The organism is Bradyrhizobium sp. AUGA SZCCT0283 (assembly GCF_018130385.1).
GTDB lineage: Bacteria > Pseudomonadota > Alphaproteobacteria > Rhizobiales > Xanthobacteraceae > Bradyrhizobium.
In genome coordinates, this window is sequence record NZ_JAFCLU010000044.1 from 1 (window position 1) to 45,924 (window position 45,924).

Annotated in this window: 46 protein-coding genes and 1 pseudogene; 6 read left to right on the top strand and 41 right to left on the bottom strand. The window is 63.0% G+C overall.

Annotated elements, in window-relative coordinates; translation table 11 throughout:
• From JQ624_RS34365 to JQ624_RS34390, 6 genes and pseudogenes are all read right to left on the bottom strand, one after another.
• A pseudogene (locus JQ624_RS34365) lies at nucleotides 1-209 on the bottom strand (Fe-S cluster assembly protein SufB); the annotation flags it as partial.
• Nucleotides 210-212: 3 nt separating this feature from the next.
• Entirely contained in the window at nucleotides 213-422 is a 210-nt protein-coding gene (locus JQ624_RS34370; RefSeq protein WP_212423319.1) for a hypothetical protein, read from the bottom strand.
• 11 nt (nucleotides 423-433) lie between these two features.
• Nucleotides 434-628 carry a 4Fe-4S binding protein gene (locus JQ624_RS34375; protein ID WP_212423320.1) on the bottom strand — a complete coding sequence of 65 codons (195 nt, stop codon included), beginning with the start codon at nucleotides 626-628 and terminating at the stop codon, nucleotides 434-436.
• A gap of 154 nt (nucleotides 629-782) precedes the next feature.
• Nucleotides 783-2,528, bottom strand: a complete 1,746-nt coding sequence (gene nifA / locus JQ624_RS34380; RefSeq protein ID WP_212423321.1) for a nif-specific transcriptional activator NifA — start codon at nucleotides 2,526-2,528, stop codon at nucleotides 783-785.
• Between the two features lie 301 nt (nucleotides 2,529-2,829).
• Nucleotides 2,830-3,552 (bottom strand): SDR family NAD(P)-dependent oxidoreductase, encoded by a 723-nt coding sequence (locus tag JQ624_RS34385; RefSeq protein WP_409334408.1) that lies wholly within the window; start codon nucleotides 3,550-3,552, stop codon nucleotides 2,830-2,832.
• Between the two features lie 390 nt (nucleotides 3,553-3,942).
• Nucleotides 3,943-4,161, bottom strand: coding sequence for a bacterioferritin-associated ferredoxin (locus tag JQ624_RS34390; protein WP_212423323.1), 219 nt, complete (start codon nucleotides 4,159-4,161; stop codon nucleotides 3,943-3,945).
• 370 nt (nucleotides 4,162-4,531) lie between these two features.
• Between JQ624_RS34390 and JQ624_RS34395 the strand changes: the two genes are divergently transcribed.
• Nucleotides 4,532-4,759 (top strand): zinc ribbon domain-containing protein, encoded by a 228-nt coding sequence (locus tag JQ624_RS34395; RefSeq protein ID WP_212423324.1) that lies wholly within the window; start codon nucleotides 4,532-4,534, stop codon nucleotides 4,757-4,759.
• A gap of 306 nt (nucleotides 4,760-5,065) precedes the next feature.
• Here the strand turns inward: JQ624_RS34395 and hypF are convergent, their stop codons facing one another.
• From hypF to JQ624_RS34530, 27 genes are all read right to left on the bottom strand, one after another.
• Nucleotides 5,066-7,429 (bottom strand): carbamoyltransferase HypF, encoded by a 2,364-nt coding sequence (hypF, locus tag JQ624_RS34400; RefSeq protein ID WP_212423325.1) that lies wholly within the window; start codon nucleotides 7,427-7,429, stop codon nucleotides 5,066-5,068.
• A complete protein-coding gene (locus JQ624_RS34405) occupies nucleotides 7,430-8,881 on the bottom strand; it encodes a nickel-dependent hydrogenase large subunit (protein ID WP_212423326.1) in 1,452 nt (483 codons plus the stop codon). It lies immediately after the preceding gene.
• Nucleotides 8,878-9,906, bottom strand: coding sequence for a HupU protein (locus tag JQ624_RS34410; protein WP_212423327.1), 1,029 nt, complete (start codon nucleotides 9,904-9,906; stop codon nucleotides 8,878-8,880). Before JQ624_RS34410 ends, JQ624_RS34405 begins: the two co-directional genes overlap by 4 nt.
• The gene (locus tag JQ624_RS34415; RefSeq protein ID WP_249130297.1) at nucleotides 9,887-11,281 is read right to left on the bottom strand and encodes an ATP-binding protein; all 1,395 of its coding nucleotides are present in this window, start codon (nucleotides 11,279-11,281) and stop codon (nucleotides 9,887-9,889) included. The genes JQ624_RS34410 and JQ624_RS34415 overlap by 20 nt, the downstream gene beginning before the upstream one ends.
• Nucleotides 11,282-11,302: 21 nt before the next feature.
• Nucleotides 11,303-12,790 (bottom strand): sigma-54 dependent transcriptional regulator, encoded by a 1,488-nt coding sequence (locus JQ624_RS34420; protein ID WP_212423328.1) that lies wholly within the window; start codon nucleotides 12,788-12,790, stop codon nucleotides 11,303-11,305.
• Nucleotides 12,787-14,499, bottom strand: coding sequence for a hydrogenase maturation protein (locus JQ624_RS34425; RefSeq protein WP_212423329.1), 1,713 nt, complete (start codon nucleotides 14,497-14,499; stop codon nucleotides 12,787-12,789). Before JQ624_RS34425 ends, JQ624_RS34420 begins: the two co-directional genes overlap by 4 nt.
• A 4-nt stretch (nucleotides 14,500-14,503) precedes the next feature.
• Nucleotides 14,504-15,553 (bottom strand): hydrogenase expression/formation protein HypE, encoded by a 1,050-nt coding sequence (gene hypE, locus JQ624_RS34430; RefSeq protein WP_212423330.1) that lies wholly within the window; start codon nucleotides 15,551-15,553, stop codon nucleotides 14,504-14,506.
• Complete coding sequence (gene hypD, locus JQ624_RS34435) at nucleotides 15,550-16,710, bottom strand: hydrogenase formation protein HypD (protein ID WP_212423331.1); 1,161 nt, start codon at nucleotides 16,708-16,710, stop codon at nucleotides 15,550-15,552. Before hypD ends, hypE begins: the two co-directional genes overlap by 4 nt.
• A complete protein-coding gene (locus tag JQ624_RS34440) occupies nucleotides 16,707-16,961 on the bottom strand; it encodes a HypC/HybG/HupF family hydrogenase formation chaperone (protein ID WP_212423332.1) in 255 nt (84 codons plus the stop codon). The genes hypD and JQ624_RS34440 overlap by 4 nt, the downstream gene beginning before the upstream one ends.
• 12 nt (nucleotides 16,962-16,973) lie before the next feature.
• Entirely contained in the window at nucleotides 16,974-17,936 is a 963-nt protein-coding gene (hypB, locus tag JQ624_RS34445; protein ID WP_212423333.1) for a hydrogenase nickel incorporation protein HypB, read from the bottom strand.
• On the bottom strand, nucleotides 17,936-18,277 hold the full coding sequence (gene hypA / locus JQ624_RS34450; RefSeq protein ID WP_212423334.1) for a hydrogenase maturation nickel metallochaperone HypA: 342 nt from the start codon (nucleotides 18,275-18,277) through the stop codon (nucleotides 17,936-17,938). The genes hypB and hypA overlap by 1 nt, the downstream gene beginning before the upstream one ends.
• The gene (locus JQ624_RS34455) at nucleotides 18,277-19,455 is read right to left on the bottom strand and encodes a nickel-dependent hydrogenase large subunit (RefSeq protein ID WP_212423335.1); all 1,179 of its coding nucleotides are present in this window, start codon (nucleotides 19,453-19,455) and stop codon (nucleotides 18,277-18,279) included. Before JQ624_RS34455 ends, hypA begins: the two co-directional genes overlap by 1 nt.
• Nucleotides 19,452-20,039, bottom strand: coding sequence for a [NiFe]-hydrogenase assembly chaperone HybE (gene hybE / locus JQ624_RS34460; RefSeq protein ID WP_212423336.1), 588 nt, complete (start codon nucleotides 20,037-20,039; stop codon nucleotides 19,452-19,454). Before hybE ends, JQ624_RS34455 begins: the two co-directional genes overlap by 4 nt.
• A complete protein-coding gene (locus tag JQ624_RS34465; protein WP_212423337.1) occupies nucleotides 20,032-20,265 on the bottom strand; it encodes a rubredoxin in 234 nt (77 codons plus the stop codon). The genes hybE and JQ624_RS34465 overlap by 8 nt, the downstream gene beginning before the upstream one ends.
• Nucleotides 20,262-21,098 (bottom strand): hydrogenase expression/formation protein, encoded by an 837-nt coding sequence (locus tag JQ624_RS34470; RefSeq protein ID WP_212423338.1) that lies wholly within the window; start codon nucleotides 21,096-21,098, stop codon nucleotides 20,262-20,264. Before JQ624_RS34470 ends, JQ624_RS34465 begins: the two co-directional genes overlap by 4 nt.
• Nucleotides 21,095-21,559 carry a hydrogenase-1 expression HyaE gene (locus JQ624_RS34475; protein WP_212423339.1) on the bottom strand — a complete coding sequence of 155 codons (465 nt, stop codon included), beginning with the start codon at nucleotides 21,557-21,559 and terminating at the stop codon, nucleotides 21,095-21,097. Before JQ624_RS34475 ends, JQ624_RS34470 begins: the two co-directional genes overlap by 4 nt.
• Complete coding sequence (locus JQ624_RS34480; RefSeq protein ID WP_212423340.1) at nucleotides 21,540-21,887, bottom strand: HypC/HybG/HupF family hydrogenase formation chaperone; 348 nt, start codon at nucleotides 21,885-21,887, stop codon at nucleotides 21,540-21,542. The genes JQ624_RS34475 and JQ624_RS34480 overlap by 20 nt, the downstream gene beginning before the upstream one ends.
• On the bottom strand, nucleotides 21,887-22,492 hold the full coding sequence (locus JQ624_RS34485) for a HyaD/HybD family hydrogenase maturation endopeptidase (RefSeq protein ID WP_409334407.1): 606 nt from the start codon (nucleotides 22,490-22,492) through the stop codon (nucleotides 21,887-21,889). Before JQ624_RS34485 ends, JQ624_RS34480 begins: the two co-directional genes overlap by 1 nt.
• A gap of 462 nt (nucleotides 22,493-22,954) precedes the next feature.
• Nucleotides 22,955-23,665, bottom strand: a complete 711-nt coding sequence (gene cybH / locus JQ624_RS34490; RefSeq protein WP_212423342.1) for a Ni/Fe-hydrogenase, b-type cytochrome subunit — start codon at nucleotides 23,663-23,665, stop codon at nucleotides 22,955-22,957.
• A 10-nt stretch (nucleotides 23,666-23,675) separates the two neighbouring features.
• On the bottom strand, nucleotides 23,676-24,251 hold the full coding sequence (locus JQ624_RS34495; RefSeq protein WP_212423343.1) for a HupE/UreJ family protein: 576 nt from the start codon (nucleotides 24,249-24,251) through the stop codon (nucleotides 23,676-23,678).
• A 14-nt stretch (nucleotides 24,252-24,265) separates the two neighbouring features.
• Nucleotides 24,266-26,059, bottom strand: a complete 1,794-nt coding sequence (locus JQ624_RS34500; protein ID WP_212423344.1) for a nickel-dependent hydrogenase large subunit — start codon at nucleotides 26,057-26,059, stop codon at nucleotides 24,266-24,268.
• On the bottom strand, nucleotides 26,056-27,144 hold the full coding sequence (locus tag JQ624_RS34505) for a hydrogenase small subunit (RefSeq protein ID WP_212423345.1): 1,089 nt from the start codon (nucleotides 27,142-27,144) through the stop codon (nucleotides 26,056-26,058). Before JQ624_RS34505 ends, JQ624_RS34500 begins: the two co-directional genes overlap by 4 nt.
• Nucleotides 27,145-27,409: 265 nt before the next feature.
• On the bottom strand, nucleotides 27,410-29,443 hold the full coding sequence (locus JQ624_RS34510; RefSeq protein WP_212423346.1) for a TonB-dependent receptor: 2,034 nt from the start codon (nucleotides 29,441-29,443) through the stop codon (nucleotides 27,410-27,412).
• Between the two features lie 697 nt (nucleotides 29,444-30,140).
• Nucleotides 30,141-31,457 carry a DUF3422 family protein gene (locus JQ624_RS34515; protein ID WP_212423347.1) on the bottom strand — a complete coding sequence of 439 codons (1,317 nt, stop codon included), beginning with the start codon at nucleotides 31,455-31,457 and terminating at the stop codon, nucleotides 30,141-30,143.
• A gap of 616 nt (nucleotides 31,458-32,073) precedes the next feature.
• Nucleotides 32,074-32,823 (bottom strand): DUF5131 family protein, encoded by a 750-nt coding sequence (locus tag JQ624_RS34520; protein ID WP_212423348.1) that lies wholly within the window; start codon nucleotides 32,821-32,823, stop codon nucleotides 32,074-32,076.
• A 3-nt stretch (nucleotides 32,824-32,826) separates the two neighbouring features.
• Nucleotides 32,827-33,621, bottom strand: a complete 795-nt coding sequence (gene tcmP / locus JQ624_RS34525) for a three-Cys-motif partner protein TcmP (protein WP_212423349.1) — start codon at nucleotides 33,619-33,621, stop codon at nucleotides 32,827-32,829.
• A 202-nt stretch (nucleotides 33,622-33,823) separates the two neighbouring features.
• On the bottom strand, nucleotides 33,824-34,006 hold the full coding sequence (locus JQ624_RS34530; RefSeq protein WP_212423350.1) for a hypothetical protein: 183 nt from the start codon (nucleotides 34,004-34,006) through the stop codon (nucleotides 33,824-33,826).
• Nucleotides 34,007-34,146: 140 nt separating this feature from the next.
• Here JQ624_RS34530 and JQ624_RS34535 point away from each other — a divergent pair, with 140 nt between their 5' ends.
• On the top strand, nucleotides 34,147-34,383 hold the full coding sequence (locus JQ624_RS34535; protein WP_212423351.1) for a hypothetical protein: 237 nt from the start codon (nucleotides 34,147-34,149) through the stop codon (nucleotides 34,381-34,383).
• 1 nt (nucleotide 34,384) lies between these two features.
• Here JQ624_RS34535 and JQ624_RS34540 read toward each other — a convergent pair whose 3' ends face one another.
• From JQ624_RS34540 to JQ624_RS34560, 5 genes are all read right to left on the bottom strand, one after another.
• The gene (locus tag JQ624_RS34540) at nucleotides 34,385-34,525 is read right to left on the bottom strand and encodes a hypothetical protein (RefSeq protein WP_212423352.1); all 141 of its coding nucleotides are present in this window, start codon (nucleotides 34,523-34,525) and stop codon (nucleotides 34,385-34,387) included.
• 115 nt (nucleotides 34,526-34,640) lie between these two features.
• A complete protein-coding gene (locus JQ624_RS34545) occupies nucleotides 34,641-34,820 on the bottom strand; it encodes a hypothetical protein (RefSeq protein WP_212423353.1) in 180 nt (59 codons plus the stop codon).
• Between the two features lie 122 nt (nucleotides 34,821-34,942).
• On the bottom strand, nucleotides 34,943-36,265 hold the full coding sequence (locus tag JQ624_RS34550; protein WP_249130298.1) for a M20/M25/M40 family metallo-hydrolase: 1,323 nt from the start codon (nucleotides 36,263-36,265) through the stop codon (nucleotides 34,943-34,945).
• Nucleotides 36,266-36,288: 23 nt separating this feature from the next.
• Entirely contained in the window at nucleotides 36,289-36,804 is a 516-nt protein-coding gene (locus tag JQ624_RS34555; protein ID WP_212423355.1) for a hypothetical protein, read from the bottom strand.
• A gap of 35 nt (nucleotides 36,805-36,839) precedes the next feature.
• Entirely contained in the window at nucleotides 36,840-38,387 is a 1,548-nt protein-coding gene (locus JQ624_RS34560; protein WP_212423356.1) for an acetolactate synthase large subunit, read from the bottom strand.
• Between the two features lie 225 nt (nucleotides 38,388-38,612).
• Between JQ624_RS34560 and JQ624_RS34565 the strand changes: the two genes are divergently transcribed.
• From JQ624_RS34565 to JQ624_RS34575, 3 genes are all read left to right on the top strand, one after another.
• Entirely contained in the window at nucleotides 38,613-39,230 is a 618-nt protein-coding gene (locus tag JQ624_RS34565; protein ID WP_212423357.1) for a L,D-transpeptidase, read from the top strand.
• A 216-nt stretch (nucleotides 39,231-39,446) separates the two neighbouring features.
• Nucleotides 39,447-40,259, top strand: a complete 813-nt coding sequence (locus tag JQ624_RS34570; RefSeq protein ID WP_212423358.1) for a DUF2927 domain-containing protein — start codon at nucleotides 39,447-39,449, stop codon at nucleotides 40,257-40,259.
• 314 nt (nucleotides 40,260-40,573) lie between these two features.
• Nucleotides 40,574-41,572 (top strand): LysR family transcriptional regulator, encoded by a 999-nt coding sequence (locus JQ624_RS34575; protein WP_212423359.1) that lies wholly within the window; start codon nucleotides 40,574-40,576, stop codon nucleotides 41,570-41,572.
• A gap of 24 nt (nucleotides 41,573-41,596) precedes the next feature.
• On the opposite strand, the gene JQ624_RS34580 is transcribed toward JQ624_RS34575, so the two are convergent.
• From JQ624_RS34580 to JQ624_RS34590, 3 genes are all read right to left on the bottom strand, one after another.
• Nucleotides 41,597-42,700 carry a M48 family metallopeptidase gene (locus JQ624_RS34580; RefSeq protein WP_212423364.1) on the bottom strand — a complete coding sequence of 368 codons (1,104 nt, stop codon included), beginning with the start codon at nucleotides 42,698-42,700 and terminating at the stop codon, nucleotides 41,597-41,599.
• A gap of 19 nt (nucleotides 42,701-42,719) precedes the next feature.
• Complete coding sequence (locus JQ624_RS34585) at nucleotides 42,720-43,877, bottom strand: DUF898 family protein (protein ID WP_212423360.1); 1,158 nt, start codon at nucleotides 43,875-43,877, stop codon at nucleotides 42,720-42,722.
• 147 nt (nucleotides 43,878-44,024) lie between these two features.
• A complete protein-coding gene (locus JQ624_RS34590) occupies nucleotides 44,025-44,648 on the bottom strand; it encodes a TetR/AcrR family transcriptional regulator (RefSeq protein ID WP_212423361.1) in 624 nt (207 codons plus the stop codon).
• Between the two features lie 136 nt (nucleotides 44,649-44,784).
• Here JQ624_RS34590 and JQ624_RS34595 point away from each other — a divergent pair, with 136 nt between their 5' ends.
• Nucleotides 44,785-45,747, top strand: a complete 963-nt coding sequence (locus tag JQ624_RS34595; RefSeq protein WP_212423362.1) for an alpha/beta hydrolase — start codon at nucleotides 44,785-44,787, stop codon at nucleotides 45,745-45,747.
• The last annotated feature ends 177 nt before the right edge of the window (nucleotides 45,748-45,924 follow it).

Genomic DNA, 45,924 nt, shown 5'->3' on the forward strand with positions numbered 1-45,924 from the left:
TCGGTCATGGTCAGCCAGCGGCGATAGGCCTCCAGCCGCCATTCCAGCATCCAGGCCGGCTCGTTCTTTTTCGCGGAAATGAAGCGGACGGTGTCTTCCGAGAGCCCCTTGGGTGCCTTGTCGGACTCGATATCGGTCACGAACCCGTACTTGTATTGCTCGACGTCGACGCTCCGGACCCGTTCGACGGTCTCCTGCACGGCTGCCATTCGTCACTCCACCCGCGGATCGGCTGCCAGATCGTGCCGGGCATGCCAACGCATTTTCGAATCCAACCCGCCATCCGGACGCGCCCGTGTCACCGCACGCGCGATCACCTGGCGGACACGCAGTTCTTCCCCCGCGAAAAGCGTCATCAGAAGCCCGCCCAGCCAGGCAACTGGTCCGCCTGCTCCCCTGATGTTGCCACTGTGATTTTTCATCGCAGCGATCCTCACGCGGGCACGCAGGTGTTTTCGACCGGGCACACCACGGCACATTGCGGCGTATCGAAATGCCCGACGCATTCGGTGCATTTCTTTGGATCGATGATGTACATGTCGTTCTTGAGACGAATGGCGGCGTTGGGACACTCGAATTCACACGCGCCACATACCGTGCATTGTGAGGCAATGATCTTGTAGGCCATCTCGTGACTCCCGCGCGTCGATGCCGGACGCCATCTCCCTTTCAAGCGCCGTGCCAGAAGTCAGCCCGTTGATTTGCAATCATTATTTGCAGTTGTCTCGGATCGATGTCCTGTCGCGCCCACGACAGGCTGTCGCAACTGCGACAGTCGCGTTTTAGAGGTGCTTGACCTCGATGCCATGCTTCTTCAACGCATAGCCGATCTGGCGCGGCGTCAAGCCCAGGATGCGGGCGGCCTTGGCCTGAACCCAGCCGGATTTCTCCATCGCCGCGATGAAGCGATCACGATCGCTCATCTGCCCCCAGTTCGCTTCAGCCGAGCCAGCAGGCTTTGGATCGGGGGCGGTGGCTGGTTGACCTGGCGACGTGCTGGTATTCGTCGCTCCGCCTGCGGGCACGGCCGGTAACACCGGCAGCGGGATCGCCGGCCGCAACCGCGGCGGCGCGACTTCCGAACTGCCTTTCCAGAGCATCGCAGACAGGCATTCGTTCCGGCGACAGGCAAAATCCTCCATCATGATCGCCGGGCCATGCGCCAATGTCGCAGTCCGCTGAACGCAATTCTCGAGCTCGCGCACGTTGCCCGGGAAGCCACAGCCCATCAGAACTTCCACCGCAGTCGAGTCGAAGGTCAGGGTCCGGCCGTTCTCGCCGTTGAAACGCCTGAGGAATTCGCCGGCAAGCTGCGGGATATCGCTACGCCGCTCACGCAGCGGCGGCATCAGAATCGGCACGACACTGATACGATAATAGAGGTCGGCGCGAAATTCCTTGCGAGCCACCGCTTCCTCGAGGTTCCTGTTGGTCGCCGTGACGACACGCACGTCGACCTTGATGGTATGGTTGCCGCCGACACGCTCGAATTCCTGCTCCTGAAGCACGCGCAGAAGTTTGGCCTGGAAAGCGGGAGAAATCTCACCGATCTCATCGAGGAACAGCGTACCCTTGTCGGCAAGTTCGAAGCGTCCCTTGCGCGCATTGAGCGCACCGGTAAATGCTCCCTTTTCGTGGCCGAACAGCTCGGACTCGAGGACCGATTCCGGCAATGCAGCACAGTTGATCTTGATGAAAGGGCCTTTGGCGCGTGGCGACAACTCGTGAATCGCCTTGGCAATCAGCTCCTTGCCAGTGCCGGATTCGCCGCGCACCAACACGGTGGAATTGGATTTGGCGACGATCGTAATCTGCTCGAGCAGCGAACGGAGAGCCGGACTGTCTCCGACGATACCCTTGATGTGGACTTTCTTGCGCTCCCGCGCCGGCTTGAGCTCCGACAGCTCCTTTTGCAGACGGTAACTCTCGGCCATCAAGCGGTCGCGGTCGCGCGAGACGACGCGGTGGAGTTGCACCGTCTGGCCAATCAGATTGGCAATCATCGTGAGGAAGCGAACATCGGTATCGAGCCGAAACACCGATCGACCATCCCAGACGCGATCGATGGTCAACGTCCCGACTACCTTCGCGCCAATCCGGATCGGCACTCCGATGAATGATACCCTGACGTCTCCTTCTGCTCCAAGCGCAGTCGCATCCGTCATGAACAGTGGATGGGTGGCGACGTCTTCTGCGACCAATGGAACGGCAGTCGCGATGATTTGCCTGATCGCCGTTTCCGGCAGCCGAGCGCGGTAGCGCTCGTCGGTCCCCTCATTCCAGCCAACGCCGACCGTGACATCCGGAACATCGTCGTCGGCCAGCAGCGAAATGACGCCGTGGCGCATCTGTAGAAACGACGACAAAACGTTGAGAACGTTCGAAAGCGTGGTCTCAAGCCGGTTTGGCGCATTGAGAATCTTGGAAATCTCGTAGATCCCGGTGAGCGCAATCTCGCTCAGCGGAATCAGCGGCGGCTTGGTCTGCAGTTCGAAGCTTTCGGCAACAGAGGCATCGGCGCGGGCCATGGTGATTTCTCCATCGTCCTGGACTTTCCTCGCCGACTTTTCTGAAGGATTGTTGATATCCTGTCCCATCTTCATTCAATTGTCGTGCTCAAGTTCACCGCAGTCCTGCGAAACTTAATAGCGCGAGTTGCACATCTTTTTCCGCCGTCGTCCCGTGGCCCAACCCAGCAAATACCGGCAATTGGGCCGGTGCGGACGTCTTTACAGCGCCCGCATTGATCTGGATCAAACCGGCTCGATTAAACTGACGGCACCGGTGGTCCAGTCGCTTCGCCTGCGCCCCTTCTCCAGGCCCGACGGCTCAGACGTGTTGTCCGCCATTGATTTTGATTTCCTCACCGGTCACGTAGCTCGCCGCGTCCGAGCACAGAAAGAAGATCACCTTGGCGACCTCGTCGGGCGAGCCGATCCGTCCCATCGGGATGACGGGCGCGAGCCGCGCCTCGGTCTCGGGTGACAGGATATCGGTCTTGATCTCGCCCGGCGCTATCGCGTTCACCCGGATGCCGTGGGGCGCGAAGTCGTGGGCCATCTCCCGAGTCAGACAGGCCAGCGCGGCTTTCGATGTGGCGTAAGCCGTGCCGGCAAACGGATGCACGCGCGAGCCGACGATCGACGTTACATTGACGACTGTGCCGGAGCCGGCCTTCAACTCGTCGAACAGGCCGCGGGCCAGCAGGATCGGTGCCAGAAAATTGACGTGGAAGACACTCATCCATGTATCGACGGGCGTCGTCAACGACGTGAGACGGCCACCCTCGACATTCTTCGGAGAGAAACCCGCATTGTTGACCAACGCATGCAGCGGCATTCCCCCAAGGCGCGCCTTGATCTCGGCAAGCGCCTGCGGCATGGCACGGTGATCGCCGAGATCGACCTCGACGTGGTCATCCGATCCCGCATCCCATGGGCACCGCTCGCCATCGAACGGCTGACGCGAGCAGGTGATGATCCGCCAACCTGCTTCCGAAAACAGCTTGACCGTTGCGTGCCCGATACCGCGCGAAGCGCCGGTCAACACCATGGCTTTCTGCTCGGTCGATCGCTGCGGAACCCGCGAAGGCAACCCGGGAAACGGACAGCGCACGGTATTCTCCAGCGCCGATCCCAACTTGGATCGCCCCTCGGGTCCGGCGCTGAGTGTATCAAGGGTCATGGCAAATCCGCGGCGTTCGCAACGCGTAGCGTCGGAGACTTACCGACATTGGAGGATTTGCACGATCCGGGCCAAGCCAGTGAGATCGTGTCTTCGAGGCTGAAATCTCCCGATCGGATGGAGTACGAGCCAATTTTGAAGCGGCGAATGCAAGGGAGTGTCGACACCCCGACATTCGCGTCATGTTCGGTACAATGGCGAGGTCGGCACCAGGGAATGATCGCTGCAGTGGACGGCGATACCGCTTGCAAGCGACGGCTATTCGTCCGCAGCGGCGGGTGTGGTGTCGTCAACTGGAACGACTTTCGCTCCGATGAGCACCTCGTCCATTATCTCCCGGATGGTGGGGGCGCAGCGACCGCACCGCGCTCTGCAACCGAGGCGGCCATAAACATAGGTCGTGGTGCGGCGCGTCGCCGTGCAGGCGACGGCTCGCACCTCATAGTCGCTCAATACGTTGCAGGAGCAGACAATCATCGGAATCCCGATCGGCCGGTCTCAGGTCGCAGACCTCCGGCCCTGCACTGAAGCCCCACTTGACAGAAAGCCCAGCCAACCGAGACCAAACGGGCACATGGTATGCAGGAGAAGGTCTCGATAACTTCTCTACGCTGGATGCAGTTACGAATGGCGTGTTGATTTAGGTCAAGTGCTCCAGGGGAGAGTGCTCTGGCGTCGCCTGTGCGATGGCGCTCCGGCAGAGACGCCTCGGCTTGGTCCGGTTCCTGCACAGCCGTTCGGGTGAAGGTTTTCCGGTCGAACGGGCGACCTTCGAGTGAGTTGGTCATCACCGGGTCGAAGGACCCGCAAAAGGGCGATTCCCGAATCGCCGAACGGAGGCGCGGCCATGCCGCTTTACAGTTACCATTGCGCCGACTGCGACACGGAATTTGAGTTGCTGGTCAACTCTTCCGATACGGCTGACTGTCCAACCTGCGGCGGAATAAATCTGGAGCGCCTGATCTCTCGAACCGCGCCGGAAGGCAAAAGCCGCAGCCTCGCCAAATCAGCGCGGGCGCAAGCGGCACGCGCAGGGCATCTGAGCAATTTTAGCCGCGCCGAACGCCGACGCTGATGGCTCCAAGCCTTGGCACGATCAATCCCACTTAATCTCGACCTCGGGCATCCCACCCGGCCCGGGCTCATCAAAGCTACTTCGGGATCGCCGCACCAGAAATGCCTTCTTCATCTCATCGACGCGCTGCCATACCTCAGCAGCAACAGACTGATGCTGTACTTCCTGCTCGATCAGTTCCCCCGACCTTCGATCGTAGACTCGGCGGGGTCGTCGCATACAGAGGCTGAAGTAATGACAGCAGGAATGTCTCGGTTCGAGCAAGACTCCCCGCGCCGGCTGGCGCAACCGGAACCGAACCTGTCTTCAAGCGCGACAAAGCGAACGTGCAGCAGCGATTGCCCCCTGCCCCAGCGAGATACCGCCATCGTTGGCGGGCAACAGCCGAGAGCTCAGCACTCTGAGGCCGCGAGCCCCAAGATCGAGCGTTACGGCTTCGAGCAACAGACGATTCTGAAAGACACCTCCACCAAGGACAATGGTATCTATACCATGATGGCCAGCGAGACGCGCGGCCATGGATGAAAGGGTCAGCGTGAGGCCCGCATGGAACCTGGCGGCGATGCGCGCCGCATCGAGGCCCCGCGCCAGATCGGCGAGCAGGCTGCGCCACATCGCTGTCCATGAGATGAGCTCGATCCGCCCATGCATGATCTCACCCATGTAGTCGTCACCCGGCTCGCCAGGAGCCGTCGCCGCCAGCGTCTCGAGGCCAATCGCTGCCTGACCTTCATAGGAGCAGGTCTCCGGCGAAACGCCGAGTACGGCCGCGACCGCGTCGAACAGCCGCCCAGCCGAGGAGGCCGGCGGCGCGTTGAAGCCATTTTCCATCATGGCTCGCAGCGTTGCCACGGGCTTTGCCGAGAGCCGCCGCACGACAGCGAGATCGGGGTATCGGCTGCAAACATCGTCCCAGCCGATGAACTGCGCGAGGTGCGCGAAGGCATTGCGCCAGGGCTCGCGCATGGCGCGCGCGCCGCCGAGCAGCGGCACCGGCATGAAACTCCCAAGACGTTCGGCCGAGACATAGTCGGCGAGCAAAATCTCACCGCCCCATAGCGTCCCGTCCTCGCCAAGCCCAAGTCCATCGAGAACCATCGCCAGCACGGGTGGCGCGTCGAGTGCAACGCGGTGCTCGGCGAGGCAGCTCGCGACGTGGGCATGATGGTGCGGGATGCGGACAAGCAAACAGCCATCCTGGCGGGCACATGCCTCGCCCCATTGCGTCGAGAGATAATCCGGATGAGCATCCACGGCGACGAGCACAGGCGAAAAGCAGTGCAGTTCCCGGTAGTGCGACAGCACCCTTCGATAGTCGGCATAGGTGGCCGCGTCCCCGAGGTCGCCGATGTGCTGCGAGACGATCGCGCGCCCCTCGCGAACAAGGCAGACGGTCGATTTGAGTTCCGCCCCCATCGCCATCACCGGCGCGGCATCGGCAAACCCCTCGCCGAGCTGAATCGATTCGGGTGCATAGCCGCGGGCACGGCGCAACAATCGAGGTGCGCCGGACATCGACCGTACTACGGAATCGTCAAGGCGACTGACGATATCGCGGTCATGCAGCAGCCAGAGATCGGCGATGCAAGCGAGGCTCGCAAGCGCCTCGTCGTTGGCGATCACCTGGGGCTCGTCGCTGCGGTTGCCGGAGGTGAGCACGATCGGCGCGGAGAGATCGGACATCAGCAGGTGATGCAACGGCGAATAGGCGAGCATGAACCCGAAATTCGACTGGCCGGGCGCGATCGATGGGGCCAGCCGGCAGGCAGCATCCAATGCATCCAGAATTACGACGGGGGCCGCAGCGCTGGTCAGCGCGGAACGGTCGTGATCCGGGACATGGGCATACTTCCCGACCATATCGATGTCGCGCGCCATCAATGCGAAGGGTTTGGCATAACGGTGCTTGCGCACCCTCAGCCTGGCGACAACGTCCTCGTTGGTGGCATCACAGGCCAGGTGAAACCCGCCGATGCCCTTGATCGCGACGATGTGCCCGGCGCGAATGGCGGCGGCCGCGGCCGCAATTGCGTCGCTCGTCGACGGCGGTTGAAGTTCGCGGCCTTGCGCGTCCGCAAGCCAGACCCGCGGCCCGCAATCGGGACAGGCATTCGGCTGCGCGTGGAAGCGCCGGTCGCCGGGATTTCCGTATTCGGCCAGACAGGCCGGGCACATGGCAAAGGCGGCCATCGACGTGGTGGCGCGATCGTAGGGAATCGCGCGGACGATCGAGAGTCGCGGACCGCAATGCGTGCAATTGGTGAACGGATAGCGATAGCGCCGGTTGGCGGGATCGAACACCTCCGCGAGACATTCGGGACAAGTCGCCGCATCGGGAACGACGCCGGTACGCACCCGGCCTGCGCCACTCCCGACGATGCGAAATTCATCGCTTTCCGGGCCACCCGGCAACGGTTGGCGCACGATATCATCGATGCGCGCGAGCCGGGGCACCTCCCGACGCAGCGAGAGTGAGAAGCCATCGAGCGCATCAGGCGGACCCCAAGCGCGGATCAACACGCCCTCGCCGTCGTTCAGCACCTCGCCACGAAGCCCGAACGACGTTGCGAGTCGCCAGACCGCGGGACGGAATCCGACACCCTGCACCAGACCGCGCACGCGATAGGAGGCACCTGCCACCATCGTCGACGCTGGTCGGGCTCTCGTCATTCAATGCACCGTGCAGACCATGCACGGGTCGAACGAGCGCACGATGTGCTGCACGGCAACCGGCTCGATCTCTCCCTCGCGCACGGGCGCGTCGACGAGCGCCTGTTCGCAGACGCCGGGAGTTCCGTTTTCGTCGCGGGGCGAAAAATTCCAGGTCGTTGGCGCGACGATCTGGTAGTTGACGATGCGTCCGTCACGCACCTGCATCCAGTGACCGAGCGCGCCCCGTGCTGCCTCGACCAGTCCTTCGCACTCACCCTCCTTCGGCATCGCGGCATGGGCGCAGAACGGCTCGCGCGGGCGGATCGCGCGCACCCAGGCCTCCATCAGCGGCATGATGCGGGCGATCTCCAGCATGCGGGCGATGATGCGGGTGCGGGCATTGCCGCCGCCCCTGGCGACGAGATCGACGATCAGCGGATGACCATCAACGATCTGCCGGGCCAGGGCGCCGACCTCGACCACCGCACCGGCCAATCGCGGTGCCTTGCACCAGGTATAACCGCCCGGCGCGTCGGGCTCCGGCAGCGTGACCCCGTGCGAGGGGTGCGCAGGGACTTCAGGCCGCGCCAGCCAGGACGAGGCGTGGTCCTCCGCGATCTCCGCAGAATGAAAGGCACGCGGACGCCCGGCATCGACGACGCCGCGTCCGAAAGCGTATCCGCCATTCATGGCATAGGCGCCGTAGCTCAGATAACGCCCGGTGCCTCGCCCAAGCTTGTCGAGCCCGATCGCCTTCGACACCGTCAGAAAGTGGCGGAGATCGCCCCGCTCGGGCGCGGCGGCGTCCATCCACGCATCGAGCGCGGCTTCGCTGTCAAGCGCAGTTATCCGCTCCAGCGGATCGGCGAACAATGTGGCCTCGAGAAACCTGCGCAAGGAAACGACGGTGGCGAGCAGACGCGCCTGTTCGCTGGCGCCGACGGCCCGCGTCGTTCCGCCGGGCTGAAGCCCGAGCGTATGCGGCCAGCGCCCGGCGAGAATCCCCATCAAATGCAGAAACTCGGCACGCGCCGGCAAGACCTCACGCGCCGCCGCGCCGCTTATCGCCTTGAAGCGCGTTTCGGCTGCCTCGAACCATGGCTCGGACTGATACACCGACCTTGCGAAATCCGGCATGAAAAACAAATAGAAATGCGTCAGGTGGTCGGCGGCATTTTCGGCCGCCATCACCAGGTTCTGGACGAGTGTGCCATTGTCCGGAATCGCAACGCCCTGCAGGCCCGCAAGCGCGGTGGCGGCTGCCATCGATTGCGACACCGAGCAAATCCCGCAAATCCGAGGCGTATAGACCAGGGCGTCGCTCGGGTCCTTGCCGACCAGGATCTGCTCGAACCCGCGAAACAATGGCGAGTTGATGAAGGCCGCGCGCACCGCTCCGCCATCGATGTCGAGTTTGATCTCGAGATCACCCTCAACCCGGTTGAATGGCCCGACGACACGACGCGTCATTTGTGGGGTTTTCTCTGGCGACCGACAGGTGGAACCACGATGTGATCGGCAACCGCATTCTTTCGAAGCCGTTCCGGGGTGGCGGCCTTGGACAATGAGGCGAGAGCCACGAACCACGCCTTGGGCATATCGGTTGGAAGGCCGACCGGGATGCCTGCGCGCTTCGGCGTCACCGTAAAGGGATGATCCAGTTCCTCGAACCCCGGCTCGGTACAGCTGATGCAGGGGTAACCGCCGCGCGTGCACGAGCCCTCGCCGTTCCAGAGCCGGATGTTGCAGTCGGCGTGAACCTGCGTGCCCATGCAGCCGAGATGCTCCATCATGCAGCCCATCTCGCACAGATTCTGCGCGCTCGCCTTGAACTCGTAATATTCATTGCGCGTGCAACCGTGATGAACGAGATGATCGGCATAGAAACGCGGCCGCCCGATGCCGTCGAGGTCGGCTTCCGTCAACGTGCCGCCGGCGAGTTGCAGGAAGGTCTCGACGACCCACCCCGGATGAACGGGACAACCGGAGACATTAATCACCGGCAGTCCGGAGCGGGAACGAAAACGCTGCCCGAGCAGCCCGCCGGGCTCACGCCCGTCATAGGCGAGCCCGCAAGCGTCTGAAGGATTGTCGCCAGCCGCCGTGATGCCGCCGAAGGCGGCGCAGGTTCCGACGGCGACGACGTGGCGCGCCAACGGCGCCAGATCGGCGATCAGATCCTTCATCGGCCGATCGCTGCCCGACAGCATGTGGAAGCGCCCGGTGCCCCGCGGGCCGCGGATCACCGAGCCTTCGAGGCAGAGGATGTCGAGCGGCTCCTCGCCCGACAGCAGGCGCGCCAGAAGCTCATGCAGTTCGAACCCGGTTGCCTCGCTGAGCGAAGGATGCCACGCCAGATCGATGCCGGCGATATCGAGCACCGTAAGGAGGTCAGGCGATTCGGCGCCGATCAGCGAAAGCGTGCAGCCGCCACAGCCCCCCGATTGCAGCCACAGCAAGTTCATGCGGCGAGGTTTACCGGTGGGTTGATGCATCTTGTGCCTCCTGGGCCGGCAGGCGCAACGTGAAGACGGCGCCACCCTCCTCGTGATTGGCCCCCTCGAGCTGTCCACCCAGCTCTTCGGCGAGGCCATAGCTGACATAGAGCCCAAGCCCGGTTCCCTTGCCGATCGGCTTGGTCGTAAAGAACGGCTCGAACAGCCGCTTCATCGCGGTGGCCGACATGCCGGGACCAAAGTCGCGCACGCGGACCACGACCCATTGCCCCTCGCGGACGCCGCTGACGATCAGTTTCTGCTCCGGCTGCTCGGCCATGACGTCGATGGCGTTCTGCACGAGATTGACCATGATCTGATGAACCGGCCCGCGCCGGCCGACCACCTCGAGCCGATCAGGCAAATCGAGCACGACCTCCGGCTTGATCCGCGTCGTCTTCACCACCCAGCTGATCGCAGTACGAACCACGCGGCTCACATTGAAGCTCTCCAGCGGCTCGGTCTGGGAGCTGGAGAACCGGCGCAGGTCCTGGACGATTTCGCTCACGCGCTCGGCGCCCTCGAGAGTGCCTTCAACGAGCGGGCCGACGTCAAGCAGGATACGATCGATCTTCAGGGAGTCGCGCAATTCAAGCAGCCGGTCGGGACTTTCTCCCTGGTCGATCGCCTGAAGATATTTGGTGAGCCGTCCGCCATAGCGCTTCAACGCATGCATATTGCCGAATACAAAACTGATCGGATTGTTGAGTTCGTGGGCGACGCCGGCGACGAGACGGCCGAGTGCGGCCATCTTCTCGGAGAACACCAACTGCTTCTGCGCCTGACGCAGGTCCTGGTGGGCGGCGGCGAGTTCGGTATAGGCGCGGCGCAGCTCGCCGACCGGACGGCCGATCAGCACCAGACCGACGAAGCGCCCCTTGTGATCGCATCGCGACGAGCAGCTCATCGACAGCAGGGTCGGCGTGCCGGTGCTGTCGATGAACGAGATCTCGCAATCTCCAGGGCTCATGCCGCCGTGCAGTTTCGAGCGCAACTCGTCGAACAGGGGCTCCTGGCCCGGAGCCAACAGCACCTCCAGCGGTTCGCCGGTGAGCGACTTGCCGCTTTTGCCCGTGAGCCGCTCGAGTGCCTGATTGACCTGCTCGATGTGGCCGGACCTGTCGCAGACGATCAGCACGTCGGTCATGGCGGCGACCACGCTATCGATGAACTGTCGCGCCTCCTCCAGCTCGGCGTTCTTCTGCTCCAGCTCGACCTGGGATTGAACGAGCTCGGAATAGACCTCGTCCATCTTGCGAATGACGTCGATCCAGGCGTCCTCGGACGCAGGCGACAGCGCAATGGCTTCGGCGACGCCGGCCCGCTCGATCAAACCCGACGGCACGTCCTTGTCGTACGGTATCAATCTGGACAAGCTCCGATACTCCTCTGCCACTCAGGAGGCAGCCCTGCTGCGGGAGCGCGGATCGATCGGCTCGATCTTTTCCAGCCCGTAGCGCTCAAGCTTGGCCCGAAGCCCGACGCGAGACAAGCCAAGTTCCTTGGCGGCCCGGCTCTTGTTCCATTTGTGGCGGATCAGCGTTTCCTTCAAGATGCGGGCCTCGAGTTGCTCGATGCGCTCTTTCAGCGGGCCCTCGAGGCCCACCAGCATCGCGACATCCTCGGCCTCATCCTCGGGAGCCGCGCGCAGTATTCTGCGGGATAACAGCTCCGCACCGAGCAACCCACCCTCCGGTCCCATCACCAGCAAATGCTGGATTTCGTTCTGCAGCTCCCGGACATTGCCCGGCCAGTGATAGGCCTCCATGCAGGCGAGCGCCTCTTCGGTAAAGCCCTCGACATGCTTGCCGAATTGCTTCTGCGCCTTCTCGAGCAGCATGCGCGCGATGATGGAGATATCCATCGGACGGTCGCGCAGCGCCGGGACATCAATGGTAACGGCGGCGAGCCGGTAATACAGATCCTCGCGGAAACGGCCATCACGCACTTCGCTCTCCAGGACGCGATTGGTGGCGGCGATCACCCGAACATCGACCTTGCGCGACGCGCCGCGGCCGACGGGTCGGATCTCGCCCTCCTGCAGCACCCGCAGCAGCTTGGCCTGGAATGCCGGCGAGATCTCGCCGATCTCGTCGAGGAACACCGTGCCGCCGTCGGCGCGCTCGAACAGCCCGGTATGGTCTTCGACGGCACCCGTGAACGCACCACGCTTGTGACCGAACAGCTCGCTTTCGAGCAATTCGTCAGGCATGGCGGCGCAGTTCTCGACGACGAACGGTTTGTTCCAGCGCAAGCTGTTGTAGTGCAGGGCGCGGGCGACCAGTTCCTTGCCGGTGCCGGATTCGCCGGACACCAATACCGAGACGTCGAAGGGTGCGACGCGCAGCAACCGCGCGCACACCTCGTTCAACGGACTGTCGGCGGCCCGAGTGATACCATCATCGCTGTGATACTGCTGCTTCAGCTCCTGTCGGCGAGCCGCGACGACCCTTTCCGCCCGAGTCGCCGACATTTTCAATTCGACGGCAAGCAACTCGTTTTCACGCTGCAGGCGGTACAGGCGAATGGCATTTGTGATGGTGAGGATCAGAGCCTCAGGTTGCCAGGGTTTCGTCACGTACTGGTAGATGCCGGCATCGTTGATGCCGCTGATGATATCGTCGGCATCGGTATAGCCTGAGATGATCATGCGCACGGTATCGGGCCAGCGCGCGCGCACGGATTTGAGGAACTCAACCCCCGTCATATCGGGCATACGTTGATCGCACAGCACCACCTCGACGACTTCGCTTTCCAGGATTTTCTCGGCGTCATGGACGGTGACGGCCGTGCGGACGTCGAAGTCCTCCTCGAGGATGCGCTGCAGCGCCTCGACGCTGCGCAACTCGTCATCGACGACGAGGACCGTCGGCAATTGGGTCATGACGCTATCCTCCGGGGGAAACGACATCGTCGATCGCGGTGCCGCGCGATGGTTACCGGCGTCCGGGACTTCGCGACCTTGCGCACGAAATTCGAACGCGCCACATGGTAGCTCGGATCGAAGCCGTAGAAATTGCGGCGCATCTGCTCGAGCTCCTCGGCGCGATAGAGCGCGAGCGACTTCTCCGCCTCATCGGCGTCACGAAGCCGGGCCTTCCCGACGATGCGAAGCGACCAGCCGGGCTCGGCGGCGAGCGCCTCGGCGCGGGCAATCACCGCACGGGTGAAGTCGGAGCGCGTCGCAACCGCGATGCTGTCATCGGCCAGGCCCAGCGCGACCGCTTCGGCGCCCCCGATCGGCAAACGCGCCTCGGTTACGTTTCGGGCTGCCGCGGCGCCGGCTCGTCGCGGCAAGAGATACGTCCACAGCTCCGACCCGAACAGATTGCCCATGTCCTTGTAGTGCGGATTCAGCACCACGCCGTCGCGCAGCCATACAAGGTCGGCGGTGCGCGCGAGAAAGACCCCGCCGGCGCCGGCGTTGCCGCTGACGGCCGCGACCGTCAGATGACTTCGGGTACGCACGATGGCCTCGGCCAGATCGTCGAGCGCATTGATATTGGCCCACGATTCGTCCGCCGGGCTGCGCGACGCCTCGATCAGATTGAGGTCCATGCCGTTGGACCAGAATTCGGTGCCGCCAAGCAGCACGATGACTTTGGTGGGACGTTCGGTCGCCATGCGGTAGGCGGCAAGCAGGCGCCTGGACGCCTCGGTGCCCATGGCTCCGTTGTAGAAGTCGAAATGAAGCAAGCCGACGGCGCCGGCCTCACGATAGGCGATTTCGCCAAAGCCGGCCGCCGCATCGACCGGAACGGCGGCTAGCCCCGCGACTTCACCCGCCAGCACGTGGGTGGCAGGCAGCTTGAAGGGATGCTCGCCGGCTGGCTCGCGAAGGTGGCCGATCCAGACTGCCCCATCGATCGTCGCGCGCGCAATCGCCGGGCCGGACCGAGCCAATACGGCGCCGGGCGGCCCGTTGAGACCCGCCGCAGGCTTCGCGTTGTAGAGATGGACAGTACGGTCAAACATCTGGTCCCGGACGCCGGGGTTACCGTCGCCACTGCGGATCTTTGTCAGCACGCGCGCCGTTGTGTCGGAAGACCAGTCGATAGCGCGATCGGCCTGAAGCATGGCGGGGCGCGCGCGGCCGCGAACGCCCTCCGCCGGACCGATCCGCTGGGGCGTGAAGCTGCCTTGCGTGAAGCGATCGACCGCTTCCAGCACGGCGGCAACCGCCGCCGCCGTTACTTCGTCGCGATAGATGCTCGACTTGGCAGCATCCCGCATCGGAAACTCGCAAGAGGCCCACACCGGGCCAGCATCCATCTCCGCTTCCGCCTGCAATACCGTGACGCCCCAAACAGGCTCTGCGTCGAGAAGCGCCCAGTCGAGCGACGACGGTCCGCGGTCACCCCGGATGCCGGGATGGACGATGAAGCAAGGGACCTGGCGCCATACGGCCTCGGCAATCGCCCGCTTCAGAAACGGCGCGATCACAAGATCGGGAGCGGCGAGCTCAATGGCCTCGTGCGTCACGGCGTCGTTAATGTCCAGCTCGACCGTAACGTCATGGCCCCGCTCGCGCAGCTCGATGAACAGCCGCTGTGCGAGGCTGTTGAAGGCGTGGGTGAGGAGCAGAATGCGCATGGCGTCAACAGATCCTCGGTAGCTGCTCGCCGGCGAGCCAGTCCACCATGCGTACGCCGCCGAATGCGGTCCGCATCTGGACAAAAGCAAGATCGTCGGCCACGACTTCGCCGATCACCGCCGTCTCCCGCCCGAGCGGATGGGCGCGCATGACGGCCAGCAGACGATCCGCATCACCCGGCGCACAGATTGCGATAAGCTTGCCCTCGTTCGCGATATAAAGCGGATCGAGACCGAGCAGCTCGCATGCGGCCCGCACGTCGGCCTTCATCGGAATTGCCGTCTCGTCGAGCCGCACGCCGACGCGCGATTGCTGGGCGATTTCGTTCAGCGTGGAAGCGAGCCCGCCTCGCGTCGGGTCGCGCAGCACCCGGATGCCGGGCACGGCCGCCACCATGTCGGCGACGAGGCCGTGGAGCGCGGCGCTGTCCGAGCGGATTTCGGTCTCGAAGGCCAGGTTCTCGCGTTTCGACAGGATGGCGACGCCGTGGTCGCCAATGCTGCCGTTGAGCAGGATGACGTCGCCCGGTCGCGCCTTGTCGCCCGAAACATCGACACCTTCGGGAACGACGCCGACCCCGGTCGTGGTGATGAAAACCCCGTCGCCCTTGCCCCGCTCAACCACTTTGGTGTCGCCGGTAACGATCGGCACGCCGGCGAGCCGCGATGCCGCCGCCATGGAGACGACGATGCGCTCGAGATCGGCAAGCGGAAAGCCCTGCTCCAGGATGAAGGCGGCGGACAGATAGAGCGGCCGGGCCCCGGCCATGGCGACGTCGTTGATGGTGCCGTGCACGGCGAGCGAGCCGATATCTCCGCCGGGGAAGAACAGTGGTGAGACTACATGCCCGTCGGTGCTGATGACGAGACGGCCGGCAGGCGGCTGAAATGCCGCCTGGTCGTTGCCGGCGCGGAGCATCGGGTTGTCGAAGTGCCGCACGAACAATGCCTGCACCAGTTCGGCGGTGGCCCGGCCGCCGCTGCCGTGCATCATGTCGATGGACCCCGATAGCGGGATCGTGCCGCCGACAAAGCGTGCGTCGTGCGCGGTCATGCGGCGGCCTCCGTGGAGGGCGCCGTCGGCCTGCCCGGTTGGCGGAAGCGGCCATAGGTCCAGTAAGCGGCGCAGGCGCCTTCGGAGGAGACCATGCACGAGCCGATCGGGCTCTCCGGCGTGCAGACGGTGCCGAACAGCTTGCAGTCGGTGGGCTTCTTGGCGCCACGCAAGATCGATGGACACTCGCAGCTCTTGGCATCGCGCGCGGGTTTGGTCTCGATGCCGAACCGCAACTCGGCATCGAATGCCGCGAACTGCCGCCGGATCCGAAGCGCACTGTAGGGCACGAGCCCAAGCCCGCGCCACTCGAAGGAGGGCCTGAGCTCGAAGACCTCGGCGACGAGCGCCTGGGCCTTGCGGTTGCCTTCGCGCGTGACAACGCGGGCATACTGGTTCTCGACCTCGTGGCGCCCCTCATTGAGCTGGCGGACAATCATCAGCGTCGCTTGCATCACATCGAGCGGCTCGAACCCGGCGATCACCACCGGGCGCTGGTATTCCTGCGCGAAGAACTCATAGGGCTGACTGCCGATCACGGAGCTGACATGCGAGGGGCCGAGGAAACCGTCGATCGCCACCGTGCCGATTTCGCGTACCTCCGGACTTTCGAGGATATGCGTGATCGCCGCGGGCGTCAGCACATGGTTGCAGAAAACCGAGAAATTCTTCAGTCCGGCCGCGGCGACCTGCTTCAGCACGACCGCCGTCGGCGGCGTGGTCGTCTCGAAGCCGATGGCAAACAGAACCACTTCGCGATCGGGATTCTCGACCGCGATGCGAAGCGCATCTTGCGTTGAATATATCATCCTGATGTCGGCGCCTTCGGCCTTGGCCTTGAGCATGCTGCGCCGCCCGGTGGCCGGCACGCGCATCATGTCGCCGTAGGTGCAAAGGATTACCCTGGGATCGCCGGCGAGTTCGAGTGCGTTGTCGACGCGACCGATGGGCAGCACGCAGACCGGACAGCCCGGACCATGCACGAAGCGCAGGTTGGCCGGCATTAGATCCTGAACACCATACCGAAAGATCGCGTGGGTATGCCCGCCGCAGAACTCCATGACATTATAAGTGTGCGACGTGTCGACCTCGCGGGCGATGGCCGCGGCCAGCCCCTGCGCGAGATCGCCGGCGCGAAACTCGTCGACGTATTTCATGGCGCGTCCCCCTCGGCGAACTCCTTCTCAGGGTTCTCGCCCGCCTCGCGCATCAGGGCGAGCGTGCGATCCGCTTCCTCCGGCGACAGCCGATGCAGGGCGAAGCCGACGTGGACCAGCACGAAATCGCCGACCGAGACCTCGTCTAGCAGCGCGATCGAGATTTCCTTCTTCACCGGCCCGAGCGCGACGATGGCCGTCTCGCGGCTGTTGTCGATCGACACGATCTCGGCGGGCAATGCCAGGCACATGCGTCAAACTCCCTATCGCGTCGCGGCTGCGACCTCGCCACTGGGGAAGGCGAGCGTGCGCGCCGCCTGCAGCCACGCGATCCACGCCGCCATGCCTGCCCCGGTCTTGGCCGAGACCTCGATGACCTTGATCCTTGGGTTGACCTTGCGGGCGTTGGCGACGCACGCCTTGGCGTCGAAATCGACATGCGGCAACAGATCGACCTTCGACAGCAACATCAGGTTGGCGGACGCGAACATATCGGGATATTTCAGCGGCTTGTCCTCGCCCTCGGTCACCGACAGCACGACAACGCGGTGCGCCTCGCCGAGATCGAACGCCGCCGGACAGACGAGATTGCCGACGTTTTCGACGAACAGCACCGCCCCATCAGCGGGTCGCAAGGTCTCGACTGCATGGCCGACCATATGGGCGTCGAGATGACAGCCTTTGCCGGTATTGATCTGAAGCGCCGGAACGCCGGTTGCCCGGATGCGTTCGGCGTCGTTGCTGGTCTGCTGATCACCTTCGATCACCGCAACAGGCACTTGAGTCTTGAGCAGTTCGATGGTGGCGACAAGCAGCGTGGTCTTGCCGGAGCCCGGACTGGAGACGACATTCAGCGCCAGGATGCCGGCGGCGTCGAAGCAAGCCCGGTTGGCGGCGGCATAGGCATTGTTCTTCGCCAGGATATCCTGCTCGATTTGCACCATGCGAGTCTGGCTGAGACCGGGGGCATGCGCGCGAGCGGGCCCGGCGCCGAAATCCATCACCGCAGCTCCGGGGCCATGCTGGTGGTGGTGATGCTCGTGATGCGGATGTTCGTGATCGCCGTCATGGCCATGATGATGGTGATGATCGCCATGATGATGACGCCCATCGTGATGTGCATGGCTATGCACGGTTCCGTCGGCATGGGCGTGCTCGTGAGGTCTGCTTCTTGCAGCGCCTTCGATCGTGGTTTCGCCCGTCGCGCATCCGCAAACTGTACACATCAGTCGACCTCCAGTTCCTTGATCCTCAGTTCATCCCCCGAGGTCATCTGCAACTGATGCCCGCCACATTCGGGGCAGGCATCAAAGCGCCGGACCACCGCTACACTCTTGCAGCACGACAAGCACCAGGCCTGTGCTGGGCTTGTCTCGATCTCAAGCCGTGCGCCATCCGCCAGCGTTCCCTTGACCACGACGTCGAAAGAGAAACGCAGCGATTCCTCCTCGACGCTGGCAAGTGGACCGATTTCCAGCCAGACGGTCCTGACCCGCGCGTAATCGTGCTGGCGGGCCTGCTCCTGCAGCGTCGTCAGAATGCTTTCCGCCAGCGCCATCTCATGCATCAGTGCACCGCAAGACTATATTCAACACAAGGGTCGAATGCCGTAATCATCAGATCCGCCAAGCCACGCGCATCGCTCCGCCCGCTGCCGGCGATCTGCGCGAGAGCCCGAGCGGCGGCACCCTCGGGATGAAAATTCCATTCGGTCGGGGCCACGATCAGATAGCGCTTCACGAGCCCGCGCTGGATCTCGACACCGTGGATAAGCCGGCCACGCGCCGCCTCGCTGCGCGCGATACCGATGCCGTCCCCGCAGGCATCGACCGTTTCGTCGCCCTCACTCCCGAGGCTCCCCGCTTCGCCAAGGTCAGTCATCCGATCGGGCAGGCCCGCGAGCTCGACGAGCCGCGCGACCAGCCGCGCGCCGATGCCATGCTCGCGCCCGTCGCCAAGCGCCTGGATCAGCGGATGCCGGGCTTGCCGCGACAGCGCCGTCGTTTCCCGGGGGCGCCCCTCCCAGGTTGGCAATGCGATGAACTGCTCGGCGTTTTCGCCGAACAGCATGCTGGCAAGGTCGACGTCATCAATATCCGGCACGGCATCGATGGAGACCGAGCCGATCTGCAACGCGGCGGAGCGCAACGTCCGCTGCAACAGAAGCTGGGCGGGCAATCTGCCCGCATGGGCCCAGTCTCCGAGATCCGCGAGTGTGCTTCGGGCGAGCCAGGTATCCGGAGGCTCTCCGAACACAACCGTCTCGAGGAGATCGCCGAGATCGGCGACCGCGCTTTCGATCGCCGCAACATCGCACCTCACCACGCCGCCCGGCTCAAACACGGTTCCGCTGCCGGCCATTGCCTGGCGAAACCGCTGGTCGAGCCCCATCACCTGGCGCAGCGTTGCCGGATCGGTCGCCAATGCCATGCAGCGCGGCCAATCCATCGCCACTCGTAGCAAATGCTCGCGGGCTGTTTCCGCCAACAGCAGAGAATCGCGCATTCGCCTGGTTTCGGAGGATGTTGCGATGCCGAGCGCGCGCTCGCACGCCGTCGCCGCCGCCGCGCCCTGCGCCATGCCGCAAACGCCGAACACCAGCGGCACCAGGTTCGCCACCTCGGCTGGCCGGCGGCCATGGAACATCCGGGTCACCCCGCGTGGACGGCTCGATGCGATCCGGGCCGAGGCGGACGACCCGGACCGGCACGTCAAATCGATATCCAGGCGCCCCGCAATCGTCATGGCTCGACAACCTCGGCTTCAGGATTGCGGCCGAACAATAGACCGCGCCGCGACAGCTTCCCAGCCTCCATCGCGTCGCCGCCCGAATGAGGGCGCTCTCCGGCCGATCCGGCGCCGGCCGGCTGCTCTGCATCGTCAGCCAGACGGACGTCGAACAGTACCGTGACAGCGGATTCCGCCGTGATCAGCGCCGCGCCGTGGCTTTCGAACTCCAGCACCGGCGAAAACAGCGAGCACATCTGATAGCGGCCCAGACCGCCCTCCTCACCGACGATGAATTCGAAGCGTCCGGCGGGAAAGCTGTGAGTGACAGTGCTACCGATCTGCAGGGCAAGGTAGTCTTGGCGCTGGCCGGACGTGCGCGGCAGCAGCATCAAATTGATGAACCAGGGCGTTACCAGCGCGGACAGCCAGCCGGCCTGCACCACGCGTGTCCCGACGGCCTTGACTGCAAGCGCGGGGTTGAGAATTGGCACGTCCTGCATCCGCTCGCGATGCACCCGTTCGAAGGCCGCCTCCAGCCCGGCGGCGACAGCGCGCAGCTCCACATCCGTCGGCTTGGGTTCGAGCATGCTGTCAGCCATGTGTTTCATCGTCGAGCACGAGAAAGCCGTCCTTGGCACCGTCGCAGTTGGGACATGTCCAGTGCTCCGGCAGTCCAGTGAAGGGCGTGCCAGCTGGAATCTGCCAGTAGGTGTCTCCCTCGACCGGATCGTAGACGTACCAGCAGATCTTGCACTCCAGACGCGTGGCGTCGTCGATCTTGGCGTTGTCGCCGCCGAACGAGCCCGCAAAGAAATGATCGCTCACAGGTAGACGTCCAGAATCTCGCCCAGCCGCTGGGCGCTGTCCTCGAGGTCCTCCGGCGCCGCGCAGGCCACGCTTGGGATATCGGTGATCTCGATCGTGTTCAGGATGACCGCCTCGCGGGAGTTGAAGTAGCGCACATACCAGCCATTGCGCGTTGCCGTCGACGAAATGCGGCAATTGCCGTAGCCGCGCGACAGGATCGTCACCGAGCCCGATCCGAGCCGCGCATCGAGGTAGCTGACGTCCTCGTCGCTGAGCGGCAGCAGGCTCAGATTGATGACATGAGCCTCGGCGCCCGGCCGCCAGGCCGCGAGTTTGTCAGTCATCTCCGTAACCAGCGCCGGCGCATTGTAGACCATGGCGGGTAGCGGTCCGTCGTGAGACTTCAAGACAGGCGCCGTGGCATCCTGAGCCGATAGCAGCACGCAACGGGGAAAGCCGCCGACCTCGATCGTGTCCCTTTGCAGACGGCCCGCCGCGTTCAGTTCGTGAACGCGCCACACGCCGGCCAGAACCGATTCCTGCGCCTGGATGGTACTTCCCGCGACGATAGAGACCTCGCCGTCCCCGAGCACCTGATCCACGAAAGCCCGGTTTTGCCTGTCGAGCGCGCCGAGATCGAAGCTCGCGCTTCTCCCTTCGGCAAGCGCATCGCGGACTTCGCCCAGAAGGGCGAGCGCCGAATCGATGTCCTCGACTTCGTCCGGCTCCGGTACTGCGGGCATGGCGTAAGTCCGCATGGCCTTCGGCATTTCCATGTAGGCGAGTTCGGCGCCGTCCGCGTCGGCCGGCTGGGTTCCAGGTCCGACGATCCCCATGTTGATCCCGCTCATGCGACCTCTCCCGAATGATCGTGGCTGTCCGATCCGCTTGCCCTCAGATGCGCGGCGATGCTCGCGGGCAGATTGAAGGGCGGCGGCTCGCTGGGGCTGCGCGCCAGAATGGCCTCGATCTCGGCAAAGTAATCTTGCCAGTCGAGCAGCCGGGTGATCGCGCCGAGATAGCCCCGGCGGCGAAGAAATACGAAAGCCGGAAAGGTATTGAAGCGGAAGCGCCGCTGCAGCGCGCGCTCGGAGGCCTTCTCGACCAGCGCCGGGGCCAGGCGCCCACCGAACGACTTCATCAACTCGGCAACGATGACAGCGGCGTCGTTGCTTTCGACCAGACGGTCGGCATCGCCGGGAAAGAACAGCAGCGAATGCTCATGGGCATCGAGAAAGGCATCCACATTCGCCTCGCCGACGAGGCTGAACCCGTGTCTTTCGACCAGCGCGTCAATGAGTGGCGTCGACATCGGCACTATCCTTTCGAGATGGCGGCAACTGGATTTTGAGGTGGGGCGGAAGTTCCGGCTCGCGGCCGGCAAGATCGGGAAACAGGTGGTCGATGTCTTCGGTCTTTCCACCGAGAGCCAGCCTGAGCGCATCGAGCGCACTGCCGATGAGCAACGCCTGTTCGGACGTCACCACCTCGCGTGCGGCGTCGAGGAAAACCAGAACCCACGTCCCTTCCGGCTGATCGCCGACGAGGCGCATATCGATCTCGCGGCGCTCGCCGGCGGCTTCGCAGATGGCGTAGCCGGATTCCGGTCGGATCACCTGCATGGGCACACCGATGCACATCACCCGACTCCGGGCGTTTGTGGAGGCTGTCGATCGGCTGTCCCAGCATGGACCCGTTCCGCCATCAACACGCGCGGATCGCCGAAGCGACAGGCATCCTCGGCGGAAGGCCGCTGCGCCTCATAGCGCGACATCACCATGTGCTCGCAGGCGAGCGTCTCCGTTTCCGGCAACGGCACGTCGCGCCGATAGCCGCTGATCCCGAAGCGGGCGAGGAAATCGATCGCGTGCTGGATTGCCGGACCGATACGCGCCTTCATCTCGTCGCGCAGCGAACCTCCGAAGTCGTCGAGTTCCACCGGCTGCACACCAATCAGGTACAGGTGCTGCGTCGCGCCGCCCAGAAGCTCGGCCGTGGCCAGCACTTCCTGAAATCCCGTCTGATGCAGACTGATCTTTTTCGCGCCGAGGAATTTGGGCACCTCATCGCCCTCGACCAGCTTGATCGTGCCGGGCGGCAAGCCGTAATCGACCGCATCGAACACGATCAGGATATCGGCCTCGCGCACATGCTGCACGAGATAGAGGCCCTGCGTGCCGCCATCCATCAGGCGGACATTTTCGGGCCACTGATAAAGGCGGTGCATTGCCTCGACGGCGCGCACACCGAACCCCTCGTCAGCCCATAGCAGATTTCCGATCCCGATGATCAGGACCTTCGGCGTTTCCATCGCACGCCTCCTCGTTCTTGATTGCCGAGCGTTGCGTTAGGGAAGTGGTTAGCAAGGTTTGGGCCACCGGATGAAATGGCAACAAAAACAGTGAACTATCCCTCGATGATGCAAGGCAGCGGCCGGGATCGATGCAAGCGAAATTGCCAAACACCAACCGGATCTGGAAAGCCGGCTTCCAGCCTCGTAGCACCTGCAGGGCCAATTCCTGGCGGCCCCCTTTGGGGCGGTCCTGCTTGGTCAGAACATTTCCAGGACGCCCGCCGTATTGGCTCATCCGCTGACAGGGCGCCGTGACTGACGGATACGCTTCCCGTCGCGTCCCGCAAAAGCAATCGGGGCGCGTGAAACGCGCCCCGTGCCGTTGTTATAACCTTTGCGGACGCCTGCCGCCGTTCAGTGACGATCGTCAGGCGGCCGCGCGTCCTTGAACGTGCGCCAACCGGAGATCATCGTGCTGACGATGCTCTGCCGCGACATCACGTCTTCACGAAGGGCCGCATAGACGTGAACCAGCACGAAGCACACGATGGCCCACATCCCGACATGATGCCACGTGTGGACATTCTGGCTGTTGCCGAACAGGCCGATGATCCAGCCGGAGAACCAGCGGTACTGCCACGAGCCCATGCCTTCGCCCTCGCCGTAGAGGGCCAGGCCCGTCGCCATCATGAAGACGATGCCCCACACGAACACGAAGTGCATCACGAGGGTGGCTAGCGGATTGTGGCCCTCGTACTTCTTGGGTTCCCTGGCGATGAAGAGATACCACTTGATCTCGTGGAAGACTTCACCCCACCAGTGGGCGTTGAACAGCGGCGGCAGGAATATCTGCCGCGCATGGGGATTGCCGACGAACGCCCAGTACAACCGGAGTATAAAGCCGGCGATCAGCACGTAGCCGGCCGCAAAATGGGCGAACCTGATGTAGCCCATCAGGTAATGATCGCTCGCCTCACCCGATAGCGAGGGAAAAGGCGCGCCGATGAAATATCCCGTCACCGCCAGCACGAGAATGGCGAGAGCGTTGATCCAATGCCAGAGCCGGACCGGCCCCTCATAAACGTAGACCGCCTGCTGTATGGTTGCGCCGGAATCTATCGACATGACGCTCTCCTCACAATGTCGCGACGAGATAAGCGCCGGATGCCACAATACCGGCTCCGAGCAGGCGGGACGCATGCGGCACGACGGCGATGGTGCGGCCGACCACGATGCCCGCGATGTGCAGGATCGCGGTTGTGATCGCGAAGCCGGCCATGTAGCCAACCATCGTTCCGGTCGCCTCGATGCCATGAGCATGGCCGTGGAAGACGGCGAACAACGCGATGAGTGCCGCGCCCACCCCGACCGGCAGACCGACGCCTGCCGCGATCAGCGCACCGAGCGCCACCACCGACATCGCGATCGCAGTTTCTGCCGCGGGCAGCGCGACCGCGGCCAGAGCAAGCCCCGCCCCCGCCAACATGGCGGCCACGAAGATCGCCGGGACGATCCAGACCCGCCGCCCGGCGACAAGCGCCGACCAGATGCCGACCGCGATCATGGCCAGCATGTGGTCGAGCCCGCCCAGCGGGTGGGCAAGTCCGGCCACGAAGCCGTGCATGTGCGGCTCTGCCCCGCTATGCGCGAAAGCTGGCGTTGCGAGTGCCGCCAAGGCGGCGGCCGATGCGAAACGAATGAATATTTTCATTGGTTTGTTCTCCATCAACGCACCGTGACATTGGCCAGTTCACGTCCATCCTCGCTCATGACGTGGGTGGAGCATGCGAGGCATGGATCGAAACTGTGGATCGTCCGCAGGATCTCGACCGGTTCCTCGGCACGCTCGACCTTGGTGTTCATCAGCGAAGCCTCGAAGGCGCCGATATTGCCTTCGTTGTCGCGCGGGCTGCCATTCCAGGTCGTCGGCACCACGCATTGGTAGTTGTCGATCTTGGTGTCCTTGATCTTGATCCAGTGGGCCAGCGCGCCGCGCGGAGCCTCGGTGAAGCCGACACCTTTGACCTCGACCGGCCACGTTTTTGGATCCCAGCTCTCGACGTTCGCGGTCGAGCTGTCGCCAGCCTTGATGGTGGCGATCAGCTTGTCCATGAAGTGGCGCTGCTTGGAGCAGCACCATTGCGCCTCGAGCGCGCGGGCGGCGGTGCGGCCAAGCGTCGAGAACAAGGCGCTGACAGGGACGTCGAGCGTCTTCAGCACCATGTTGATCTGCTCGGTGATTTCCTTGTCGCCCTTGGCATAGCCGACGACATAGCGGGCAAGCGGACCGACCTCCATGGCGTGTCCCTTCCAGCGCGGTGCCTTGATCCAGGAGTATTTCCCACCCTCGTCGATTTCCCGGATATTGGTCTTGGTGCCCTTGGCATTGGGCCCGAGCACGTAATTCGGCACCGTGACGCCATCCCAGGGGTGCAAGCCCTTCTTCTCGTCGGGATATTTGTACCAGGAGTGCGGCACGAATTCCTGGATCTGCGAAGGATCGCGCAGATCCACAGGGTGAACCTCCTTGAGATTGCCGTTGATGATGGCGCCTGACGGCATCAGCAGGTTGGAGGGCGAATAGTCGTTGGCGTATTCGGGGATATCGCCATAGGCGAGCACGCTCTTGCCCGACAGGCCGCCGCCGTAGAGCCAGCCCTTGTAGAAGCTGGCGATGGCCAGAATATCGGGGATGTACACGTTCTGAATGAAGGTCGTCGTCTGATCGATGATCGAGGAGACGAAGTTGAGACGCTCCATGTTGATGGCGCCGACCGCGCCCTCGCCGTGGACATTGATGGCGCAGGGAACGCCGCCGACCAGCCAGTTCGGATGCGGATCCTTGCCGCCGAAAACGACGCGCGTCTTCATGATCTGGGACTGGAAATCCAGTGCCTCGAGGTAGTGCGTCACGGCCATCAGGCTGGCTTCGGGCGGCAACAGATAGGCCGGATTGTCCCAATATCCGTTCTTGAACGGCCCGAGCTGGCCGCTCTCGACGAATTTCTTCAGGCGATTCTGCACGTCGCGGAAATAGCCGGGCGAGGACTTCGGATGGTTGGGACCGGTCGCGATCTGCAACTCGCTGGTCGCTTTCGGATCCGCCTTCAGCGCATGCACCGGATTGACCCAGTCGAGCGCATGCAAATGGTAGAAATGCACGAGATGATCATGGATCTGCAGCGAGAGCTGCATGATGTTGCGGATCGAGTTCGCATTCTCGGGGATCTTGATCTTCAGCGCATCCTCGACCGCGCGCACCGAGGTCAGCGCGTGGGTGCCGGTGCAGACGCCACAGATGCGCTGGGTGAACGCCCAGGCGTCCCGCGGATCGCGGCCCTTGAGAATGACCTCGAGGCCGCGCCACATCGTACCCGTGGAAACGGCGTTGGTGATCATGTTGTTGGCGTCGACGTTGACCTCGCAGCGCATGTGCCCTTCGATGCGGGTCAGCGGATCCACGACAACGCGCTTGCCGCTGGTGTCTAGCGTGAAGCCGTTCGGCGTCTGAACGTTCATTGTGAATTCTCCCCTGTGTTCGCCGGCGCCTTGTTGCGGGCGCGCTTGATGGCGCTGACGGCGGCGTGCGCGGCCGCGGCCGCGCCGACCGCGGCGACGGCGGTGCCGCCGACCTTGTCGGCGTTCGCTTCGATGCCGAACTGATGAATGTCGGAGAGCCGGTTGTAGAACGAACCGTTATCCCAGAAACCGTCTTCCGAGCAGCCGATGCAACCGTGGCCCGACTGGATCGGGAAGGAAAGACCGCCCATCCAGCGCGTGGTCGAGCAGGCGTTATAGGTGGTGGGGCCCTTGCAGCCCATCTTGTAGAGGCAGTAGCCCTTGCGCGCGGCGTCGTCATCCCAGTGCTCGACGAATTGCCCGGCATCGAAATGCGGTCGGCGATAGCACTTGTCGTGAATGCGCTGCGAATAGAACATTTTCGGCCGCCCCTGGCGGTCGAGCTCGGGAATCTTGTCGAACGTCATCATGTAGGTGACGACGGCGGTCATCACCTCCGGAATCGGCGGGCAGCCCGGCACCTTGATGATCGGCTTGTCGCGGATCACCTTGTGGACCGGAACGGCCTGTGTCGGATTGGGCCGTGCGGCCTGCACGCAGCCCCATGAGGCGCAGCTGCCCCAGGAAATGACCGCCTTGCAATCCTTCGCGGCGAATTTGAGCTGCTCGAGGAACGGCTTGCCGCCAATGATGCAGTACATCCCGTCTTCGTTGAGCGGCGGGTTGCCCTCCACGGCGAGAATGTAGTTGCCCTTGTACTTCGCTACCACCTCTTCGACGATCGCTTCGGCCTGATGCCCGGCGGCCGCCATGATAGTGTCGTCGTAGTCGAGCGAGAGCATCGACAGGATGACGTCCGACGCCAGCGGATGCGAGGAGCGGATGAAGGCCTCCGAGCAGCAGGTACACTCCAGACCGTGCAGCCACAGCACCGGCACGCGCGGCTTGGTCTCGAGCGCCTGCGCCATGGTCGGCGCAAATTCCGGTCCGAGCCCGAGCGACGCCGCCGTCAACGAGCAGAATTTAAGAAAACTTCGGCGCGAGATGCCCTGGCGCCTCAGCACGTCGTAGAATGTTTCGGTCATCGCCGGCGTCCCTCCATTTTGCGCTGGCCGCTTGTTGGCGCGGCGGTCGCTCGTGAAAAGATTGCAAAGGCCGGGCCAACCAGAATGCTGTCAATGTTTCAGCAGGTTAGAAGAAAATGGCGGCGCTGGATCGGATGCGGACTTAGCAAGTCCGTCATCAAGTGGTAAGCGCGTTACCAGGCTTCCGTTCCCTGCCTGAACGCATCCTGCAGCGGCTGCGGCACCGACGACGAGCCCCGGGGCAAGAGACCGCCTCACCCCCAATTCAGAATCGCCCCGCGACCGTCAGTCGAATTGCCAGCGGCTCGACTGGATGCAGCACCCGGTCCATTACGCCGGTCTGGCAGACGGCAGCAGGCGCGGTTGGCGGACCCGCTGCCGGAAAGCACATTGAAAATAGCGAATCCGATCGCAGGAGCGAACCGTAGGCGTAAGCGATCTGGTCCGAGCGGCTGTTCAGAATATTGAAGGCATCGAGCTGAATACGCCAGCCATTGTCCAAGCGATAACCGAGCCGGCCGTTCAACAAACCGGTCGCCGGCGAAACAAAGGCCTTGTCTTCCGTCAGGGGCCGCGGTCCAAAATAGCGATAGCGGAGCGCCGAGAACCAGCCGGTCTTCTCGCCAAGCGTGATCCCGGCGGAAGCGATCACATTCGGCGCGCCCGGAATGTAGTTGCCCGGCGCATTGCCGATCTGTGCGGCGGGAAAGCCGGCGAGCGAGGCATACAGTGCCGCCTGATCCGGATCATCGCCGCGGAAGCGCGCGTGCGTCACGGCAATATCGCCTTCGAGGGCGAGCCACGACAATGGACGATAGTCGTTGGTCCATTCAATGCCATAGCGGCGGCTCGGCCGGCTCGCCACAGTATCACCGGCGTCGCCAACGAACAGAATTTCGGACTTAGAATCCAACAGGAATGCACTGACCGCGCTGGTCAACCCCGGAATGACCTTGCTCCGCAATCCGACTTCGGCTCCCCTGGTTCCGACCAGAAACGGCGAGCCCTGCAGTGGCGAGCCGTCGCTGGGCGATTCCCTAATCGTCACCCCACGGGCATCGTTGCTGTGAAACCCATCGCCGGCGTTGATGAAGAATTCGGTTTTGGCGAACGGCCCAAATACCACGCCGAGTTTGGGGCTGCCGATGAAAGCAGTGGCGTTACCGGAGTTGGCCGGCGTGAAGAAGGAATTCACCGAGGTCCGGTAGAAATCGCCACGCCAGCCAACAATCGTTCGGAGCCAGTCGGTCCAGTGCAGCGTGTTCTGCACGAATACGCCGACGCTGCCCTCGCGGGCCGAGTCGCTGCGAATGGGTGACGAAAACTGCCGCCGCACGGTGTTACTCAGATCGAGCCTGATGTCGTCATAGCGGCTTTGCACCCCGATCTCGGTTTCCGCGGGCAAGCCAGCGAACCGGCTCTTGAATGTATGCGACGCGTTGATGCCGCCGAGGATACGATCGTCGTGCTGATGAAACTGATCGCCATTGACGGGATCGCTGAGGAAGTAGGTGAAGTTGTTCCAGAGATTGAGTGAACTCTTGACGAGGTAGAAATTGGCCTTCGAGGAACCGCCCTCGCTGGTCTGCGCCCAGCGGCCCGATACCGAGAAGCGATCGGAACTGCCACCGTCGCTCGGATCCAGCGCGCCAAAGAGCCCAATCTCGCCGGAAGCGATCGCCCGCGACGGGATCTGATCGGTGGAATTCCATTTGTTCGCATAGGCCATCCCGGTCAGCGAGAAGCCATCCGCCGCCGTGCCCTGGCTGTAACGCACAACGCCGTTGAGCTTGCGCAGTTCGTCGGGATTGTCCCATGGGCCATTGTAGGCGTTGACCTCGCCTGCAATCAGCAGCGCGCCCTCGCCGAGCTTCGTCGATGTCACGCCGAAGCCGCGGCGGTAGCCGAAACTCCCGGCAGTGATCGACGCCATCGTCTTGATGCTGTCGAGCAGGCTGACATGGACTGATCCCACCGAGGAGAAGTCGCCCTCGTCGGCGAAATAGGGCCCTTTGCGTATGTGGACCGATCCGATCAATTCGGGGATCAGGAAATTCAGGTCGGTGTATCCCTGGCCATGCGCATGAGTGCGCATGTTGACAGGCATGCCGTCGATCGAGATTGCGAGATCGGTGCCGTGGTCGAGATTGAATCCGCGCAGGAAGTACTGATTGGCCTTGCCGTCGCCGCTGTGCTGGGTGACGACCAGTCCGGGCACCACTTCGAGCGCCTCCGCAGGCCGCGACAACGGTCTCGTATTGACGTCCTCGCCACTGACAATTTTCTCGCTCGAAGACATGGCTGGCAGCGGAGCGGTCCCCGCGGCATTCGCGATGGGGACTGCATTGGCGGCCGCAGCCGGGCCTTGGATCGGGCTGCGCTTCGACCGTCGGCCGCTGCCGTTCCTCAGCTTGAGATTAGTGTCCTGACGCCACTGAGGTGCGTCCACCTCAATCGCTGGCAGCGTGGTAGACCTTAGGCTCTGTGCCGATGCGCTGGGTCCCGCCACAAGCGAGCACGTCAACACGATCGCGCTCAACCGGTGTAAAGATCGATGCGCCGCACCCCGCAGCACGGGCGCGATGAATGGATCCCCTCCCCGGCACCCGAAATATGCCCAAGTGAATATGTGCGCACAGCCCGTCCCCAAGCGTGGCTCCCTATGTGGAGGAACACCCAAGGGTCGGTGTCTTAGTTGCGCGACATTGTCCGACTTGATGTATGAATCCCCGACGGGCCCGTTGTTGTGGTCCGACAAGAACGGATCGCTGACATGACTGGTATGATATTGTCAATATTTTATCATACCCCGGCGCAACCGGCAGGAGATGGAATTGCCGCGCATCACGATCGCGCTCGACGACGACAACTGCACTATGGCCGCGCGGTAATGATACCGACCGAAATCGGCAAGAAGGCTGCCTCAAGCCGCAAGCGAGCCGGCGATCGGCACTGACGCCCGATCGGTTCTGGCTCGTGCCTTGGGGATGCGAGGGTCAATCCTCGCCGGCGGTATGCTTCCTGCGGATTCGCCGCACCGTCCACCAGATCGCGAAGGCGGCGATCGGCACGAAGGCTGCGGTCACGATGCTTGGCTCGGCCGCCATCCGGCCGCTGTCGTGGGCCGCCTTCACCAGATAGCCGAACAGCCCGACGACATAATAGGTGATGGCCGCAACGGAAAGACCCTCCACCGTGGTCTGCAGCCGCAACTGCAGCCGCGTCCGTGCATTCATCGATTTGAGCAGTTCCTGGTTCTGCTGTTCCAGTTCGACATCGACCCGGGTACGCAGCAGGTTGGCGGCGCGCGCAAGTTTCAGCGAAAGACTCGACTGCCTGTTCTCGATGGTGACGCAGGTGCGCAACGCCGGCTTCATCCGCCGCGCCAGGAACGAGGTCCAGGTCGGCAGCCCCGCAACCTTGCGCTCGCCGATGGTCTGCAATCTTTGCTCGACGATCTCTCCATAGGCGGGGCTGGCGCCGAAGCGGAACACGCTCGCGGCCGCGCCTGCCTCGACCTCCGCGGCCAGCGCCGTCAACTCGTCGAGCAGCCTGTGGTTGCTGGCGAGATCGCCGGCGCGGCGCATTTCTTCGGTGACCTCGACGAGCCGCCGCTCGGAGGCAGCGATCGACGGCGCAAGGCGTTGCGCTTCCGGCAGGCCGAGCAGCGCCAGCGTGCGATAGGTCTCGATTTCGATGACCCGCTGCGCCAGCGCGCCGGTCCGCTCGGCATCCATGCCGCGGTCGATCACCAGAATCCGCACGAAGCCGGACGGTCCCGGCTGGAAATCGGTGGCGTAGACCGCGACGCCATCGGAGTTTTCCGCCACCGCAAGGCTGGCGCGGTCGAACAGCCGTTCCGGGGCGGTGCGCGGGGGGTCTTCCGCCAGCAATTGCAGGTCGACCGCGACCAGCAGCGGCCCGGGCTGCGGAACCAACCGCATCGGCGTGGCAAGCGATGCCGCATCCGGATGGAAAGGCGCGCCGCCGGGGTCGGCCGGCATTTCCCAGGTGTAGGTGGTGAATTCCGAATGCTGTTCCCAGCGCAGGATCGTGCCACCGAACGGTGCGCGGTACTGCTTTTCTGCTGCCGCCGGAGGCGTTAGTCCGCGCGATGTGCACAACGCCACCAGATTGGCGCGATCGGCCTGCGCCCGCGCGCCTGAGGTGTCGAAACCGAAATGCAGAATGCGGGACGGCAGCGTCAGCGGCGTGAATGGCCTGGCGTGGAGTTCGCCGAGGACGACGGCACGCAGCGGATGCGGCGTCAGCCGCGCCGGCTCGCCATCTCCTACCAGAACCTCCGTTCTCATCGCAGTATCCCAGTCGATCAAGCGCCTGAAGAAAATCAGCGCACGACCCACTAGCATTCCATGGCCCCTGACAAAAGCCGGAAGGCATTGCTGGACAGTCACCGAATGATCGCGAGGCGGCCGTGTCTCATCTAAGCCCTTGAGGTCGGGATCGACACACAGCCAGTACCACCGCACCCGTTTCGCACCAGAAACGATCTCACCAAAGCGCGACGAACGCGATTGAACGCAGATGAAAGCGCAGCAAAATCAACGAAGCTGACCTATATCCTGCCGCTCATAACGGTCTGGTTGCAGGTCGAGCTCTTTCCGAATCGACAACTAAACCAATAGTGCTTCGGCTCCGAAGATTGACCCCACAGACACGAGGTCCATCAAAACATTTAGGATGCCGATCGGCCCCGGACCCCACGCCGATTCACATTTGGTCGTCAACCGTGCGATTCGTCCTATTTGTAGGCCACAGCTACCCAGCAACCATACCCGCGCTCTGGATTTCTTTCACACGGAAGAGGTCCAAGGTTCGATCCCTTGTGCGTCCACCATACAAAGCCCCTGATGTCGGGCTTTTTGCATTTTTGGCAGAAGGGCTTGACTGGATCGCGATAACAATTCGTCAGCGAAAATCTGTGACTGGCATCTCGTCGAATGTCTGATCGCGATAGGTGCGCCCGGTCATCTTCTTTCTGGTACCTCCCCACTGCTTGAAAAAAAAGGCAGTCCCGGATTCCCGGCAAGACGCCTCGATCTCATCGACCCATTCTTCAAGCATCGGCCGTGATCGCGGCCCGCTCTCGCCGCCGACAATCACCCACTGAATGCCGGTTAAATCTGCAGCAGCTACCGATGCCAGCAGCGGCTCGAAAGAAACGAACCGGATCGCAGCATTCACGTTTCGCAAAGCATCGATGCGATCGAGATAATCGCCGCTCTCGACGCTGGTGCCGAGCCATACATTCGGCAGCTTCTTCAACTTCGCGGTGACCTCAGTCATACGTTCCGGGCGCTTAGTCAGGATCTGGTAGGTGTGTTGCGGAGTCGCTTCCATCACCTTCCAAACCTCAGCGACGAATGCCGCCGGTACCGCATCGTGGAAAAGATCAGACATCGAGTTCACGAAAATGCGTCGCGGCTGCCGCCACTTCGGCGGCACCACGAGCGCATCGCGATCGAGTCGGATCTTGCCCGTCCATTTGGCTCGGCCGCCGCTCTTGCGCGTGAGGTCATGGTATTTCTCCATGCCCATGGCATCAAGCCGCGCTGCCATTCGCATAGCGTAACAGTTCGTGCAGCCAGGCGACAGTACGGTACAGCCAGCCACCGGATTCCAAGTAGCGTCCGTCCATTCGATTGAGGTGTCCGCCATGCTTCAAAATCCCATATCTCTTTGACCGCCCGGATTCCGGACCGCGCTCCAGAGCTTCTGCGCGAGATCATGCGCAGCGACAAACATGAGCCAATAAAGACGCTGGCCTTTTGATCCAACTACTAGCTCGACCCCTTGTGCCGGCATTGTTCCGAGCTTTCGAATCTCGCCAAGCCAGTATTCCATCAATGCAGCGCGAAAAGGCGCGATTGCTTGGTTGGGGTTCACCCTTTTCCGCCAGTCCGGCTCGAATTTATCGAACACGCCTCCTTGAACGCTGTAGCGATCGAGGTTCCTTTGCAGGTCCTGTACACTGACATGCACGAGCATATCCATATGCTTGAATCGCGCCAACTTCTCGATGATGTCGAACGAAAGATATTCGAGGTTGTAGGGATCCAGAAACGCGAAATGCAGGCCTGAAGGATTGAGCGCATAGACTATATCGTCGATGGCCAGATCCACAGGTTTGTTGTGAACTACCGCGGCGCCACCAAGCGCGCGAATGCGTTGGTCCAAGGCGTCAGTCTTCTCTTGATCGATATCGTTGAAGTGCAGTTCGGAGAATCTGACGCCGCTGGCATGGGCAGCTTTGTAGGCGACTAGCGGACTGCCATCGATATAAGTCGAAGTGCCCTCAATCACCGACCGGCCTGATGCCGAGAAAAGCTCGATGTAGGACGCGCCACCCGTTCCCTTGGGCGGAACGAACACTTTGCGAGCACCGCTCGCAAGCCGAATATATTCACTCAACCGTTGATGCTTTTCCGACGCCCAAGGTCCGACGACATCAACCATCAAGCCATCGATTGGGTCGACCTCTCTAGTTGCCACGATATCACCCCCAAGGTGCAACTTATCAGATAGCTGCCCCGGGTTGAGAAAAATCAACGGAATAAGCTTACCGGGGTCCTATGCTATTGAGTTTGCTAGGCTCAGCCCTCCCCTCCCACGGGAGAGGTCCAAGATTCGATTCTTTGTGCGTCTCCCAAAAGTCCGCCTAAAACACCCCGAGCGTTCGAAGGCCGTAAATGATGCCGAAACTCACGAGGCATAAACCGGCAGTCAAACCGAAATAGAGCGGTCTCAGCACTGCGGGGATCGCATCGGGAATCATCTTGAGCTTGTGCTCAGGATCTCCCCACTTCACTGTCCTGAATTTGTAGACGTTGTCCTTCGACATGAATCGGGGATGCCCGACAAAGTTTAAAGACCCCTTTCCAGCTGCCGGACAATTAGGCCCGATATCGCTGCAGTGTCCTTTAGCTTACCGGAAGGCCGTTGCTCTAGTTCGCTTACATATCCGCGTTCAGGTAGCCGACGATGACCGCCCAGAAGATCATCATGACCCTCACCACCCTCGCCGGCGGCGCCGTCGGACTGCTCGCGCCGATCGGATTCGTCAAATGGCTGTTGCAAACCGACCCGGAAGAGGCCGGCATTCTGACGCTGTTTTTCTTTCCGGTGTGGTGCCTGCTCGTGGTGCTCGGCCTGTTGGTCGGGCGCAAGGCGGGACTTCGCGTGACCGGCGGCAAGCGGATCGCGCAGAGAAAAGCTTAAGTCAGATCCCCAGCAGCCAGATCGCCACGATGGTGCCCAGCGTCGCAAGGCCGCTGATGGTCCATCCGGTCGCGTAGGAGATGTCGTCGTCGCTGGTGCCGCGCATCGCGTCGGCGCCCGTGGTTGCTGACCGCCACTGCATGGCATTGCTCCAAGAAGCCTGCCCGCAGGGATAACGTTGGTCCGGGTTCCCGGTTCCGCTCTATTTTGGCGGCCCGTCAGCAGAGGCCGCCAGATCGGTCTTCACCCGCCGGTCGTCACACGAAGGAAAGCCGGCGCGCGTCGGCCGGCGCGATTTCGTTTTCGTCGCCGACGATGATGGTGACTTTCCACCCCTCGCTGGCCCAGACCCGCGCTTTGGCGACCGCCACCAGCATGCTGCTTCGGTCCATCCTGACGGTCTCGTCCCTGCGTTCCGCCACGATCCTGTACGCCATGCCACATCCCCTACGCACGTAGAACTACAGGGGAACGATGTTCGGTTACCGCTTTGGCCGCAATTGGCCGATAATTTGTCCAATCGGGGGCATGGTTAACGGGCTTGGGGACAATTCGGGCCCTATTTGGCGGCTTTTCGTACCGGAAGCGCCGGTTTTGTCACCCCATCGAGCCCGGTCAGGATCAGGACGGTCAACAGCGCGTTCTGCGGGCCGTACCAGGCGTTAACCGGCTTGTACCACTCGTTGCGGGAGTGCCAGTTGCCGCCCTCCCCGCCGCCGCCGATGGTGACGGCGGGAATGCCGAGCGACATCGCGATGTTGGAATCGGTCGAGGAGCCGGCAAAGGTCGGCCGCGGCCCGCGGGTGACGGCCGAGACCGCGCGCTGGGTCGCCAGCACGATCGGCGAATCCATCGCGACGATGCCCGCCGGCCGGTCGCCGATCAGTTTTGCCTCCACCGTCATCTTGTCCGATTTCCAGCGCGCGTTTTCATCCGCCACCGCCTCCTTGACGAGTTCGAGCAGCCGCGCCTCGAGCTTGAGCAGTTCGTCGGTCGAGTTCGAGCGCATATCGACGGCCATCCGCGCTTCGGCGGCGATGGCGTTGACCGAGGTGCCACCGTTCACGGTGCCGACGGTAAATGTGGTCTTGGGATCGGACGGCGGCTGCAACTCCCCGATTTTCGCAATCGCCCGGCCCATCGCATGGATCGCGCTCGGCAATCCGAACTCCTGGAACGAGTGCCCGCCGGGGCCCTTGAAGGTGAATTCGTAGCGATGGCTGCCGGTCGCCTGGTTGACGACGCGGGTGATGCCGAGCCCGTCGATCGAGATGAAGCCGTCGATATCGGTGTGATCGCGGAACAGCGCCTTCACGCCGCGGAGATTGCCGAGTTCCTCCTCGCCGACCGTGCCGACGAACATGATGTCGCCTATGGTCGCGATCTGGTTTTCGTTCATCACCTTGATCAGCGACAGCATCGCCGCAAGCCCGCGCGAATCGTCGCCGATGCCTGGCGCTACGATGGCGCCGTCCTTCTCCTTCACCGTGACGTCGGTGCCTTCGGGAAACACCGTGTCCAGATGCGCCGACACCACCAGCCTGGGCCGGCCGCCGGCACTGCCCTTGCGCAGCGCGATCACATTGCCTTCGCTGTCGATGGCAGTGTCCTTGAAGCCGAGTTCCTGCATCCGCTTCTGATAATATTCGGCGCGGACCTTTTCCTTGAACGGCGGCGCCGGAATTTCGGTGATGCGCTTCTGTTCGGCAAAGGCCCGCTCATCGTCGGCCTTGATGTCGTCGAGCGCCTTGACGATTTTGGGATGGGCGAGGATGGCTTCCAGGTCAGGCGCGGAAACGGCTTGCGCCCACGCCTGCTGCACCAGCGCATGCTGCGCGAGGGCGACGAATGCGATTGTCAGGATCGATCGAGTAAGCGTCATCAAAAAATCTCCGGTCGCAGGTTTCATCCTGCGCTTAAGCCCGCATCCTTCAGCCGCGCCGCGAACCAGCCGGACAGCGCCTGGTCGAAAACGCCGCTGGTATAGACTTCCGACGTCGTGACCTGCGTCTTGCCGAGCGTCAGCAGCACGCCGATCCAGTAGGCGAACCACAGATGCGGATCGGTCAGCGCCCGCAGCTTGTGCTGGTCATGTTCGAGCGGCTGATGATTGGCCGATTTCCGCACCTCGACGGCGAGCAGGTTGTTGGGAATGGCGCGCTGATGCACCACGATGTCGGGATAGATGGATTTGGCGAGGTGATCGTCGGTCGAGACGATCGTTCCGTGCGGCAGCCGCAGCGTGCGGTCGCCCAGCCGGTCGTATTCGCAATCGATCTCCCAGCCCGGGAACTGCTTTTCGAAATGCACCGCCAGCCGATGCGTCAACGCGCGCTCGCCGGCCTCCTTTTCGAGCAGAAAGGCTTCGCGCGCGTAGAACTCGTGAAGTGCAGTGATGACCTTGTTCAGTTCGGTCTGCATGACGCCTCCCACGAAGGCGAGCGGTCAGGGTCGCCTTACATCTGCACTTCGATCAGCCGCGGTCCCGGTTCGGCGATGGCTTCCGCCAGCGCCTTGACGAAATCATCGACATTGGCGACCGCGCGGCCCGGCACGCCCATGCCCTTGGCGAGGGCTACGAAGTCGAGGTCCGGGCGGTCGATCTTGAGCATGTCGAGCGCCCGCTGTCCCGGCTCGCCGGCGCCGACGCCGTCGAACTCGCCCCGCAATATCTGGTAGATCTTGTTGGCAAATACAATCGTGACGACGTTGAGGCCTTCGCGCGCCTGCGTCCACAGCGATTGCAGTGTGTACATGGCGCTGCCGTCGCCGACCATGCAGATCACCTTGCGGTCCGGGCACGCCACCGCGGCGCCGGTCGCGACCGGCGTCGAGAAGCCGATTGAACCGCCCATGTTCTGCAGCCAGTCGTGCGGGGCGGCGGCCGCCGTCGGCGGAAAGAAGCCGCGGCCGGTGGTGACGGATTCATCGACCACGATGGCGTTTTCCGGGATCGCCATCGCGATCGCCTGCGCGATCGAGGCATGCGTCAGCGCGCCGGTCGGTTTTGCCAGTTCGACCAATTTCTGCGGCTGGCGGTCGGCCGGCTGGGCGTGGAGCGCACCGGCCAGCGCTTCCAGCGCGGCGACGGAATTTTCGGCGCCCGAGGTCATGCGGTGCACCTCGCAGCCCTGGGGTTTGAGCATGCTCGGCTTGTTCGGATAGGCGAAGAACGCGACGGGGTCGTTGGCCTCGACCAGCACGATGTTCTTGAAATCCTTCAGGATCGGCAGCGCCTGCTCGATCACGTAAGGGATGCGGTCGATCGCGAACCGGCCCTTGCCGCGCGCCATGCGCGGATTGTAGGTCTGGCCCATCACCTTGCAGCCGGTCTTGCCCGCGATCTGGGCGGCCAGCGCCAGCCCGTGCTCGGTGAGCGCGCTGCCGGTCATCAGCAGCAGCGTCGACGCGCCGCCGTTGCGCAGCACCTTGGCGGCATGGTCCACGGCCTGCGCGGAATAATTGGCGCGCTGGCTTTCCGCCGGAACCTGGGCGATGCCATCGGCCTCGTTCCAGGCGGTATCGGCGGGCAGGATCAGGGTTGCGATCTGCGCCGGCGCGCTTTTCGCCGCGGCGATCGCGGCGGCGCCGTCAACGGCGACGGATTTCGAATCCGGCGAGGTCCGCACCCAGGACGACATCGGCCGCGCCAGCCCCTCGATGTCGGAGGTCAGCGGGGCGTTGTAGCCGATGTGATAGGTCGCGTGCTGGCCGACGATGTTGACGATGCCGGAATTGGCCTTCTTGGCGTTGTGCAGATTGGCGAGGCCATTGGCGAGGCCGGGGCCGAGATGCAGCAGGGTCGAAGCCGGCGTGCCCTTCATGCGGTAGTAGCCGTCGGCGGCGCCCGTCACCACGCCCTCGAACAGGCCGAGCACGCAGCGCATCCCCTCAACCCGGTCCAGTGCGGCGACGAAATGCATCTCCGAGGTGCCGGGATTGGTGAAGCAGACATCCACGCCGCCTGCGACCAATGTCCGCACCAGACTTTCCGCACCGTTCATCGTCTCGTTCCCCTTCGCGCTTCGTTCCCAAGAGCCGCTGACGATCAAACATTGTTCGCACGTTTCGTCAAAGGTTTAGCGGAACAATGCAGCCATCGCCCAGGGCATGTTGCCTTTTTTAACCGCGGCGTTCGAAAATGGCTGGGGTCACGGGGTCGTTGCTTGCACGATCGCCGCAATTATGGCCTGTCTCCTGCATATTCAGTTTTTTTCACGAGGAAGAAAATGACCCGGGCTTTTGCTTTGCTGTTCGCGGCGGTGACGATGCTGGCGGCGGCCGGCCACGCGCAGGCTCAAGGCTTCCAATTTCAAGGCTTCGAATCTCAAGGCTTCGTCGACACACGCGACATCATGGGCGGCGGCCCCGGTTTCTTCCGACCCGGCATGCCCAGCGGATCGAGCCCGATCCCGCGCACCACCGTGAACTTCGCCGGCAATTACGCCCCCGGGACCATCTACATCAACACCGCCGAGCGCCGGCTCTATCTCGTGCTCTCCAACGGCCAGGCGATCCGCTATGGCATCGGCGTCGGCCGCGACGGCTTCCGCTGGGGTGGAACCCACCGCATTTCCGCAAAGAAGGAATGGCCGAGCTGGACTCCGCCGGCCCAGATGCTGCGACGGCGGCCGGATCTGCCGCGCCACATGGCGGGCGGCATCGACAATCCGCTCGGCGCGCGGGCGATGTATCTGGGATCGACGCTCTATCGCATCCACGGCTCCAACGAGCCCGAGACGATCGGACAGGCGGTGTCGTCCGGATGCTTCCGCATGACCAATGAGGACGTGACCGATCTCTATAGCCGCGTGTCCATCGGCACCCCGGTTGTCGTGAAGAACTAGGAGCGTTTTCAAGCGAAGCATGCCCTCGGACTTGATCCGTGGTGACCGGTTCGCGTCAAGAAAACGCGTCAAACCAGGAATCTAGAGCCCCGTTTCGATTCAATCGAAACGGAAAAGGTTCCAGGCTGGCGGCATCACGGAATTCTGTGCGGCTACGCGCGAGAAAAGCATGATCGTGCCTTGCACGCACGCGCCGATTGCTGCAGCGTTGTTTGAATGCGCACGGCTCGCCGATCCCTGTACCGATGGACGCTCGCGGCGGCCCTGAGCGTCGTTGCGCTCGGCGAAACGTTGGTGCCGTGCACGGCGTTCGCCGATATTCCCGCCATCGCGCAGCGCCAGCGGACCGAGAAAAAGATCTTCACCGACAACGAGGTCATCGAAGGCTTTCTGAAGATCGCGTTCGGCGCCGAATATCACCTCGCCGGCCGTGTCGACCGCATCCGCAAGTATGACGGGCCGGTGCGGGTGTTTGCCGACGGCAACCGCGCCGACCGCAAGACGCAGCTTGCGAAAATCGTCGCCGACATCGCCGCGCGCGTTCAGCACCTCGACATCGCCATGGCCGGCAGCCTCGAAGACGCCAATGTGCAGGTCAAGCTGGTGCGCGACCGCGATCTCCAGCGCACCATCGCGACCTTCTACGGCAGCGAACGGGCAAAAGAGATTCGCTCTTCGCTCGACCCGCAATGCCTGTCGGGCTTTCGCAAGAACGAGAAGTTCGAAATCGAGCACTCCGACGTGATCCTCACCGTCGACAATGGCGACTTCGTCTTCTTCGATTGCGCCTATGAGGAATTGCTGCAATCGCTGGGACCGATCAACGATACGGCGAGCGTGCCCTGGACCATGTTCAACGACAATGTGTCGATGGGCTATTTCGACGTCTACGACCAGTATCTCCTGAACCTCCTCTATGATCCCAGGATCAAGGCCGGCATGACCGTGCAGGAGGTCAAGGCGGTGCTGCCGGACGTGCTGGCCGACGTGCGCGCATGGGTGCGCAAGGTCAACAACCTGCCGGAGTAACGAGCCTCGGGCCTCACCCGTTATTGCGAGCGAAGCGAAGCCATCCATCTTTCCGTGCACGAGGTGACAATGGATTGCTTCGCTTCGCTCGCAATGAAGGCGGAGAATGCGGGACAATTTCCCGCCAGCGGCAGCCCTGGCAAAACCCTTCGTCAGGCCCGCCAGCGTCCCTCGCGCGATGGTTGAAAACCCGGTGGCCCCCTGCATCCACTTTTTTCCAGTGACAACGCAAAGTTTTATTGACGAAAGATTGTGACTTCCGGGAGCAAATCCTGTCTAATGGGACTCATGGGCGCTTCCTATAAGTTTTCCAAATGAACGACCTGCCACGTATCCAGGCCTTGCGCTGCTTCATCACCGTGGCCCGCGAAGGCACGGTGTCGCGTGCGGCCACCTTGCTGCATCTGACCCAGCCCGCCGTCAGCCTCCAGCTGAAGGGGCTCGAAGAGAGCACCGGCTTGCAGCTCTTCAACCGAACGCCGGGCGGCTTTACCCTGACCGAAGCGGGCGCCGCCTTGTTGCCGCTCGCGCACCGGACGGTATCGGCCTCAGCGGATTTCAGGACGGCGGCAGATTCGTTGCGGGAATCGCAGCGGGCAACGCTGCGGGTCGGCACGATCCTGGATCCCGAGTCGATCCGGCTGGGCCCGTTCGTGCGAAGCCTCGCCACTTCCTCGAAGAAGACCGAAGTCTTCCTCCGCCACGGTATGAGCGACGACGTGCTGGCGCAGATCGGCAGGGGCGAGCTCGACGTCGGATACTATATCGATGCCACGCCAGCCGAATGCCTTGGGTTGGAGATGCTGCCCGAACGCACGATCGAGGATGGCAAGTTCCGGCTCACGCCACTGATGCGCTACGACTACCGCGTGATCGCCCCGCGCGAATGGAGCGACAAGGTGCTGGGAAAGGACTGGGCCGACCTCATCGACCTGCCCTGGATTGCGACGCCGCATGCCTCGGCGCATCGGAGGCTGATCGACGACGTCTTCCGGCCCATGGAGTCATTGCCGAAACGCGTCGCCTTCGCCGAACAGGAAGACGCCATGATCGAGTTCGTCGAAGCCGGCAGCTGCCTCAGCCTCGCCCGCGACTGCGTGCTCGACCGCATCACGCGCGACCGGAATTTCGTGATTGCCGACAAGGTGGCGCTGACCTGCGACCTCAGTTTCGCCTGCCTGACGTCGCGGCGTCACGAGCCGATTATCTCGCAAGCCTTCGCGGCCATGCAGGCGGTATGGGACCTGAAGCCGGGCGGCGCAGCGCCCGCGCCGATCGAAGCGGCAAGATCGCGGAAAAGCGCCCGGCGCTAGCTCCCTCTCCCGCGCGCGGGGCAGTCAAATTTTGGTATCGCAGATCGACTTCAGCGATCGCCATTCCTCTGATGTCAGCAGCGGCGGCCCGCTGGCGGAGCGGTCTTCCCGGCTCATCCGCGCCAACCGGTCCTCGCTCAGGGGATGGGTGGAGATGATGGAGAGGCCCTTGCCCTCCTTTCCGGTGACCCGAAGCAGCAACTCCCCGGTCGGCTTCGCCGGCCGGCCGAGCCGGTGCATGACGTCGATCGCAAAACCGTCGGCATTGGTCTCGGCCTCTCGCGAATGCGACGACGTCAGCAGCGTGCGCGAGCCGAAGATCAGCGCGCTGGAGCCGGTGATGTCGCCGAACAGCAGTCCGACCAGGAACGACGTGCTGCCGTCGCGGATCAGTCCGCGCATGTTGTCGCGATGCTTGAGATGGCCGAGTTCATGGGCCAGCACGCCCGCGATTTCGTCGGCGTTCTCGGCCTTCGCCAGCAATCCGTCGAACAGATAGACCTTGCCGCCCGGCAGCGCGAAGGCATTGGGAATCGGACTCGACAGCACACCCGACTGCACCGAGGTGTCGAGGCCGGCGGATTCGCGAATTGAAGTGACGAGCTTGACGAAAGCCTTCTGCCCGGCGGCGTTGTCGCAAGCCTTGGCATTGAACATCGTCTTGATCTGGCTGTCGGCGACGTCGCCGAGCCGCCGTTCGAACGCTTGGGGCACCAGCGGCGTCAGGCGATCGGCGATCAGCGGAAGTCCGAACAGCACCACGGCAACGATCGAAACCGCGGCCGCGAGCGACCAGCCGACAATGACGGCAACGCCGCGGCGGCCGGGCGTGTTTTCATCCAATTTGGCGCAGCGCGAGACCAACTCGCTTGCCAGCGCGTCGTCGCGAACCTCCAGCCGCGCCAGCACAGGTGCGCTGAGGCAGCCGAGGCGCAGCATGCCCGCTGGGCTGTCGGCGCGGCGGATGTCGGCATAGTCCCACGCCGCCAGCGTCTGTTCCTGTTCGATGATTTCGAGCCGGTCGGAGAATTGAAGCACAACCGCACGGCGCCGGCTCGACGTCCCGTCGAAATAGGTCGCCGCATTGGCGGGCGGTGTTTTCGAAATCTCTGGCGCGTCGCTATCCATTGTCATTCACGCCTTAGCCCTAGAATCCGCCGACATCGAGACCGTCGGCAAACCCTTCGCCGAGCGCGTTGGCCAGATCGCCCCGCGCCGCGACGTTGGCGGCGGCCTCGAGGCCGCTGATATTGACCGAGCCCAGCACCTTCACCCAGAGATCGCGCGTCAGATAGACCCGGATCACGACGTTGAACGAAAGCGCCAACAACAAATAGCCCAGACCGGTCAGCACCAGCAGCGGAATGCTCCTCATCAATTCCGGTGTCTTGAAAAATTCCGTCAATCCCGCACCGCTCATGCTGGCGACCAGCACCGCGCACAGCGCCAGATAGACGGCGAAGACAAGCCCAAGCATAGCCATCCAGCCGATCACTTTCCAGTACAGCCCGATCAATGCGCTCTTCGGCAACGACGATTCCAGACGCACGCCGCCGAACCGGATTCCGGATAGCCACCAGCGCCATTCGATGGCCTTGTAGCCGGCGTAAATGAAGGGGGCGATCGGACTTATATAGAGTGCGATCGGCGTGAGCAGCCACAGCCACCAGCCGCGCTTGAAGAACTCCCAGCCGCGCCCCTCGAAACTGCCCTGCAGGTCGCCGTAATGGGAATGCCGCATCTTGTAGCGTTCGAGTGCCGCAGCGCGCCATGGCAGTATCAGTCCGAGCGTGAGGATCATCAGCACGCCCCATAGCGAGGCCTGCAAGGCATAGATCCAGCCCGAGCCGGTCATCCAGAAGCGCACGCCGCGCCATACCGTGCGCGTCATCCGGTAGCGCCGCGCGCGAAAAATCGCGAACTGCCCGAACAGATAGAAGAAGGCGATCAGGGGGATGCTGGCGAACGCCTGATAGTGCTCGGCCTCGAGACCGATCAGAAAATAACCGAGATAGATCGGCACCAGGATCGCGAGCGCGACCAGGAATCCGATCAGCAACTCCTTGCCGCGGCCGGTATATTCGGCGGCATCGCCATCGACCAATGTGTTGGACCAGAGATAGCGGCGGATGTCGGTGAGGAGCCAGAATCGGTAGAAGCCGAGAGTGACGAGCTCCAGCGCGGCGCCGCGCTTGGCCAGATCAAAGAATTCGCTGCGCTTGCCGGAAAACGCCACCGGCATCGGCGGCGGCACGGGCGAAGGCTGTGGTGGCGGCACCTGCGGGGGCCAGCTCATCTGGTTCATGGATCAACTCCAGCGCGAACGGTGGCGGATCAAACCACAAATTTGTCGACCGTTGTGTGACCCAAGTCCCACACCAGAGCACGATCCAGACCCGCAGGACCGCGCCAGCACAAAGCGGCGCCACCGCTTCCCTCGTACTCACAGCGACTATTTCAAATATCCGACCACGAGCCGTGTAGCCTCGTCGACGAGCGTCTTAACAGCTTCGTCCGAGAGCTTCTGAGCATTGTGCAAGACCGCCGTATGAGCCAGCGCCTCTATCGTTGTCACGCACACAAATGTGGCAAGTCCTAAGTCGGTCATACGAAGTTCATCGCTGTGGCTCTCGAGATAGGCCCTGAACAGCGCATAGGTTTCGCGATTGAAGGCTTCGAGATTTGCAAGGCGCCCTGTGCGCGGAATCTGCTCTGCCAGGACGCGGTGTAGCCTGGGGTCGATGCGATGCGCTTCGATCGCGACGGCAACAATCCTGCGCACCGCCTTCTCAATCGGCTGCGAGGCGACCTCCGCCAGCGCGCTACGGACGACCCGCATAATGTCCTGATTGTGACGGTCGATGACGGCGGCAACGAGTGCCTCCTTGCCGGGGTAATATTGGTAGAGCGAGCCAACGCTCACGCCCGCCACTTCAGCGATACGGTTGGTGCTGGCTTTGTCGAAACCCTCCTTGACCAAAATGCGAGCTGTCGCTTCGATAAGCGCGTCAACCGTCGCACGCGATCTCTCTTGAGAGGCATGTTTCCTGGGTTTCGTGGGTGGCTTGCGCGCCATGTTCTGCGTTCCAGATGCGAGTAGGTAATGCGAGCTATCGCTCGTATTATATCTTCGGACGGCGACAAATGAATAGTCGTGACTTCCGGGCTGACAACAAGCACGCCCCCCCTCGCACCCCAAACAGGATGTAGCCATGAGCGTTGGAGAGGTATCAACACAGCAGGTTCAGGAGTTGCTGCCGGACAATGCCGGGCCTAGCTGGCAGAGCCGCTGCATCAATCGTCTGCTGCGACTTCTTCCCATCAAGAAGCGGACGGCGTCCGCTGCTGCCGTGCAGGAGCACGTGCGCAAATTGGCATCGCGGCCGGCGCCTCATGAACCGACGGGTCTGGGCCGCGGCGTTGAGGTAACGTTGAAGAGCGAGGCGGGATGGCCCGTCTATAATACGGCGCCGTCTGCAAATCCCGAAATTGGCAACCACGTGGTGTTCCTGCACGGCGGCGGCTACATCAACGAGATCGTTCGCGCCCATTGGCGCTTCATCGGTTACCTGACCCGTAATGCTCGCGTCCGTTGCGTCGTCCCCATATACCCGCTGGCTCCCCGTGCCACTGCGAAGGACGTCGTGCCGGCCACCGGTGAGCTGTTGCGGAAGCTTCTGGAAGATGCCGGGCCTGCGAAGGTCACGGTGGTCGGCAACTCGGCGGGTGCCGGGTTGGGGCTCGCGGCAGCCCAGTGGTTACGAGACTCCGGATATCGGCAACCGGACGGGCTGGTGCTGATCTCGCCCGGGGTAGACGCTTCGATCAACCGGCCGGAGCATATGGCAATCGCCGTTCACGACCCCGTGCAGGATATTCCGGGCATCATCGAAGCAGGCCGTCTCTATGCTGGCGACCTGGATGTCACCCATCCCTATGTCAGTCCGTTGAATGGCGAGTTCCGCGGGCTTGCGCCGATGATCATATTCTCCGGTACGCTCGACCTTCTCTATCCCGACAGCATCGAGATGGCCGCGAAGGCGCGGGCAGCGGGTGTGCCGGTCGAGCTTCATCTGCGGCAGGGCCAGCCACACAACTATGCGGGGATGCCGACGCCGGAAGGCCGGCAGGCGCGTAAGATTATCCTGCGCGCCGTTGCCCAGGGACTGACGTGATCGTCGTCACAGGAGGCACCACTTGATCAGATGATCTGGCGCGTGGAAGCCGTGCCCTAACGAACCCGTGCTCTTGTTGACTCGGCGCAGCTCAGCCTATGCGGTCTTTTCGAACAGTTCCCGTCCGATCAGCATGCGGCGGATTTCGCTGGTGCCGGCGCCGATCTCATAGAGCTT

Bases quoted from the DNA above. Each gene is read 5' to 3' on its own strand.
- JQ624_RS34370 (WP_212423319.1), bottom strand. From the start codon at position 422: ATGAAAAATCACAGTGGCAACATCAGGGGAGCAGGCGGACCAGTTGCC.
- JQ624_RS34375 (WP_212423320.1), bottom strand. From the start codon at position 628: ATGGCCTACAAGATCATTGCCTCACAATGCACGGTATGTGGCGCGTGT.
- nifA (WP_212423321.1), bottom strand. From the start codon at position 2,528: ATGGCCCGCGCCGATGCCTCTGTTGCCGAAAGCTTCGAACTGCAGACC.
- JQ624_RS34385 (WP_409334408.1), bottom strand. From the start codon at position 3,552: ATGGTGTTGACCGGCGCTTCGCGCGGTATCGGGCACGCAACGGTCAAG.
- JQ624_RS34390 (WP_212423323.1), bottom strand. From the start codon at position 4,161: ATGATTGTCTGCTCCTGCAACGTATTGAGCGACTATGAGGTGCGAGCC.
- JQ624_RS34395 (WP_212423324.1), top strand. From the start codon at position 4,532: ATGCCGCTTTACAGTTACCATTGCGCCGACTGCGACACGGAATTTGAG.
- hypF (WP_212423325.1), bottom strand. From the start codon at position 7,429: ATGACGAGAGCCCGACCAGCGTCGACGATGGTGGCAGGTGCCTCCTAT.
- JQ624_RS34405 (WP_212423326.1), bottom strand. From the start codon at position 8,881: ATGACGCGTCGTGTCGTCGGGCCATTCAACCGGGTTGAGGGTGATCTC.
- JQ624_RS34410 (WP_212423327.1), bottom strand. From the start codon at position 9,906: ATGCATCAACCCACCGGTAAACCTCGCCGCATGAACTTGCTGTGGCTG.
- JQ624_RS34420 (WP_212423328.1), bottom strand. From the start codon at position 12,790: ATGACCCAATTGCCGACGGTCCTCGTCGTCGATGACGAGTTGCGCAGC.
- JQ624_RS34425 (WP_212423329.1), bottom strand. From the start codon at position 14,499: ATGCGCATTCTGCTCCTCACCCACGCCTTCAACAGCCTCGCACAGCGG.
- hypE (WP_212423330.1), bottom strand. From the start codon at position 15,553: ATGACCGCGCACGACGCACGCTTTGTCGGCGGCACGATCCCGCTATCG.
- hypD (WP_212423331.1), bottom strand. From the start codon at position 16,710: ATGAAATACGTCGACGAGTTTCGCGCCGGCGATCTCGCGCAGGGGCTG.
- JQ624_RS34440 (WP_212423332.1), bottom strand. From the start codon at position 16,961: ATGTGCCTGGCATTGCCCGCCGAGATCGTGTCGATCGACAACAGCCGC.
- hypB (WP_212423333.1), bottom strand. From the start codon at position 17,936: ATGTGTACAGTTTGCGGATGCGCGACGGGCGAAACCACGATCGAAGGC.
- hypA (WP_212423334.1), bottom strand. From the start codon at position 18,277: ATGCATGAGATGGCGCTGGCGGAAAGCATTCTGACGACGCTGCAGGAG.
- JQ624_RS34455 (WP_212423335.1), bottom strand. From the start codon at position 19,455: ATGACGATTGCGGGGCGCCTGGATATCGATTTGACGTGCCGGTCCGGG.
- hybE (WP_212423336.1), bottom strand. From the start codon at position 20,039: ATGGCTGACAGCATGCTCGAACCCAAGCCGACGGATGTGGAGCTGCGC.
- JQ624_RS34470 (WP_212423338.1), bottom strand. From the start codon at position 21,098: ATGAGCGGGATCAACATGGGGATCGTCGGACCTGGAACCCAGCCGGCC.
- JQ624_RS34475 (WP_212423339.1), bottom strand. From the start codon at position 21,559: ATGTCGACGCCACTCATTGACGCGCTGGTCGAAAGACACGGGTTCAGC.
- JQ624_RS34480 (WP_212423340.1), bottom strand. From the start codon at position 21,887: ATGTGCATCGGTGTGCCCATGCAGGTGATCCGACCGGAATCCGGCTAC.
- cybH (WP_212423342.1), bottom strand. From the start codon at position 23,665: ATGTCGATAGATTCCGGCGCAACCATACAGCAGGCGGTCTACGTTTAT.
- JQ624_RS34495 (WP_212423343.1), bottom strand. From the start codon at position 24,251: ATGAAAATATTCATTCGTTTCGCATCGGCCGCCGCCTTGGCGGCACTC.
- JQ624_RS34500 (WP_212423344.1), bottom strand. From the start codon at position 26,059: ATGAACGTTCAGACGCCGAACGGCTTCACGCTAGACACCAGCGGCAAG.
- JQ624_RS34505 (WP_212423345.1), bottom strand. From the start codon at position 27,144: ATGACCGAAACATTCTACGACGTGCTGAGGCGCCAGGGCATCTCGCGC.
- JQ624_RS34510 (WP_212423346.1), bottom strand. From the start codon at position 29,443: ATGTCTTCGAGCGAGAAAATTGTCAGTGGCGAGGACGTCAATACGAGA.
- JQ624_RS34515 (WP_212423347.1), bottom strand. From the start codon at position 31,457: ATGAGAACGGAGGTTCTGGTAGGAGATGGCGAGCCGGCGCGGCTGACG.
- JQ624_RS34520 (WP_212423348.1), bottom strand. From the start codon at position 32,823: ATGGCGGACACCTCAATCGAATGGACGGACGCTACTTGGAATCCGGTG.
- tcmP (WP_212423349.1), bottom strand. From the start codon at position 33,621: ATGGTTGATGTCGTCGGACCTTGGGCGTCGGAAAAGCATCAACGGTTG.
- JQ624_RS34530 (WP_212423350.1), bottom strand. From the start codon at position 34,006: ATGTCGAAGGACAACGTCTACAAATTCAGGACAGTGAAGTGGGGAGAT.
- JQ624_RS34535 (WP_212423351.1), top strand. From the start codon at position 34,147: ATGACCGCCCAGAAGATCATCATGACCCTCACCACCCTCGCCGGCGGC.
- JQ624_RS34540 (WP_212423352.1), bottom strand. From the start codon at position 34,525: ATGCAGTGGCGGTCAGCAACCACGGGCGCCGACGCGATGCGCGGCACC.
- JQ624_RS34545 (WP_212423353.1), bottom strand. From the start codon at position 34,820: ATGGCGTACAGGATCGTGGCGGAACGCAGGGACGAGACCGTCAGGATG.
- JQ624_RS34550 (WP_249130298.1), bottom strand. From the start codon at position 36,265: ATGACGCTTACTCGATCGATCCTGACAATCGCATTCGTCGCCCTCGCG.
- JQ624_RS34555 (WP_212423355.1), bottom strand. From the start codon at position 36,804: ATGCAGACCGAACTGAACAAGGTCATCACTGCACTTCACGAGTTCTAC.
- JQ624_RS34560 (WP_212423356.1), bottom strand. From the start codon at position 38,387: ATGAACGGTGCGGAAAGTCTGGTGCGGACATTGGTCGCAGGCGGCGTG.
- JQ624_RS34565 (WP_212423357.1), top strand. From the start codon at position 38,613: ATGACCCGGGCTTTTGCTTTGCTGTTCGCGGCGGTGACGATGCTGGCG.
- JQ624_RS34570 (WP_212423358.1), top strand. From the start codon at position 39,447: ATGCGCACGGCTCGCCGATCCCTGTACCGATGGACGCTCGCGGCGGCC.
- JQ624_RS34575 (WP_212423359.1), top strand. From the start codon at position 40,574: ATGAACGACCTGCCACGTATCCAGGCCTTGCGCTGCTTCATCACCGTG.
- JQ624_RS34580 (WP_212423364.1), bottom strand. From the start codon at position 42,700: ATGGATAGCGACGCGCCAGAGATTTCGAAAACACCGCCCGCCAATGCG.
- JQ624_RS34585 (WP_212423360.1), bottom strand. From the start codon at position 43,877: ATGAACCAGATGAGCTGGCCCCCGCAGGTGCCGCCACCACAGCCTTCG.
- JQ624_RS34590 (WP_212423361.1), bottom strand. From the start codon at position 44,648: ATGGCGCGCAAGCCACCCACGAAACCCAGGAAACATGCCTCTCAAGAG.
- JQ624_RS34595 (WP_212423362.1), top strand. From the start codon at position 44,785: ATGAGCGTTGGAGAGGTATCAACACAGCAGGTTCAGGAGTTGCTGCCG.